Source organism: Streptomyces iranensis (assembly GCF_017874715.1).
GTDB lineage: Bacteria > Actinomycetota > Actinomycetes > Streptomycetales > Streptomycetaceae > Streptomyces > Streptomyces iranensis.
In genome coordinates this window covers 1-57,671 of the sequence record NZ_JAGGLR010000043.1, presented here as the reverse complement: position 1 = coordinate 57,671, position 57,671 = coordinate 1, and the positions used below count along the sequence as shown (strand labels likewise).

Annotated in this window: 47 protein-coding genes and 8 pseudogenes (1 of these 55 running past the window's edge); 28 read left to right on the top strand and 27 right to left on the bottom strand. The window is 67.9% G+C overall.

From position 1 onward, the window contains the following. Positions 1-75, bottom strand: the beginning of a protein-coding gene (locus J2Z30_RS47555) for an IS701 family transposase (protein ID WP_209469154.1). 1,212 nt of this gene lie to the left of the window's left edge; only the first 75 of its 1,287 coding nucleotides appear in the window; its start codon is at positions 73-75; the stop codon falls past the left edge of the window. A gap of 82 nt (positions 76-157) precedes the next feature. On the opposite strand from J2Z30_RS47555, the gene J2Z30_RS47550 reads away from it, so the two are divergent. Beyond that, complete coding sequence (locus tag J2Z30_RS47550) at positions 158-553, top strand: hypothetical protein (RefSeq protein ID WP_044566457.1); 396 nt, start codon at positions 158-160, stop codon at positions 551-553. Between the two features lie 138 nt (positions 554-691). Further along, entirely contained in the window at positions 692-1,102 is a 411-nt protein-coding gene (locus J2Z30_RS47545; RefSeq protein ID WP_044580616.1) for a RidA family protein, read from the top strand. Positions 1,103-1,266: 164 nt separating this feature from the next. On the opposite strand, the pseudogene J2Z30_RS47540 reads toward J2Z30_RS47545, so the two are convergent. Beyond that, positions 1,267-1,377, bottom strand: a pseudogene (locus J2Z30_RS47540) (ATP-binding protein); the annotation flags it as partial. Between the two features lie 526 nt (positions 1,378-1,903). Here J2Z30_RS47540 and J2Z30_RS47535 point away from each other — a divergent pair. Beyond that, a complete protein-coding gene (locus J2Z30_RS47535; protein WP_245389302.1) occupies positions 1,904-3,229 on the top strand; it encodes a reverse transcriptase/maturase family protein in 1,326 nt (441 codons plus the stop codon). Continuing rightward, positions 3,150-3,563, top strand: coding sequence for an HNH endonuclease (locus J2Z30_RS52195; protein ID WP_443732400.1), 414 nt, complete (start codon positions 3,150-3,152; stop codon positions 3,561-3,563). The genes J2Z30_RS47535 and J2Z30_RS52195 overlap by 80 nt, the downstream gene beginning before the upstream one ends. An 842-nt stretch (positions 3,564-4,405) precedes the next feature. Here J2Z30_RS52195 and J2Z30_RS50560 read toward each other — a convergent pair. Beyond that, positions 4,406-4,567, bottom strand: a pseudogene (locus tag J2Z30_RS50560) (DDE-type integrase/transposase/recombinase); the annotation flags it as partial. A gap of 390 nt (positions 4,568-4,957) precedes the next feature. Here J2Z30_RS50560 and J2Z30_RS50555 point away from each other — a divergent pair. After that, positions 4,958-5,080, top strand: a pseudogene (locus J2Z30_RS50555) (HNH endonuclease); the annotation flags it as partial. Between the two features lie 572 nt (positions 5,081-5,652). Here the strand turns inward: J2Z30_RS50555 and J2Z30_RS47525 are convergent. Beyond that, on the bottom strand, positions 5,653-6,795 hold the full coding sequence (locus tag J2Z30_RS47525) for an FAD-dependent monooxygenase (protein WP_044566455.1): 1,143 nt from the start codon (positions 6,793-6,795) through the stop codon (positions 5,653-5,655). A 170-nt stretch (positions 6,796-6,965) separates the two neighbouring features. On the opposite strand from J2Z30_RS47525, the gene J2Z30_RS47520 reads away from it, so the two are divergent. Further along, positions 6,966-7,301: an ArsR/SmtB family transcription factor gene (locus J2Z30_RS47520; RefSeq protein ID WP_044566454.1), complete on the top strand. Its 336-nt coding sequence runs from the start codon at positions 6,966-6,968 to the stop codon at positions 7,299-7,301. A gap of 276 nt (positions 7,302-7,577) precedes the next feature. On the opposite strand, the gene J2Z30_RS47515 is transcribed toward J2Z30_RS47520, so the two are convergent. Beyond that, positions 7,578-8,162 carry a CGNR zinc finger domain-containing protein gene (locus J2Z30_RS47515; RefSeq protein ID WP_044566453.1) on the bottom strand — a complete coding sequence of 195 codons (585 nt, stop codon included), beginning with the start codon at positions 8,160-8,162 and terminating at the stop codon, positions 7,578-7,580. A 51-nt stretch (positions 8,163-8,213) separates the two neighbouring features. On the opposite strand from J2Z30_RS47515, the gene J2Z30_RS47510 reads away from it, so the two are divergent. After that, on the top strand, positions 8,214-9,659 hold the full coding sequence (locus J2Z30_RS47510; protein ID WP_044566452.1) for an MFS transporter: 1,446 nt from the start codon (positions 8,214-8,216) through the stop codon (positions 9,657-9,659). Positions 9,660-9,711: 52 nt separating this feature from the next. Continuing rightward, complete coding sequence (locus tag J2Z30_RS47505) at positions 9,712-10,833, top strand: epoxide hydrolase family protein (RefSeq protein WP_044566451.1); 1,122 nt, start codon at positions 9,712-9,714, stop codon at positions 10,831-10,833. Positions 10,834-11,191: 358 nt separating this feature from the next. Here the strand turns inward: J2Z30_RS47505 and J2Z30_RS51235 are convergent, their stop codons facing one another. From J2Z30_RS51235 to J2Z30_RS47485, 5 genes and pseudogenes are all read right to left on the bottom strand, one after another. Beyond that, a complete protein-coding gene (locus tag J2Z30_RS51235; protein ID WP_044566450.1) occupies positions 11,192-11,440 on the bottom strand; it encodes a Tn3 family transposase in 249 nt (82 codons plus the stop codon). A gap of 88 nt (positions 11,441-11,528) precedes the next feature. Then, a pseudogene (locus J2Z30_RS52020) lies at positions 11,529-11,693 on the bottom strand (Tn3 family transposase); the annotation flags it as partial. An 85-nt stretch (positions 11,694-11,778) separates the two neighbouring features. Further along, positions 11,779-12,324: pseudogene (locus J2Z30_RS52015) on the bottom strand (Tn3 family transposase); the annotation flags it as partial. Beyond that, positions 12,225-13,847, bottom strand: a complete 1,623-nt coding sequence (locus tag J2Z30_RS47490) for a hypothetical protein (protein ID WP_209469152.1) — start codon at positions 13,845-13,847, stop codon at positions 12,225-12,227. The pseudogene J2Z30_RS52015 and the gene J2Z30_RS47490, both read right to left, overlap by 100 nt. A 14-nt stretch (positions 13,848-13,861) precedes the next feature. Continuing rightward, entirely contained in the window at positions 13,862-14,218 is a 357-nt protein-coding gene (locus tag J2Z30_RS47485; protein WP_308280279.1) for a DUF4158 domain-containing protein, read from the bottom strand. Between the two features lie 128 nt (positions 14,219-14,346). Between J2Z30_RS47485 and J2Z30_RS47480 the strand changes: the two are divergent. The 4 genes and pseudogenes from J2Z30_RS47480 to J2Z30_RS47465 all read left to right on the top strand — a co-directional run. Then, positions 14,347-14,571: pseudogene (locus J2Z30_RS47480) on the top strand (ISAs1 family transposase); the annotation flags it as partial. A gap of 440 nt (positions 14,572-15,011) precedes the next feature. Further along, a complete protein-coding gene (locus tag J2Z30_RS47475; protein WP_107073217.1) occupies positions 15,012-15,635 on the top strand; it encodes a transposase in 624 nt (207 codons plus the stop codon). Beyond that, complete coding sequence (locus tag J2Z30_RS47470) at positions 15,596-16,768, top strand: transposase (RefSeq protein WP_052701084.1); 1,173 nt, start codon at positions 15,596-15,598, stop codon at positions 16,766-16,768. Before J2Z30_RS47475 ends, J2Z30_RS47470 begins: the two co-directional genes overlap by 40 nt. Before the next feature lie 235 nt (positions 16,769-17,003). Continuing rightward, entirely contained in the window at positions 17,004-17,435 is a 432-nt protein-coding gene (locus J2Z30_RS47465) for a hypothetical protein (protein ID WP_044566448.1), read from the top strand. Positions 17,436-19,193: 1,758 nt separating this feature from the next. Here the strand turns inward: J2Z30_RS47465 and J2Z30_RS47460 are convergent. Then, positions 19,194-20,269: pseudogene (locus tag J2Z30_RS47460) on the bottom strand (LLM class flavin-dependent oxidoreductase). Positions 20,270-20,721: 452 nt separating this feature from the next. On the opposite strand from J2Z30_RS47460, the gene J2Z30_RS47455 reads away from it, so the two are divergent. Beyond that, positions 20,722-21,549: a M55 family metallopeptidase gene (locus J2Z30_RS47455; RefSeq protein ID WP_044566447.1), complete on the top strand. Its 828-nt coding sequence runs from the start codon at positions 20,722-20,724 to the stop codon at positions 21,547-21,549. A gap of 207 nt (positions 21,550-21,756) precedes the next feature. Here J2Z30_RS47455 and J2Z30_RS47450 read toward each other — a convergent pair whose 3' ends face one another. Both J2Z30_RS47450 and J2Z30_RS51225 read right to left on the bottom strand, forming a co-directional pair. Next, complete coding sequence (locus J2Z30_RS47450) at positions 21,757-23,235, bottom strand: ISL3 family transposase (protein WP_308280280.1); 1,479 nt, start codon at positions 23,233-23,235, stop codon at positions 21,757-21,759. Between the two features lie 346 nt (positions 23,236-23,581). Further along, entirely contained in the window at positions 23,582-24,136 is a 555-nt protein-coding gene (locus tag J2Z30_RS51225; RefSeq protein WP_281062852.1) for a pentapeptide repeat-containing protein, read from the bottom strand. 45 nt (positions 24,137-24,181) lie between these two features. On the opposite strand from J2Z30_RS51225, the gene J2Z30_RS47440 reads away from it, so the two are divergent. Then, positions 24,182-25,459: an IS701 family transposase gene (locus tag J2Z30_RS47440; RefSeq protein ID WP_372453421.1), complete on the top strand. Its 1,278-nt coding sequence runs from the start codon at positions 24,182-24,184 to the stop codon at positions 25,457-25,459. A 24-nt stretch (positions 25,460-25,483) separates the two neighbouring features. Here the strand turns inward: J2Z30_RS47440 and J2Z30_RS52010 are convergent, their stop codons facing one another. The 13 genes from J2Z30_RS52010 to J2Z30_RS47375 form a co-directional block, all read right to left on the bottom strand. Next, positions 25,484-25,846, bottom strand: coding sequence for a helix-turn-helix domain-containing protein (locus J2Z30_RS52010; RefSeq protein WP_372453420.1), 363 nt, complete (start codon positions 25,844-25,846; stop codon positions 25,484-25,486). Between the two features lie 840 nt (positions 25,847-26,686). Next, positions 26,687-29,002, bottom strand: coding sequence for a glycoside hydrolase family 3 N-terminal domain-containing protein (locus J2Z30_RS47430; protein ID WP_044566445.1), 2,316 nt, complete (start codon positions 29,000-29,002; stop codon positions 26,687-26,689). Between the two features lie 336 nt (positions 29,003-29,338). Next, entirely contained in the window at positions 29,339-30,484 is a 1,146-nt protein-coding gene (locus tag J2Z30_RS47425) for a cellulase-like family protein (protein WP_209469150.1), read from the bottom strand. Between the two features lie 5 nt (positions 30,485-30,489). Then, the gene (locus J2Z30_RS47420) at positions 30,490-31,299 is read right to left on the bottom strand and encodes a creatininase family protein (RefSeq protein WP_078956360.1); all 810 of its coding nucleotides are present in this window, start codon (positions 31,297-31,299) and stop codon (positions 30,490-30,492) included. A 6-nt stretch (positions 31,300-31,305) separates the two neighbouring features. After that, positions 31,306-32,292 (bottom strand): aldo/keto reductase, encoded by a 987-nt coding sequence (locus J2Z30_RS47415; protein WP_052701082.1) that lies wholly within the window; start codon positions 32,290-32,292, stop codon positions 31,306-31,308. A 36-nt stretch (positions 32,293-32,328) separates the two neighbouring features. Beyond that, entirely contained in the window at positions 32,329-33,561 is a 1,233-nt protein-coding gene (locus J2Z30_RS47410) for an NAD(P)/FAD-dependent oxidoreductase (RefSeq protein WP_044580610.1), read from the bottom strand. A 21-nt stretch (positions 33,562-33,582) separates the two neighbouring features. After that, the gene (locus J2Z30_RS47405) at positions 33,583-33,897 is read right to left on the bottom strand and encodes a MocE family 2Fe-2S type ferredoxin (protein ID WP_044566443.1); all 315 of its coding nucleotides are present in this window, start codon (positions 33,895-33,897) and stop codon (positions 33,583-33,585) included. A gap of 2 nt (positions 33,898-33,899) precedes the next feature. Next, positions 33,900-35,000 carry a fatty acid desaturase family protein gene (locus J2Z30_RS47400; protein WP_044580609.1) on the bottom strand — a complete coding sequence of 367 codons (1,101 nt, stop codon included), beginning with the start codon at positions 34,998-35,000 and terminating at the stop codon, positions 33,900-33,902. 87 nt (positions 35,001-35,087) lie between these two features. Continuing rightward, positions 35,088-37,400 (bottom strand): beta-N-acetylhexosaminidase family protein, encoded by a 2,313-nt coding sequence (locus tag J2Z30_RS47395; RefSeq protein WP_044566442.1) that lies wholly within the window; start codon positions 37,398-37,400, stop codon positions 35,088-35,090. Positions 37,401-37,473: 73 nt separating this feature from the next. Next, positions 37,474-38,403 (bottom strand): carbohydrate ABC transporter permease, encoded by a 930-nt coding sequence (locus J2Z30_RS47390; RefSeq protein WP_044566441.1) that lies wholly within the window; start codon positions 38,401-38,403, stop codon positions 37,474-37,476. Next, positions 38,403-39,284, bottom strand: coding sequence for a carbohydrate ABC transporter permease (locus tag J2Z30_RS50525; protein WP_209469149.1), 882 nt, complete (start codon positions 39,282-39,284; stop codon positions 38,403-38,405). The genes J2Z30_RS47390 and J2Z30_RS50525 overlap by 1 nt, the downstream gene beginning before the upstream one ends. Positions 39,285-39,353: 69 nt before the next feature. Further along, positions 39,354-40,667 carry an ABC transporter substrate-binding protein gene (locus tag J2Z30_RS47380; RefSeq protein WP_052701081.1) on the bottom strand — a complete coding sequence of 438 codons (1,314 nt, stop codon included), beginning with the start codon at positions 40,665-40,667 and terminating at the stop codon, positions 39,354-39,356. A 79-nt stretch (positions 40,668-40,746) separates the two neighbouring features. Further along, complete coding sequence (locus J2Z30_RS47375; protein WP_044566439.1) at positions 40,747-41,772, bottom strand: LacI family DNA-binding transcriptional regulator; 1,026 nt, start codon at positions 41,770-41,772, stop codon at positions 40,747-40,749. Between the two features lie 110 nt (positions 41,773-41,882). Between J2Z30_RS47375 and J2Z30_RS52005 the strand changes: the two are divergent. Next, positions 41,883-42,662 (top strand): annotated as a pseudogene (locus J2Z30_RS52005) (Gfo/Idh/MocA family protein); the annotation flags it as partial. Positions 42,663-43,117: 455 nt separating this feature from the next. Then, on the top strand, positions 43,118-43,345 hold the full coding sequence (locus J2Z30_RS47365) for an IolE/MocC family protein (protein ID WP_044566437.1): 228 nt from the start codon (positions 43,118-43,120) through the stop codon (positions 43,343-43,345). A gap of 115 nt (positions 43,346-43,460) precedes the next feature. On the opposite strand, the gene J2Z30_RS47360 is transcribed toward J2Z30_RS47365, so the two are convergent. Continuing rightward, the gene (locus J2Z30_RS47360; protein WP_209469148.1) at positions 43,461-44,240 is read right to left on the bottom strand and encodes a helix-turn-helix domain-containing protein; all 780 of its coding nucleotides are present in this window, start codon (positions 44,238-44,240) and stop codon (positions 43,461-43,463) included. A gap of 157 nt (positions 44,241-44,397) precedes the next feature. On the opposite strand from J2Z30_RS47360, the gene J2Z30_RS47355 reads away from it, so the two are divergent. The 12 genes from J2Z30_RS47355 to J2Z30_RS47300 all read left to right on the top strand — a co-directional run bounded on the left by J2Z30_RS47355 (position 44,398) and on the right by J2Z30_RS47300 (position 57,328). Next, positions 44,398-45,309 (top strand): sugar phosphate isomerase/epimerase family protein, encoded by a 912-nt coding sequence (locus J2Z30_RS47355; RefSeq protein WP_044566436.1) that lies wholly within the window; start codon positions 44,398-44,400, stop codon positions 45,307-45,309. Next, positions 45,306-46,310, top strand: coding sequence for a zinc-dependent alcohol dehydrogenase (locus J2Z30_RS47350; protein WP_044566435.1), 1,005 nt, complete (start codon positions 45,306-45,308; stop codon positions 46,308-46,310). The genes J2Z30_RS47355 and J2Z30_RS47350 overlap by 4 nt, the downstream gene beginning before the upstream one ends. Beyond that, entirely contained in the window at positions 46,307-47,002 is a 696-nt protein-coding gene (locus J2Z30_RS47345) for a ThuA domain-containing protein (protein ID WP_052701079.1), read from the top strand. Before J2Z30_RS47350 ends, J2Z30_RS47345 begins: the two co-directional genes overlap by 4 nt. Positions 47,003-47,199: 197 nt before the next feature. Beyond that, on the top strand, positions 47,200-48,417 hold the full coding sequence (locus J2Z30_RS47340) for an ABC transporter substrate-binding protein (RefSeq protein WP_209469147.1): 1,218 nt from the start codon (positions 47,200-47,202) through the stop codon (positions 48,415-48,417). Positions 48,418-48,421: 4 nt separating this feature from the next. Further along, a complete protein-coding gene (locus tag J2Z30_RS47335) occupies positions 48,422-49,375 on the top strand; it encodes a carbohydrate ABC transporter permease (RefSeq protein WP_044566434.1) in 954 nt (317 codons plus the stop codon). Further along, entirely contained in the window at positions 49,372-50,205 is an 834-nt protein-coding gene (locus tag J2Z30_RS47330) for a carbohydrate ABC transporter permease (protein ID WP_044566433.1), read from the top strand. Before J2Z30_RS47335 ends, J2Z30_RS47330 begins: the two co-directional genes overlap by 4 nt. Further along, positions 50,202-50,951: an alpha/beta fold hydrolase gene (locus J2Z30_RS47325; RefSeq protein WP_044566432.1), complete on the top strand. Its 750-nt coding sequence runs from the start codon at positions 50,202-50,204 to the stop codon at positions 50,949-50,951. Before J2Z30_RS47330 ends, J2Z30_RS47325 begins: the two co-directional genes overlap by 4 nt. Continuing rightward, on the top strand, positions 50,948-51,760 hold the full coding sequence (locus J2Z30_RS47320) for a sugar phosphate isomerase/epimerase family protein (RefSeq protein WP_044566431.1): 813 nt from the start codon (positions 50,948-50,950) through the stop codon (positions 51,758-51,760). The genes J2Z30_RS47325 and J2Z30_RS47320 overlap by 4 nt, the downstream gene beginning before the upstream one ends. Before the next feature lie 187 nt (positions 51,761-51,947). Next, a complete protein-coding gene (locus J2Z30_RS47315) occupies positions 51,948-52,811 on the top strand; it encodes a sugar phosphate isomerase/epimerase family protein (protein ID WP_044566429.1) in 864 nt (287 codons plus the stop codon). Beyond that, on the top strand, positions 52,808-54,445 hold the full coding sequence (araB, locus tag J2Z30_RS47310; protein ID WP_044580606.1) for a ribulokinase: 1,638 nt from the start codon (positions 52,808-52,810) through the stop codon (positions 54,443-54,445). Before J2Z30_RS47315 ends, araB begins: the two co-directional genes overlap by 4 nt. Further along, a complete protein-coding gene (locus tag J2Z30_RS47305; RefSeq protein ID WP_044566428.1) occupies positions 54,445-55,107 on the top strand; it encodes an L-ribulose-5-phosphate 4-epimerase in 663 nt (220 codons plus the stop codon). Before araB ends, J2Z30_RS47305 begins: the two co-directional genes overlap by 1 nt. Positions 55,108-55,288: 181 nt before the next feature. Then, positions 55,289-57,328 carry a beta-galactosidase gene (locus tag J2Z30_RS47300; protein ID WP_078956355.1) on the top strand — a complete coding sequence of 680 codons (2,040 nt, stop codon included), beginning with the start codon at positions 55,289-55,291 and terminating at the stop codon, positions 57,326-57,328. The last annotated feature ends 343 nt before the right edge of the window (positions 57,329-57,671 follow it).

The following is a 57,671-nucleotide window of genomic DNA, read 5'->3' as shown; positions in this document are numbered from 1 at the left end:
CGGCACCGACGCGAACACGTCAGCCACGTATAACGCCAACTTCGCCCGGACACGGTTCACTTCGTGTGCGTCCATCCACCCAACATGCCCAGGAACAGGCCGAACTGGAAGACCTAACGGAGTCCTACTAAACGGGCTGCCGGAGAAAAACGAGCAGGTGGCAGGGACGCGCTACTTCGGCCGCAGCGACAAGACGAAGTACCAGATGGGCGACGCCGAAGTCGTCAGCCTGCACGCGCGGCGGCGGAACACCGAGGCCGATACCCTCGCCCTGCTGCGCAAGGAGATGGACGAAGACCCGCTGCGCGATGTCGGAGCCCAGTCCCACCTCTTCCTGGTTGCCCAGCCCGCCGCCGGACCACGGGACATGTGCCTGTCCATCACCGGTGCACAGTACTGGAACATGCGCCTGCACACCCTGATCCATCGTGTCCACGAGAACCAGAGCCCGCCGCCAGCGCTCGGGGGCAAGGGCTTCAGTCCCGAATCTGAGCTACGCGCACCAAGGACACAGGCGCGCCAGGGGAGTGGCTCTCAGCTCCTCAAACCTTAGGTGATCACCGGGTCCACGAGTGTTGAACAGAAATGACGGCGTTGCCGTGGGCGCGGCGAGAAAAAGGGAAGGCGGGTGCCAACGGGCCGTTGGCAGGATGTCCACGCTCAACACTCGATGAGAAAGGACCCGACGACCGTGGCTCGTGCCATCACTCTGATCCGCTCCGCCTCCCTGTCCGATGTCGCCGAGTACGCCTATGCGGCCACGGCGCCCGCCGACTCCCGCCTGATTTTCCTCGCCGGGGCGTGTCCCCTGAACGACGACGGCTCGACGGCAGCGATCGGGGACTACGCGGGTCAGGCGCTGAAAGCCGTCGAGAATATGCGGGCTGCTCTCGCTGCCGCCGGCGCGTCACTCCGGGACGTCATCAGCACAAGGGTTCTCGTCGCATCGGCCCGGCGCGAGGACCTGGTGTCTGCCTGGGAAGTAGTCCGGGACTCGTTCGCTGACCACGACGTCCCCAGCACCTTGATGGGCGTCACTGTCCTCGGCTATAAGGACCAGCTCGTCGAGATCGAGGCCGTCGCCGCCGTGCTCGACTCCTGAGGTCCATTCACACAACGCGGCGGTGCAAGCGCGGCCAGGGCCGGAAGTGCCTGGCGATGGCGCGGCGTACATGGGGTTGCTGGCCGCCTGCCGGGGCGGCTGGCGATCGAGGCAGGTAGCTCTCTGGGGCAGCCGGTCCTGGCGGGCTCCTCGGCTCGTGCCCGGGTGGAGGTGAGGCGGTAGGAGTCGGTGCCGGTTCGGATGATGGTGCCGTTGAACGTCAGCCGGTCGACGATGGCCGCGCAGAGCCGCGGGTCCGTGAACGTCTTTGTCCAACGTGCGCCGTGAGGCGCTTCGTTGTATCCCCGACGCAGTCGGGATGAACTTGGAGGGAGGTTCCTGGGTCGCCGGGCTTACTTGAACGCGAAAGCGTGAGGGGACAACAGCATGCTCGGAAAGTGGTGTCCGTCTGGAGGCGTCCAGGGCGGGGTGCCGCAAGACCCGCGCGATATGGCTAAGGCTTGATTGCTTGAAGCCGAATTCCCAGCGGTGCGAAAGACACCCGCCGAAACGACGCCTGATAATCGACGTCACGCCATGTCTCGGTCGTGGTTGGAGGCTGGGGCAACCTCCATGGCGTGAGCGCCTCCCAGTGAGGGCGGCCAAGGGAATGAGTGGGCGGCCTACGTCGCGCTCGATACGTACAACGAAGACGTACCACGGGATCGCCTACGGGGCGCGAGCCCTATGGCGACGGAGTGCTCGTAGCAGTCGCAGGAGTGACGACCTGCCAAGGAGGCCGGGAAAGCTGGTCACAGGGTGAAGGGGCACAGGTGATTGACGCGTCCGGCGATGGGAGGTATGCGTAATGCAGAACGCCGCAACGGTGCTGGACGTCCTCCGGGAACGCGGCGGCGAGGTCTGCCGCTGGAAAGGCTGTATCGGCAGTTGTTCAACCCGCAGTTGTTCCTGATGGCTTACGGGCGCATCTACGCCAACAAGGGTGCGATGACGCCTGGGGTCACCGGGGAGACCGTGGACGGTATGTCCCTGGAGAAAATCGACGCGATCATCGGCCGATTACGCGCCGAGACGTACCGGTGGACTCCAGTGCGGCGGACCTATATCCCGAAGAAGAACGGGAAGAAGCTTCCGCTTGGACTGCCCACCTGGTCGGACAAGCTGGTCGCTGAGGTGGTGCGTCTCCTGCTGGAGGCGTACTACGACGTCCAGTTCTCCCGCCACTCCCACGGGTTTCGCCCTGGCCGGGGCTGCCACACCGCGCTGAATGAGGTGGTGGAAGTCTGGAAGGGAACACACTGGTTCGTCGAAGGAGACATCTCCGACTGCTTCGGCAGTCTGGATCACGAGGTGATGCTCGCGCTCCTGGGAGAGAAGATCCACGATGGGCGGTTTCTGCGGTTGATCCGCCAGATGCTCAAGGCCGGGTATTTGGAGGACTGGCGATGGGAGGCCACGCTCAGCGGTGCGCCGCAGGGCGGCGTGGCTTCCCCGATCCTGTCCAACATCTACTTGGACCGGCTGGATCAGTTCGTTGAACAGCACCTTTTGCCGAACTACAACCGGGGCAGGCTGCGCCGGCGGAGCGGGGAGTACTGGCGCGTCGAGGCGAGGATCAAACGGGCGAGTCAGCGCGGGGACAAGGCGGCGGTGCGTGCGCTTCGGCAGCAGCTTCGGCGCCTACCCAGTGCCGATCCCGATGATCCGGACTACCGGCGGCTGCGGTACATCCGCTATGCCGACGACTGGCTGCTCGGTTTCGCTGGGCCAAAGCGGGAAGCCCTGGAGATCAAAGAACGGATGAAGGAGTTCCTGCATGATCAGCTCAAGCTGGAACTCTCCGAATCCAAAACCCTGATCACGCACGCCGCCAGCCAGGCGGCGCGCTTCCTTGGCTACGAGCTGCGAACCCAGCTGGCCGACACGAAGATCACTCGCGGGCGTCGAGCGGTCAATGGCTGTATCGGCCTGTATGTGCCACGAGATGTGATCCGGAAACGGTGCGCGTTGTATATGAAGCGCGGGAAACCGGCGTTCCGCGGGGTGCTGATACGCTATCAGGATTTCTCGATCCACCGTCTCCAGGATGGCTCGCCGACACAGGGCGACCGTCCAAACGCCCGACGGACCACGGACGTGCATGCAGGTCATAGTCAAGCGCAGTGACGGAAGGAAACCACTGGTTGCTCGCTTCGGCGGGATTCCGCTGAAACGACAACGCTTTGCTGACCTGGTCGACAGGAAACCGTCAACGAGATACACCGGCAGCAACGAGCTGATCCACCGGCTCTTGGCGGGGCAGTGCGAGATCTGCGGATCGCGGAACGGTCTGCAAGTCCACCACATCCGCAAAATGGCAGATCTCAACCGGCCTGGTCGGCCCGAACCCTCACCCTGGATAAGGCTCATGGCGCAGCGTCGACGCAAGACCCTCGTGGTCTGTCACGACTGCCATTGGGACATCCATAGAGGACGGGCCACGGTCTCAACCCGGAGATGACGTCACTGGAGAGCGGTATGCGTTGAAAGGCGCCCGTACCGTTCGGGAAGGGGCCGTCGGAAAAGGACCCCAGCCAGGGGCACCTCGTCGGCGGCCTACTTCACCTCCGAAGGGCAGTGTGTCGAGCAAGGTCAGCGTGGGGAGCCGGGCATTGGTCAGCCGGGGGCGGTAGCCGTAGCCGGTGGTCGTGTCGAGCAGGTGCCTCCATACACGCGCGGCCGGTGAAGAGTTCGACGCCGATGGCGCTGTTTGGCCAGCAGTACGTGGCGGGCGTCGTCGTCGTGCCCGGCCTTTCGGTACCAGCTCGCCAACTGCTCACAGGGCTGGGGGCCGCGGAGTCCGGCTGTCGCCCTGTTTCCCGCTGTTCGGATTCCTCGTCCCTTTGGATGGAGCCGTAGGCGAGGCCGTCGATCTCCACCATGAGATCGGCAACTTCAACGTGCCCGCCATTCATGCCCTCGGGGGAGCGCTCGATCTGAGTCAGTCCATCGGACTGCCCGCCATTTCCGACCACCTGCTCAGCCTCGGTGACCGGCTCATCGAGCGCCTCGACCGACTGGGTATCGACCTGGCGGATCCCGCGAGCGGGAACGGCGCAGCCACGTCTATGTCCTGGCTCGCACCGATGCCGTGTGGCCGCCTTGTCCGACCGCGGCCGGCGTGCGGCTCTCGCCCGTCCGGGGCCGCTGCGGGTCTCTTTCGGCCTCTACAACAACGCTGACGACGTCGGCCGCCTCGCCGAGGCTCTCGAGCGCGGGCCGCGCAGGTGCGCACCGCGGCCTGACACGCCACCGGCACACCCCGCCGGCTGAGGCTCAACCTCGGGAGTGGACACCGGGTTTTGAGCCGACGCGCCCCATGCTGCGGCGGATGCCGTGTCGGCGGCAGACCTCGGCGAAGACCCGGCTGACGTACTGGGCGCCCCTGTCCGTGTGAAAGACGACTCCGTCGACCTGGCCGCCGCGGGCGGCGACCGCCATCTCGATCGCGTCGGTGACGAGCCCGAGCTCGCGGTCCGTACCGGGGCCCCAGAGCCCGGCGTACGCACAGGCACGGTGAAAGCACCGCCATCGGAAGCGAAGCACCGCACGTACGGGAACGGATCGTGAGTCGGCACGGGCCGTTCCTCCACGAGAAGTCCGCCGGGTGGCCGTCGTACCGGATGCGGTTGTCGTCCGCGTGCGTGGTGCCGCTCGCGCGGTCGTGTGGGTGTTGCCGCTTGCGTGGGTCGGGCGCCGTGGCAGTCCGGTACCGCCGCCGTGAGCGCCGTCGTGGCTGTCGCCGTCCTGGCCGTCCGCGGGCCGGTCAGCCGCGGCGTGAGAGGTAGATGGTGGCGAGGATGTAGGTCCTCACTGGACCTCGCCGTATGACGGCGTGACGGCCGACTCGGCTGCAACGACCTCACCCATTCGCAGCTGATCGCGGTCTCCGCTCGTTCCAACCGGTCCAAGGGGGACAAGGACCCGGCGAGCTGGCAGCCCCCGCTGGCCAGCTACCGATGCACCTACGGCCGCGCCTGAGTCTCGGTAAAGCGTGTATACGGTCTGACCGTGGACCCAGCGGATTTGGCCCGGGCTCCGGACGGGCGGCAGACGGCTTTCTGCCGATCACCACCGAGCTGCTGCCCGAAGTCGTGAACTTCCTGCGCGGGCACTGAGTTTTTTCCAACCTCAGGTTGAGGCGTGACGAAAGGCGGGGATGGTCTTCACGATGGCGGTGACTCGGTTGGTGCTACAGCGGAGTTGCTTGCTCGTCGAGGCAACGGATTCTGGCGTGGGTGCTGTTGTGCCGACGTTGCCGCAGCTTGAGACGTCGGCCGCGGAGGGTGCCCGGGTGGTGCCGCCGGCGCCTTGATATGCCTTGTTCGCCCAGCACTTTACCTCCGCCTCGCGGGGGCGTAGTCACCGGCAGCACCCATGTCGTGGCGAGCGCCCGGACTGGTGGGTGAAACCGCCAGAAGCGGACCTGCTGCGTCGGCGATGACCTGCCACGCCGAGCCGGGCTCGTCGGACATGGTGGCGGCGCCGACCCGGCTGTGAGCTACCGCGGAGCTGCGCACCGACCGGTGACCGGTCGGTGCGGGCCCGGTCTACCGGTTCGCGGCTTCGCGCGAGGCGATCCGGTTCGTGCGACCGACCGCGCGGCCCACGGCGTTGCGCACCGCGAGGCCCGGCCGGGTGCGGGGCACCATGAGCCTGGAGAGCAGACCGACGCGTCGCTGCCGCGGGCCTACCTCACGGCGGAGCCGCGACTCGTAGGCGGCGAAGGCGCGGGCGTGATCACCTGGATGGGCGGCGAGCTCTTCTGCGAGGGCGTACGCGCCCGCCATTGCCATGCTGGACCCGTCGCCCAGCAGGGCTGTCGCCGCCGCCGCGTCCCCGAGCAGTACGACCCGTCCGCGGGACCACGAGGGCATCCGGACGGTGGTCAGGCGGTCGAAGAACGGAGCCGGGTGGTCGAGGAACGCCGCCACGAGTTCCGGTGCCCGCCACCGCACGTCGGCGTAGGCGTCGGCCACGGTCTGCTTGTGAAGGGCGATGTTCTTGCGGTCGTGGGCCGCTGGCTGGGCGGCTCGGAAGGTGAAGATCGCGAGCGGAGTGGTCCGCGAGGGGTGGAGGACCAGCATCCGGTTCGGCGCGGTCAGCATCGTCATCTCGGTCGGGTCCTCGATGGCGTCGGGTTCCAGCGGGACGGTCGCGCCGTACAGGCCCAGGTCGCTCGCGAACCGCCGCTCGGGTCCGAATACCAGGCGCCGTACGGTGGAGTGCATCCCGTCAGCACCGACTATCAAGTCGAAGCGCCGTGGCGCGGACCGCCGGAAGGTGACGTCGACCCCACCTTCGTCCTGGTCGAGAGCGGTGACCGTGTCGTCGAACAAGAACTCGGCCTCGGTCTGCGCCGACCGGTGGAGCACCTCGGACAGGTCGGATCGGGTCACCTCGACCGTCGGAGCCTTGTCCGAGGTGAGGGGGAGTTGCAGGATCCGCCTGCCGCCGGGGTCGAGCAGGGTCAGTGACCGATTGCGGGTGGCGAGCCCGCGGAGCTGCGGAAGGATGCCCATGCGGTCGGCGACCGGGATCGCGGGCCCCTTCACGACGATCGCGCTACCACCGGAGCGCAGCTGCCGGGCATGTTCGACGACCGTCGGCCGGTAGCCATTCCGGGAGAGCCAGTATGCGAGTGCGGGCCCTGCGATTCCGGCACCGACTATCAGCACCTCGGGCTTCTTCATGACGATGACCTCTCGGAGTGTCGATGACCAGGTCCCCGGCGAGTGCCGGGCCGGGTCTCAGGGGGCGGCGGCACCGGGCAGCGCAATCGGGTCAAGGTACGATCAATTTCGTACCTCAGTGGAGCACGTCCTTCAGGTACGATGCAAGTCGTACCTGAAGGGAGTGTCGCGTGACCGGGATGAATCTGGTCGGCCCGGAGGCCGATGCGCTCGATCTGGGTGCGGTGTTTCGCGCCCTCGCCGACGAGCATCGTCGTTCGGTGATGACGGAGTTGGCCGTCGACCGCAGCGACAGCGAGCGGGGCTGCAACTCGTTCGATCTTCCGATCTCGAAGCAGACCCAGACCCACCACTTCCGGGTCCTGCGCGAGGCAGGTCTCATTGACGAGATCGACTACGGCAACCGCAAGGGCATCCGACTACGACGCGCGGACATCGAGAAGAGATTTCCCGGGCTGCTCGCGCTCCTGGGCGCAGAGTCCCCGGGCGGTACTGCTCCTCGCTGAACACAGCTGAGCACACCCGAAGGAGTCCTAGTCGGCCCTGAGCCGCGAGCTCGACCGGATCCAGCTCGCGCCCGGCGCGCCTTGTCGGACTGATACCAGGCTCGCGCTGCGTCCTGGACGATCGGAACGGAGATCTGCGGTCTCGGGCCTGTATTGCGGTTTTCGCGGCTATGTAGATTGCATCGCGAGGAACGCCCTTGGAGGCCCGAACGAGTTCGTCGAAGGCGGGCTCGGACGAAACCCCGGAGCCGGCCTGGCAGGGTCAGGTGCCGGGGCTCAACGCGGGCTGCGCCGGCTCCGGTAGGCCGCGACGCTGGCCCGGTGTGCGCAGGTTCGGGTGCAGTATTGCTTCGAGCCGTTGCGCGAGAGGTCCACGAAAGTGGCCCGGCAGGTCGGCCCGGCACATACGCCGAGACGAGCGGGACCGAGCGTGGCGATCACGGAGGCCAGTGCGCTGAGCGTAGTCGCGGCAAGGTGCGCCGAGCAGCGGTCGGTGTCGGAGGTCACCTCGGTCCACCAGCGGTCGTCCTCGTGGCGCAGTACCGGGGTGGCGCGGCTGCGACGCAGACCGTCGTTGATCAGAGCCGCAGCTTCGACCGCGTCCGCGTTCGCCCGTTCGAGCACCTCACGCACCGTCTCGCGCAACGCGCGGACTTCCGCCAGGTCGGCGCGGGTGAGATGCCGCGGACCGGTCCCTTGGTTCGCGGCCGAACTCGGAGGCTCAGCCGCGGGATGGTCGTCAAGGAAGTCCCGGAGCTGCTCCACGGTCTCGAGCGCGTCCTCTCCCTTGATCGGCCTCAAGGTGTTGGCCAGGTCGACGGCCGCCTGGACCACCAATGGGCTGTGACACGCATCCTGCATTTGACGTATCTCCTCACTGCTCCATAATGTTACACGCAAAGGAGCTTTCGCATGTCACAACATACCCGGCAGGGGACGACGCCGCAGACGATCCCGTCTGGAGGGGCCCCGGCACCGGAGCGAACCGACGCCCCGGACGGGCGTCGGCTGGGGCTGACTTTGGGGATGCTGGTGCTGCCGATGTACGTGGCGCTGGGAGCGCCGTCGGTGGCCCTGCCGGCCATCGGCCGCGCACTCGCGGTGCCGTTCGGGGCCACCGCATGGATTCTCGCCGCGTGGTCGCTGACCTCCGCGCTCGCGATGCCGGTCGCGGGTCGGCTGCTGGTCCGCTGGAGCCCCTTCCAGGTCCTCGTCGCCGGGGTCGTGGCGCTCGCCGCGGGCTCCGCGCTCGCCGGAGCCGGGCCGACACTGTCCGTCGTGATCGTCGGCCGACTGATCGGCGGCGCCGGGGCGGGCGCGACCGTGATCGCTGTCTTTGCCGCGGCCACCGCCCTTCCCAGGCGGCAACGGATCCGCGCCCTGGGAATCATCGCGGCCGCCAGCGCGACGGCGTCGGGGTGCGGGACACTGTTGGGCGGGGCGGTGACCGCATGGCTCGGGTGGCGTGCCGTGCTCGCGATCCCGGTCCTCGCGCTGCCCCTCCTGCTGGCCGCATTGTCGAGTAGGCGCGCGCTGACGCGGAGCGGTAGCGGCGAGCGAAACGGCTCGACCGGGCGACTCGATATCGTCGGCGCGGCCGTGCTGTCGGTACTCGCCGGCTCCTTGATCACGTTGCTGCAGGCACACTCGGTCGGCCTGCCCGCTCCGGTCACGCTCGTCGTGGCTGCCGCCGGGGCGCTCGCCGCCGTGGGACTGTGGTGGCGCGTGCGAAGCACGCCCGACGGGTTCGTGCCTCGGCGGGTGATCGCATCCCGCGGCTTCCTGGCGGCCGGGCTCATCGGCGGGACCGTCTTCGCCGGCTACTACGGGGTGCTGTTCCGCGCCCCGTCCCTGATCGAGCAGGCCACGGGCGGTGGTCCCCTGGAAGCCGGCGTGCTCTTGGTCCCGGCCGCCGCCTGCTCGGTGCTGGCCGGGCGGCTGGTCGGCACCTTGACCGACCGGTTCACCGGCTGGCAGGTGTCGGCCGGGCTTGCGGCACTCACCGTCGTCGGCGTACTCGTGGCCGCGATCTTCACCGGACCGATCCCGATTGTCGTCGGCACGGCGTTGACCGTGTGCGGGTTCGCCGGCGCCCAAGCCGTACTGGTGAGCCTCGCGCCGGACCTGGTCGCCGCTGACGACCGCGACACCGCACAGGGCCTGCTCAACTTCATGAACGCCCTGGGTGGCGGGATCGGTCCGGCCGCTGTCGCGGGTCTGTCCGGCATCGTGCCGGTGCCGGTGGCCCTCGCCATGCTCGCGGCACTCCCCCTGGCCGGACTCGTCCTCAGCCTGACCCGGCGCCCTACCGCCGACCGCCGCCCCGAACCCGACGCCACGCGTGGGAGCCCGCGATGACGGTCCACCTGCATCTGATCCGATAACGCCTTGACCAGTAAGGAGCCTTGCCATGTCCGCCGAGCCATTCGAGGTCAGCATCACCGAAGCCGAGATCGCGGACCTGCGTGAACGATTGCGACGGACACGGTGGCCCGAGCGCGAGCCGGTGGACGACTGGTCACAGGGTTTGCCGCTGGCGTATGCGCAAGAGCTTTGCCGCAGCTGGGCCGAGGACTACGACTTCGGGTTCGCCGAGCGGCTGAAGGTGTTCCCGCAGTACCGCGACACGATCGACGGGCTGGGCATCCACTTCCTGCACGTCCGCTCGCCGGAACCGGACGCGTTCCCGCTCGTGCTCACGCACGGGTGGCCGGGTTCGGTGCTCGAGTTCCTGGAGGTCCTCGGCCCGCTGACCGACCCGCGCGCGCACGGCGGTGACCCGGCGGACGCGTTCCACGTGGTCGCGCCGTCGTTGCCCGGGTACGGCTGGAGTGACAAGCCGTCGACGACCGGGTGGGGCATCACTCGCACCGCGCGCGCCTGGGACACGTTGATGGTCTCGCTGGGTTACGAACGGTACGGCGCGCAGGGCGGTGACTGGGGTTCGGCGGTGTCCGCGGTGCTGGGCGAGGTGGCGCCCGAGCGGGTCGCCGGCGTGCACCTGAACCTGGGATCCGTGGCGGCGGGCACGTTCGACGACCCGACGCCCGCGGAGCTGGCGAATCTCGAGGCCGAGAAGGAGATGCAGCGCACCGGCCGGGGGTACTCGGCGATCCAGGCGACCCGGCCGCAGACACTCGGCTACGGCCTCACCGACTCCCCGGCAGGGCAGGCCGCCTGGATCGCCGAGAAGTTCTGGGCGTGGACGGACAACGACGGCCATCCCGAGGACGCGTTGTCGCGGCAGACGATCCTCGACGAGATCTCGGTCTATTGGTTCACCGCGTCGGCCACGTCGTCAGCGCGCCTGTACTGGGAGAGCTTCGCCAACTTCCGGGACAAGGTGACCGCGCCATCCGGGCTGTCGGTCTACCCACGCGACATAGCCCACCCGTCGAGGCGGGAGGCCGAGCTGCGGTTCACCGACCTGCGCTGGTTCGAGGAGCTGCCGCATGGTGGCCACTTCGCCGCGCTGGAGCAGCCGGAGTCGCTGGTCAAGCAGGTGCGCGGGTTCTTCCGCCTGTTCCGCTGACTGTCCGTGCCACCCCCTGGGAAGCCCGCGCCCAGGGGATGGTCCTGTCCGTCCCCCGGGTTACCGGCAAAACGACGGCCGCGCTCGGCGAGCGGACGCTGGTGATCATCGCCCTCGAACGAGGAGTCGGCCTTCGAATGGCGGAATAGCACTATGGTGCGATACATGTCGGTACTCATAGCGGCAGCGGCCCATCATGGCGTCAGGGGGGCGCCAACCAGGGCAAACAGCCACTGGTTCAGCCAGATGGAGTAGATCCAACGGCCCGGCACTCATGGCGCTGACGGAGGTCAAAGGACAAGCTGAGAAGCTGTCCTACGTTTTAGGGGCGGGCTGTGGGCCCCCGGCAGGGGCGGAGTCAGGCCGCTTGGCCGTATCCGTCCGTGCCGGGGTCGTCGCCGCGCAGTGGGCTGAAGTCGACGTCCAGATGCGGGTCGTACGCCTCGGGCTGGATGCCGAGTTCGTGGGTGGAGTATTCGCCGAAGCGGCGGATGTGCTCGGTCAGGTACGGCGAGATGTGGGCCAGGTCCTCGGGGTCGATCTCCCAGCCCTCCTCTTGGAGCTGGCGCACGATCTCGGCGATGTCCAGGGCGTTGTGGAAGATCACCGCATTGGTGAGCGGCGCGTTGAATTTCGCGGTTCTCCTGCTCGACGGGATCGTTGTCGGTGATGACGGCGCCGTTGCCGAAGCCGATCCACTGGGAGAAGCCGTTGAATGCCTCGACCTTGTTCGTCGCGGCGGTCACCCGCCGGCGCAGCGGGGCGTCCGGGAGGTAGCGCAGCAGTTGGACGGTGCGGATGACGCGGCCGACCTCGCGGAAGGCGGTGTAGGCCGTGTTCTTGCGTGCCCCGGCCCGCAGGCGCCGCAGCAGCAGTTCCTGACCATGGCATGAGGTCGAACCCCAGCAGGTGCGCGAGCGCGAAGGCCGGAAAGGACTGGCCCTGAGTATCGGCGTGCACGGTGGCCGGCTTGACCTCGGAGGTGTTCTTGAGCAGGCCCTCGATGGTGTAGACGGCCTCCCACACCCCGCACGGGATGAAGTGCGTGAACAGCGCGATGTAGGTGTCAGAGATGTGGTGGTAGGCGATACCGCCCGGCTTGCCGTAGCGCACGGACGTCTCGGAGAGCGGATTGTTGAGGTAGGTGTCCATGTGGGTGCCGTCCGCGGCGGCCGTGGAGCCGTCGCCCCATGCCTGGGAGATGTCCAGGCGGGCATGCGCGTTGACCAGGTCGGCGATGGCCTCGTTCAGCGTCGGGATGGAGAAGTGCCGGTTTGCGGCCAGCGACACCTCGTGCCCGCTCACGCCGGGGATGTGGCGAGCGGCCTCGTAGGGGCCCAGGTTGGCGCCCTTCACGAAGGTGGTGATCACGTACCGGCCGAAGGGGTCTATCAGCTTCGGCTCGGTGCCGGACGCGGGGCCGAAGCGGCGCCACCACTCCACCCAGTACGCGGTGCGGGAGACGCCCCCGAGCAGGGAGCGCTCCGGCATCCGGGTTCTGATCTCCTGCTCCAGGGCCTTCGCCGAGGCCCGCTGGCCCTCGGCGCGGTGGGCCTTGAGGGAGGGGATGCCGGTCTCCGAGTCGATGACCAGACCCTCGTTGTCCGGGTACCCGGCATCCGCCGTCGCGGCGGCCGCGGTGAGCTTGTCCTCCAGCTGCCGGCGGAACGACCCGCGTCGTACGGCGTATCGTCGCCGGGCTCGGCGAGGCCGACCTCCACCAGGTAGTCGCCCAGCTTCTCCTCGACCGCGTCCCAAAGCAGCAGCTGCTGACTCCAGTCGGTGTACTCCTCGGACCCGGCCACCGCGACATCACCGGTGCGCAGTTCCTCGGCGAGCGCGGCGAAGATCATCGCCTCGAAGTGCTTGCGGACGAAGGCGCCGGGCCGGTTCTTGTCGCGGACGGCCTTCTGCCAGTTCAGCGTGGCGAACGAGATGTCGACCGGGCGGCCGTCCTCATACCGTCCCGGGATGTAGTCGCGCAGGTGCTTGTGGCGGCGGGCGTGCGCGAGCGCGTCCAGGACCCGGTTGTCCTCCGAGGCGGCGGTCAGTTCCAGACGGCTGGTCAGGTCGTACATCGTGGAGCGGTCCTTGAGCAGGTGCCCGTACAGCAGCACCTCCCAGTAGTTGCCGTGATGGGCGGCGACCTCCTCGATCTGCTCGTACTGCTGCTCGAACCCGCCGAAACCGTCCACCGCCACCGCCGCGGCCCCCAGGGCGCCGGCCTGCACCCGCAGGGCCTTCGCCATCGTGTGCAGGGCGGGCGCGAGCCGGTCGCCGAGCCGCGTGGCCACCGCGCCGGCCTCCGTGTCCTGGTCGAGCTCGGTGACCACCCCCAGGATCTCCGCCGTCAACGCGGCCGCCCTCTCGCGCGCGGCCTGGACGGGGCCGTCGGCGTCGATGTGCTGGAGCACCGTGCGGTAGTTCCCGATCAACGCCTCAACGATGGCCTGCTGCCCCTCGTGGATGCTCTCCAGCTCCGCCTTGGCCCGCTTGACCTGCAACGCGACCCGCTTGCAGAACATCGTCGCCAGCGCGTCCCCGGCCCGCATCCGCGCCTTGTGCACGAGACACACCAGCAGTGCGAGCCGCTTGACCAGGCCGTAGTCCCGCAGCCCCGGCGCGTCCGCGGCGTCCGCCTCCCCGGCGAAGTCCGTGATCTTCCCCGAGGCCACGCCGGACAGCCACGCCCCGGTCTCGCCCAGCCCGTCCACCCACCCCAGGTACTCGGCCTGGGCACGGAAGTGCGACCACGTCGGGGCCTTCGCCGACTGCTTCAGCCGGTTGTACTTCGTGGTACCCGAGGTGTCCTTCTCCGACAGCAACGCCAGCAGCCGCTCCCGGTGGGCCTCGCTGAGCTGCTCGCAAATGCCCGCGCAGATCGAGGCGTTCACCTCGGTGCGGACCTTCGCCGCGAGCGCGTCCAGCGTGGTGAAGCCCGGCAGCTCCAGCCCGGCCTCCACGACCTTCTCCAGCGCGATGTTGATCAGGTCCGCCGGACGGTTCTTCGACACCGCCTCGCTCCGTATCACCGCCTCGGCGATCTTCCGGGCCTTCGCCTTTCGTACGACAGGCCCGCCCGCTGCCGTACGGCGGTGCGCTGCCGCTCCGCCGTACGGTTCCTCGGCACCGTGCCCTCCGGCAGGTCCGCCGCACGACGCACGAAATCGACGACCGTGTTCGGGACCTCGTCCAGCTTCGGGAAACACCCCATGCGCTGGTACGACTTCAGTACGAGCACCTGGGCCAGCAGGTGTTCGTCGCAGTCGGTACGGGCGGTGGCCCACTCGACTTCCTCACGGCTAGGCTCGAAGAACAAGTGCAGCTCGTGCGCGGTGATCAGCCGCTTGAACCGCGGATACGCCGTCCTCTCGATCGAGGTCACAGCTCACCCCGCCCCGGACGACATCCAACGTCACCACCAACGACACTGAGCCGAACGGGTGACGGGTCCGATGCGCTCACCCCTTCAAGATCATCCCGTGGCGGGTTTCTGGCGTATCTGGGTCACGCCCCATCCCCGTCATCCACCGCGGCCACGCCCGCGGCCACGGCCGCCACGAGCAGTGTCACGTGCAGGTCGTCACCGTCGACGGCCTGCTCTTCCCGCACGCCCGCCAGGTCCTGCGCATCCAGCACAGACGCCGCCTGTACGGGGCGAAGAAGTGGTCCAGCGAGACCGTCTACGCCATCACCGACCTGCCCGCCGAACAGGCCGACGCGGCCGAGATCGCCGCCGTGATCGACGGTTGGGTTTATACCACACAGCGCTACACGCCCGTTGGCCGCAGCTGGCCCTGACCTGCGGGCAGGCGTCGCAAGGAAGGGGCCACCAATATTTAGCCAGGTCCAAGACCAGGACGGACTGTCCAGGGTGGGCGAAGCCCAGCGTGGAGCGCGCCGCGGCCGCAGCTGCCCTTGACCGACGGCACAGTCCGCACACTCCACGAGCGGGCGGACCCGGCCGACAATGCTCTCTGAGACTCCCTGCTCCGTTGAACTTCGGACCGAGTGGAGCGACGAGTAGCGTTGGCCGTTTTCAAGGCTCTGTCCGCAGTTCCGGATGCTGTTGGTGATCTTCGCTCGTTGGGGTGAAGCTGTGCGGTCTTCCGTTCTCGCTTGGTTTGGGTGTGCTGCTCTTGTCTAAGCGGGGCGGATCGAGCGGTCGGAGGGCCGCGATGGCGATGGGCTCGGGTGCGGGGCGGGTGGTTCCGCCGTTGACGGTGCGGATGGCTCGGGCGAGCAATCCGGGAGGCACGGCCGCGATGTGGGTGCGGGACCGGCTGGATGAACTGTTCGTCGATGAGGACTTCGCGGACTGGTATCCGGCTGACGGGAGAAAGGGGCTGTCACCGGCCCGGCTCGCGTTGGTGTCCGTGCTGCAGTACGCCGAGAACCTGACCGACCGGCAGGCTGAGGCCGTTCGGTGCCGTCTCGATTGGAAGTACTGTCTGGGCCTGGAGCTGGACGATCCGGGGTTCGACTTCTCAGTACTCAGCGAGTTCAGGGGCCGGATGGCCCAGGGTGACCGGGCCGACCGGCTGCTGACCGTTATGGTCGACCATCTTGTGGCGGCTGGGCTGGTCAAACGCCGCGGCCGGGTGCGGACGGACTCCACCCATGTGCTCGCCGCGGTCCGTCGCCTGAACCGGGGAGAGCTGGTCGCCGAGACCTTACGGACCGCGCTGGAGGAGCTCTCGGAGCACGGTGAGGAATGGCTGGCCCGGCTCGTCACCCGGGACTGGGCAGACCGCTATGGCCGGTGCGTTATCACCGGCTGCCTCGCGGCGGGGACGCGCTGATCGCCTACGTCCTGAAGGTCGGCGAGGACGGCATGCACATTCTGCGGGCCGTCTACCAGGACGACGCGCCGCCCGGACTGCGGGACCTGCCCGCCGTGCAGGTATTGCGGCAGGTCTGGGTTCAGCAGTACTGGTACGACGGCGATGGCCAACTGCGCTGGCGCGGACCGAAGTCCACTCGCGACCGGGCCGGCCGACGGGCAACCGAGCAGAGGAACACCGGCAAGACCAAGGCAGACGGTCGGCCTGATCCCGCCTCGGCACGAGTGCCATGGTCCAGTATGGAGATCGTTACCCCGCATGATCCCCAGGCCCGTTACAGACAGAAGGTCACAGCAGCCGGACAGCGCGACTGGATCGGCTACCGCGACCACCAGAGTGAAACCTGCGACCGCCCCGGCCCGAACGTGATCGTGCAGGTCGTAACCCGGCCGGCGCCGGAACAGGACATCGATGCTCTCGACCGCATCCACCAGGGCCTGACCGAGCAGGGCTTCCAGCCGGCAGAGCACGTCGTCGACGGTGGCTACGTCACTCCGGACAGCATCCACCGCAGCGAACAGCGGTGGGGCATCGGACTGCTCGGTCCGGTCCGCGACGATCCCCGTGCCTGTCAACGGCCGGGTTTTGCCAAAGAGGACTTCCGCGTCGACTGGCAGGCCCGCACCCTGACCTGTCCACGCGGTGTGGTCAGCCCGCCGTGGAATTCCACTCTCGGCGATGGACACCCCCGGCTGTCGGTTCTCTTCCCCCGCAAAGCCTGCAATGAGTGCGAGGACAGGCTTCAGTGCACCGGCAACGTCGACGGCAAAGGACGCCACATCTTCCTTCTGCCAGAGCCCCAGCAGAAGATCCAGACGAAGGTCCGGAAGGAACAGAAAACCGATCCGTGGCGTCGGCGCTATGCCATCCGCGCGGGCTGCGCGGCCACTGTCTCCGAGACCGTCCACGCTCATGGACTCCGCCGCTGCCGCTACCGAGGCTTGGCCAAGGCTCACGTCCAGCACGTGCTGACGGCCGCCGGAGCCGACATCATCCGCCTCAGCGAGTGCTTCCCACCCGGCACGGCTCCATCCCGCGAGCCTCGACCGACGAGCCACTTCCAGCGAATCTGCCAAAGACTCACGACCTAGAGATCACCAACAGCGTCCGTAACTGCGGACAGAGCCGCATGCAGCGTGTCCGGCAGGAGTGCTTGCAGCGGGCCCGTGCATAGGGCACCTCTGGCGGGACCCGTCTCGGCAGGCTCGTATTACACCTGGAGTGCGCCTGGGGCAGAAGGCGGCCGGGGTATCGGCCGCGTGCACAGCGGTACTCCGCTTGTTCCTGCCTTTCGGGCATCGGTCCGTCCGTCGGAAGGAAAAGATCGTGGCACGCATCTCGCGCATCGCCTTATCCCTCGTGGCCCTGCTCGGCGGGACCATCCTCGCCTTGCCGGGTACCGCTTCGGCGGATGTCACGGCGGTGACGGCCTACAACACCAGGTCCCAGCACCTCATCGACGATCCCAGGCTCGGCTGGGAGGAGTCCTGTGTCGAACGCCGTATCAAACTGGATGCCGGCAGCTACGACTGGGGCCGTGTCATGGGATCCCGGCACACCTCCTGGCGCACCATCGAACTCGGCGCGGACTGGTACACCTGGAGGGATTGCCTGTGGCCGAAGAACGGCTACTACCTCCAGACCACCATGCTGGATCCCGACAATCCTGACTGGGTGCTGGTTTCGGATTCTGCCTCCGTGGAGGTGGCATATACCGGCACCTGGACGTGGGGCGGATATCTCGACCCCCAGTTCTGACCCGCCACCGGGCGGTGGTCCCCAGTGCCCTGGAGATAAGGCGCACCTGGCTCGCCGCCCGCGCGAAGCGGCCGCCGGTACGGGGCGGACCGGAACCCCGCGCGTGGCAAGCCGACGGGTGAGGGCAACGGAGTGCGTGCCCTGAGCACCGTACGTCTCCCGAACACGTGGGGTGGGGTGCCTGACCGGCACCGAACCCCACCCCGCGTGCCGGCTGCTCACCATGCGGGCGAGACCGGCCTGCACCGGCCTCGTGGCACGCCCCGCCCACCTGCGGCCACCGACCCGATATCCCCCGCACACCTCCTGCTGACCGGGGGCGGAGGGAGGGGAGCGGAGCGGGCGGCATCGCCGGGACCGGGGCCGCCGTGCTCGGCGGGCCGGCCGTGATCCGGGCCCGGGCCGCCCCCCAGCCGGCCTCGGCCCGGCGTGCCGTCGCCGTACGGCGTCACCGCCCTGGTGTCCGTCATGGTCACCGCACGGGTGTCCGTCGCGCACCGCAATGGCCTTCTTCCACCGGCGGCCCCTGCTCGCCGGACCCCGGCCGTCACTTCGCCCGCGTCCTGCGTGGCCGCGACCGCGACCCAGGCCTGGACGAGGACATCGCGGACACCGCTCTTGCCGCGCAGTGCCTCGGCATCGGCATCACCGGCGCCGGGCCCCCTGTGGCACCCACCCGGAGCACCGCCTCCACACCACCCAGTGGGACCTACCACCCCCACCTGAGCAACCCCCACCCGACCGGTGCTCCTGCGGCCGACGCCGCCGAGAGGGCCGCATCCGCTGCACCGGCCCCGGAAGGGGGAGTGGCAGATACCGTGTGGACCACCGTGCTGCGAACGCGCCTTCCTCACCGCCACCGCGCTGAAGGAGTGCCTGCGCGTTGAAGGAGCGTCTGCGCACCGCTCACTCCACCGGCCGGGTGCAACCCATCGGACGTCACCACATACCAGCATCCCGCAAGGCCCGGCCAACGGTCTGTCACCGGCCAGGAGGACAACCGCCCGCGGTGGAAGGCCGGCTCCGTCGGCGTGGAAGCGCTGTGCACCGGTCTCCGCCCCCTGCGGCTGACCGCCGACCGGCTCCGCCACTGCCGGCGGGCAGACGCGCCCTTCGCCAGGAGGGCCACGGCCTCGACGACGCCGGCATGCTCGCGACCGGCGACGCGCCCCCGGGGGGCGGGACGCATCACGGCGCATGCCCTGGCGAACGACGGCACACCCAGCCCACACCGTGGGGCCGACCACCGTGCATACCGACCGCCCCGCCCCGCCCCGCCCCGGCCCGACCTCGCCCCGAGCCCGGCCCCGCCCCGAGCCCGGCCCCGGCCCCAACCCGGCCCCGGCCCCAACCCGACCGCCCCCCCTGACGCGCTCGACAACGCACCGCGATAGCTGGCGTTTCCGCACTTCTGGGAAGTACCTCTGCCTCTCGTACCGACGGTCCGGGGCAGACGTACTCCTCCGGCCTCGTCCCGGGGCCCCCTACGGGGTGGGGTGCTTCTTGCTGACGGCCGGTCCGCAGGCGGTCACGTTCTTCTCTTCGGGCACCGCGGTGAGGGCCGTGGGTCCGCAGGGTCTCCACGAGGGTGCCGTCAGTCCGCGCGCTCGCCTCTCACTCACCGAGGACTCGTGGATGTTCATCACAAATGGCCTCTCCGGCACCAGCGTTGCTCATCATCACCGTTCCCGGAACGGAAAGGGGTGAGGTGCGTGGAGCGCCGGACAGGGGTGGGTGCGTGCGGGCCGGGCGGTCCGTTCAGATGAGGAGTTCCGCGAGCCGGGCCATCTCCGTGGACGGGTCGACCACCGGTTGGATGAGGAGTTCGTCGATGCCCGCCTGTTCCAGGGCGGTGATACGGGTGAGAAGGTCGTCACGGGTGCCGACCAGGGCCAGGGCGTTCATCAGCTGGGGCAGGACCAGGTCCCGGTCCTGGGGCGCGATGCGTCCGAGATAGCCGGGGTAGATCTTGGTGTACCGGTCCGGCGCGGTGGCGGTGGTGCCCCGCCTTCCGAGGAGTTGTCGCACCGCCTGGCGTTCATCGGGGCCGAGCTGCTGGGCGAAGGCAGGTGTGTCGGCGGCGAAGTCCAGCAGCGACAGGACCAGGTGACCCGTCGCGTCCCGGGCCGCGTCGCTGTGCGGGTCCTCGTCCTCGTGAAGCATATGGAGGGAGGTGACCAGGTAGGAGTCCGCCCGGGAGAGCGTGGGGGAGGGGGAGTCGGGGTCGCGGGGCGTGCTGTGAGCGGCTTGGCGGCGGGCGTCGTGCAGTGCATGCCAGGCGGTGGGATCACACAGACCGACCGAGATCAGGCCTGCGCCGCGGCGCCCGGCGACAGCGGCGGCTTTGGGCCCGTGCAGCGCCGCGACGACGAACTCGATCGGATCGGTGGTGTTCACATGCCCCCCGGCGTGCAGGAGGCGGATATCGCGGACCCGGTCACCCTCGCGGTACTCGGTCGAGCGTCCGGCACACACAGGTCCTGCAGCGCCGCGGTGAAGTCCTCCAGCGCGGCTGCCCTGGTCGGCGGCATGCCCAGGGTGCGCCGGGCGGTGTTCCCGGTGCCGACCCCGCAGATGATCCGGCCCGGCGCCAGGGCATTGAGGCTGGCGAACCCGCTCGCCGCCGCCGGGGCCGAGCGCAGCGCCGCTGAGGTCACGCCGATACCGAGCCTGATGCGTCGGGTGGCCTTCGCGCACAGGCCCAGGGCGACGAAGGGGGCGCCGTGGACCATCGGGGTGTCGTAGACCCAGAAACTGTACAAGCCCAACTCCTCGGCCCGCACGGCGAGATCCTCCACACCGGGCTGCGCGGCGACGACGACGCCTGCACGCATCCAGACCTCCAAGGTATGAGGGTCGAACCGAGCCTGCTCAGCACGACAGGCCCCCGGCGGCCGGAGCGGAGCCCAGCCAGACCGCGGTGACGGCCTTCCGCACCGCCCGCCATGTCACACAACACGCGCGTTCCAGGGGAGGCCCGGGTCAACACGCCACCCCGACGGCCACGCCGGACCGCAGCGTACAGCTCGACCCTCGACATCTGCCGCACGACCAGGCCCCTCCCAGGAAACACCCTGACACTTTCCTGACAAGCCCTCAACCGCCGCCAAAATGCGGGTTCTGGCTCAACTTCTGTGACGTGGCCACGCTGAGTGACGGAAGGTCTGCTGGATGACTCGGGAAGTTGCCCCGGAGACGAGCCTGAAAGTCTTGCAGATGGGGGAGCCGTTGATGGTGTGGCCGACATCGTCCATGTGATCATCACAGTCTTGGAGGACTTGGCCCAATGCGGATCTACATCAGTGTGGACATGGAAGGCATTACGGGGCTCGTTGACACCGACGATGTCCAGCCCGGCGGCCGGGACTACGAGCGCGGACGTCAGATGATGGCCGAGGACGTCAACGCGGCCGTCCGGGGAGCGGTCACAGCAGGCGCCACCCACATCACCGTGAACGATGCACACGGCCCCATGCGCAACCTTCTGCCCGAGGCCCTGCACCCGGCGGCCCGCCTCATCCGTGGCAAACCCAAGAACATGGGCATGCTGGACGGCCTCGCTGCCGACCACGACGCCGTGATCTGCGTCGGGTACCACTCCCGAGCCGGCACACTCGGTGTGCTGAGCCATAGTTTCATGGGGCATGAAATCGAGGACATGTGGCTGGACGGCCGGCCGGTGGGAGAGATCGGCCTGGCCCAAGCAACCGCAGGAGCTCTTGGTGTTCCCGTGGCGGTCCTCACCGGCGACGACCGCGCCTGCGAAGAAATGACGGAGTGGGACGCCTCGGTCACCACCGTGGCCGTGAAGTACGCCCGCGACCGCTTCGCGGCCGAACTACGCCCTGCGGACGAGGCACGTACGGCAATCGAAAAGGCCGTTGCCTCAGTTTGTGCTGCACCGAGGGTCCCGTCGACGGCTTCTGAACCGGCTACCCTCACGGTCCGATGGCAGTCGGCCTCGGTGGCCTCCGCGCTTCAGGGAATTCCCGGGGTCACCGCCACGGACTTCCGGACAGTTCAAGCGCAGGGCGCTCTGCCCAGCCTCTACCGTCAGTTTGGAGTGTGGATGCGGGTGGCGGCTTCCATGACCAATCAGCCACCGTACTGCTGACTACTGTAAACGGAACTGAATCGCACGGGTCTCACCCGACGTTGCACAGCACCGAGCGACGGTAGGTAACGAACGCGGACTGACGGGTCAGGCCCTCGAGCGGCCAGGGCGGCAGCTGGGCTGCCGGTATCGCAGCAGCCGGTCCCGGGGTTCAGCCGCTCCTGTTCTCTGGCCCAGGCTGTTTAGGTGACTGGCGAGGCACGCCAGTCACCTGTACAGCAGGACCCGCTTGCGCAGGAGCGAGAAGCTGGCGCGGCCGAACATCTGGCGCTTGAGTATCTTGATCCGGTTCACATGGCCTTCGACGGCGCCTGAGTTCCAAGGCAGGGTCAGCCCGGCGACGACGGCAGCGCGGTCGCGGTCGATGCCGGCGGCGAGGGTGTGGAGGCTGGGCAGGTCGTCCTGCCGGACGGCGTCCAGCCAGTCCGGAAGGCGTTCGCCCTGGCGCTCGGTGAGCATGACCGCGAAGGACCGGACGTGACGGGTGAGGGCGTCGAGTTCGGGGCAGTGCGTCCGGACAGTCTTGAGCTGGAGCTGTTCGGGCTCGGTGAGGGTTTCCGGGCGGCTGAGGATCCATCCGGCGACCTTCCGCGGTGAGGGCGGCCGCGCGGTCACCGGTTGCGGCGAGGTTCGCTTCTTGTGCAGGTAGGCACGGACGCGCTGGTAGCTGCCTTTGTAGCCGAGCGGCACGATCTCCTCCCATAGCTTCCAGGCGTTGGTGCAGCCCTCGCTCCAGCGGTCGTCGAGGTAGGTCTTGTACTCGTCGAGGACGGAGGCCCGGTTCTGCCACTGCCCGACGAAAAGCCCTTCGGGCGTCTCAGCACGGGAGAACCGCAGGACAGTGTTCTGGCTCATGCCCAGCTGCCGTGCCACGGACCGTTTGCTGTGTCCGGCGGCCAGCAGTGCGTGAATGGTGGCGTGCTTGGCACGGGTGCGCTCGGCAAACCGATGGCCCGTCGGCCAGGGTGAGCTGGACGGCTTCTCTTCTGCTGTGGGCTCCAGCTCGGGGTCGGGGGCCGCAGGAACGAGGGCTCGGAGGCAGTGGCGGTGCTGGGCGACGGCCCGTTCGGCGGCTTCGCTCAGGTTATGCCAGAGGTGCCACCGGTCCGCGACCTGGACAGCCTGCGGGGCGCCGGCGGCGGCGCCGTCAGCGAAGAAAGGTGCCCGGTCCCGGCACACGACCTCAACGCCTGGCCGGTCGGCGAGCCAGGCCGTCAGGCTGGATGCCTCCCGGTCGGGCAGCAGGTCGATGGGACGGCGGGTGTCGATGTCGACGAGGACGGTGCCGTAGTGGCGGCCCTTGCGGGTGGCGTACTCATCAACGCCGACCACACGTGGGGCAGCAACCTCCGGCTCGGGAAGAGCATCGACCAGCCGGAGCACCGTACTGCGGCTCACGGACACCCCGAGGACGCGGGCAATGCGGGCTCCGGCCCGGCCCGCAAGGGCCAGACCGACCGCCGCCAGGGCCGAGCGCAGCCGATCGGTCCGCTGACTATGTCGGCGTGTCAGGCCGGGTGACTGCTCGACGAAAGTGCGGCGTGCGCACCCCGAGTTCCCACAGACGAACCGACGGGCGGCGCTCAGCTGGAGAACAACGCTTCGTCCACCGCTTGGAACATCAGCGGGAAACCGCAGGTAGGAACCGTGAACCTGGTTCGACCAGACCCCGCAGGCCGGGCACACGGCGCCGTCCGCGGTACATCGCGCGTCAACACGCACTACCTCGACGTTTATGTCCACCGACAGCACCGCGAGATCCGCAATCGACGGGAAAACGTCTCCTTCAGCCGGAGCACGACCTCTTCCACGGCCCCGAACCCTCGGGCCAGTCGCCTCACCCACGAGTCGTTTTCGGGCGACTTCGCGTGTGCCCCGGAGAACCTCAGCTGTGACTCAACGTGACCGTGTCACAGAAGTTGAGCCAGAACCCGAATGGATCGACAAGCGACGTCACTACTGCTCAATAAAGCCAGGGGGCAGATGGATTAGTACTGCAGCTGTAGATCGTGATCTTGCCGCCAGGCAGGCCCTACTCGTTCGCGCCGTGCCCGGGTGGCCACCCGATGACGCCTTCCGCTTGAACGTTGCGCAAGGACGCTCCTTCGAACCGGGCACCGGTGACGTAGGTCAGCCCGAGCGGGGGAACGCCAGTGTTCACGCTTCCGAACCTGGCGTCGGTCAGATCGGTGTCGCGCAGGTCAGCATCTCGCAGATCGCATCCGGCCAGGCTGACCCCGCGCAGTGAAGCCCCACGCAGGTCTGCGTCGCTAAAGTCACAGAACTTGAACCAACACCCGTCCAGGGTGGCGTGGCGTAGATCGGCCCCGCTGAACGAGCAGCGGGTGAAACGCAGCCGCGACGTGCGAGCGGAAGCCAGGTTCTGGCCGGTGAAGTCCTCACCGTTCACGGCCGCATAGCTGTGGAGCGCGGCGAGTCGTTGTCTTGCGGTGAGTGGCGTGGTCATGTGCGCCAGCGTGTCAGCCGGGCTGGTGGCCGTCGCCCGGATTTCCGGCAGTTCGCCGTCCGTCAGCCGGTCACACAGGTCCGGGCTGGTGCGGGAGCAGGTGCGGCCACCGGTGATCATCGGTGTGTGAAGACAGAAGATCAGACGGTGGCCGCAGGTCACCGCATAGATCCCGTCCGTTGGCGGGAGGCGTTTGAGGTGGCCACGGGGCGTATCGCGGGCCGATTCGCCCGGGTCGAACCCCGGCGGCGGGCCGGGCGATTGGTGTTGGGACTGCTGGCGGACCTGCCGCGCAAGAACTGCTGGACGATCGCGGAGTGGGTCGGGGACGCGAATCCGCATGGCATGCAGCATCTACTGTGCCGGGCGGCCTGGGACGCCGATGCCGTCCGCGACGACGTCCGCGAGTACGTCGTGGAGCATCTGCACGACGAGGCCGCGGTGCTGGTCGTGGACGAGACCGGCGACGTGAAGAAGGGCACCCACACCGTTGGTGTCCAGCGCCAATACACCGGCACCGTCGGCCGGATCGAGAACTCCCAGGTCGCCGTCTGCCTTGTCTACGCTGGCGCCCGCGGGCACGCAGCGGTGGACCGCGAGCTGTACATCCCGCGCTCCTGGATCTCTGACCCCGACCGCTGCCGGGCGGCCGGACTCGGAGAGGACACTGACTTCGCGACCAAGCCGGAGCTGGCCCGCGTGATGATCGAACGGTTCCTGGACGCCGGACACCACGTCGGCTGGGTGACCGGCGACGAGGTCTATGGCGGCAACCCGAAACTGCGGTCCGCTCTGGAGGAACGTGGCCTGGGCTACGTGCTCGCAGTGGCCTGCTCGGCTGAAGTGACCACCGGGGCAGGCGAGTTCCGTGCGGATGCCCTGGCTGCCAAGCTGCCCCGGCGGGCCTGGCAGAAGCTGTCCGCCGGACAAGGAGCGAAGGGACAGCGTTTCTACGACTGGGCCGTGATCGATCTGGTCGCCACGGGATCAGAAGGGCGCCAGCTGCTGATCCGCCGCAACCGAGCCACCGGCGAACTGGCCTACTACCGCTGCCATTCCGCCCAGCTGGTGCCGCTGAACACTCTGGTAAGGATCGCCGGCTCCAGGTGGCGAGTGGAGGAAACGTTCCAGGCCGGAAAGGGCCTGGCCGGGCTCGACGTGCACCAGGTCCGTCGCTACCCCTCCTGGAGCCGCTGGGTCACCCTTGCCATGCTCGCCCACGCCTTCCTCGCCGTCGTCCGAGCCGACGAGCATGCCCACCGGCCGGGACCCGGCGGTCTGATCCCGCTGACCTGCAATGAGATCCAGCGACTGTTCATCACCGTTGCCGTCCGGCCTCTTCACGATCTGGCCCACCGGCTCGGCTGGTCCGACTGGCGACGCCGCCACCAGGCACGGTCACGGACCAGCCATTACCTACGACAAGCCGCATCCCAGACATGAAGATCACGATCTACAGCTGGAGTATTAGACAGCAAGCGTTCCTCTATATTTTTTCCGATAATTAAAGGGGGAAATATCGCTAACGCTTTTAAAGGTGTTGTTAAATGAACTGTCGGAACCGTACCCCAAATCGGCCGCGAGCTTACCGATGGGTGTATCTTCGGTCCTCAAGGAGCGCTCGGCGAGATGAATCCGTAGCCGCTTCAAGTACGTCATGGGCGGTATTCCGGCAACTACGCGAAAATGCTCGGAAAATGTAGTGCGAGACATAGCGCTGATTCGGGCCAGAGTCGCGAGTGTCCAAGGGTGAGCAGGCTGTGCATGAATGGCCGTCAGGATTGGTCTCAACTGATCGTCGGCTACCGCGCGTAGCCAACCGGGGGGCATGGACTCTGCCTTGCTCATGTAAATTCGAAGGGTCTCCAACAGCAGGAGTTGAGAGTACTGATCAACAGCAAAATTCCAACCCACTCGTGCTGTCGCCATCTCCCGTACGATTGCCGCACCGATTCCGCTAGCACCACCAGTGACCAGTGCAACCTTGCGGGCAAGGGGCAAGGGGCAAGGGGCAAGATGATTGACTCGTTACTTGCGAGCTACTGTGTCATGATTCTCTCCTTTATATGCCAGCCTGTACACAGCCGTGCAATTTGGCTGCCGGAAAGTTATTCCGATGTGGGTGGTCGGCCAATTGAGCCGCTATGCCGAGGGGCCCGGTTCTCTTCTGCTCACCACCGTATGAGCGGTGCCGTGGGGCCGTGAATGCGCGACCGTACGGGAAACTTGCCGAAACGTCCTGATGTGCTGTCCCGGTGCACGTGTCTTCAGCCACAACGATTACCGACCTTCAACGCGTGGGTGTCGGCGGTGGCTGACGGCCCGTGATCCCTGCGGTATGCCGATTGGATGAGGTATACGCAAGGGGGGCGGGCTGACCGATGAGCGGCCGGCCTTCCGCGAGTCGGCGCAGGGCCGGACCAGACTTGGACCCTGTCGCGGGTCAAGACCCTCATCGACCGCCGGTTCCGCAAGAGCGACACCGCGCAGGGAGTGGCCGCGCTGTTCAAGCGGCCGGTCGGCCGCGAAGCACTCGACGGACAAATCCGCCGTCAACACCTTCAGGTCATCCCGGAGATCGGCCATCTCGCATCTCCCCGGGGTGTCCCCCCCCGCAACGACACCCGCAGTCCGGCCGACATGCCACTGACCAGTGAGGCCGGCCAGGCCCTACCAGGCATCCCCCTCATGCACACGCACAGCCGTGAGAAGGCTGCGATCCTCGGTCAGCACCCGCACGGGGCCCTGCAACCCGACCGTGGTCCGCACCCCAGGCGCCTCGGCCGACGACGCGACCGAGAACTCGAACTCCCCCGGCTCCACGATCCACGCCGACTCCGGTCCGACGAACGCCAGCCGGTCCGCCGGCACCGTGAACTCGACGACGTGTGCCTCGCCCGGCGCCAGGCCGACGCGCGCCCAGCCCAGCAGCTGTCGCATCGGCCGGGTGACCGAGGCGACGAGATCGCGCACATAGAGCTGCACCACTTCGGCGCCGACGCGCTCACCGTCGTTGCGGACCCGGCACCGCACCCGAAGCGTGCCGGCGGTGTCCCAATGATCGGCGGTGACGCGCAGGTCACTGCAGGTAAAGGTGGTGTACGACAGGCCGTGTCCGAACGCGAACAGCGGACTGGGGTCCACGTTCGACACCGGGCTGCGACCACCGAGCCGTGGATGCCGGTACGAGTGGGGCTGGCCGGCGCAGTCGCGCGGAATGCTGACCGGCAGCCTGCCGCTCGGATTGACGCGCCCGGTCAGCACGCCCGCGATAGCCGGCGCTCCCTCTTCGCCCGGGAAGAACGCTTGAACGACGGCGGCCGCTCGGTCTGCGAAGGCCCCCATCGGATACGGCCGTCCGGTGACCAGGACCACCACCACCGGGGTGCCGGTGTCGAGCACCGCGTCGAGCAGCGCCTGCTGACGTCCCGGCAGTTCCAGCGCCGCAGCGTCGCTCCCCTCGCCGACAGTGCCCCGTCCGAACAGTCCCGCCCGGTCGCCGACCACGGCGATGCACACATCCGCACTCTCGGCGGCTGCCGCCGCCGCCGCGATCGTATCGGCGGCGTCGGCCTCGGCCTCCGCGTCGGCGCGTACCGCGCAACCGGGCGCGTGGACGACTTCGGTCCCGTCCGGCAGCTGTTCGCTCAGCGCCGCCAGCACGGTGGGCAGGTCGATGCCGATCGGCGTGCCGGGGGGAGTCTGCACGTGGTTGGTGAAGCTGTAGTTGCCGAGCATGGCCTCGGGCGAGTCGGCGTTCGGACCCACCACTGCCACCCTCGCGACCGGTCGCAGCGGCAGGATCCCCTGGGGATTGCTCAGCAGGATCACCGATTCCTCGGCGAGCCGTCGGGCCACCGCACGAAAATCCGGCGGATCGACATCGACCGCCTGGGCGTTCTCGACGGCCTCGGCGAACACGCCGAGTTCGAGCTTGTGGCGGAGCACCAGTCGCACCGACCGGTCCACCAGTTCCATCGGGCAGGCGCCGCTGCGGACGCGTTCCGCAAGCGGGGCCAGGTAGGCCCGGCCCGCCGGCAACTCGATATCGACCCCGGCCGACAGTGCGAGCACCGCCGCGTCGCCGAGGTCGGCAGCCACGTCGTGCAAAGTGTGCAGGAACGTCACACCGAAGTAGTCAGCGACCACAACACCTTCGAATCCCCAGCGAACGCGCAACAGCTCGGTGAGCAGCCGTGGGTCGGCGGCGACCGGGGTGCCGTCGATCTCGGCATAGGAGTGCATCACCGCACGCGGACGGGCGTTCTTGACCACCATTTCGAAGGGCAGCGCGAATACCTCGGCGACCTCGCGCGGCCCCGCGTGCACCGGCGCCAAGTTGCGTCCGCCGCGCGAGTTCGAGTAGCCGAGAAAATGCTTGACGGTCGCACCGGGGCCGGCGGACTGCAGGCCGTCGACGTACGCCGTGCCCAGGACGCCCACCAGGTACGGGTCTTCGGAGATGCACTCCTCCACCCGGCCCCATCGCGGATCTCGAACGACATCGAGCACCGGGGCCAGTCCGAGGTGGATGTTCAGCTGCCGCATGGTCGACCCGATCTGCCCGGCCATCTCGCCAACCAGGCCCGCGTCCCAGCTAGCGCCCCAAGCCAGCGGGGAAGGGTACGTGGCGGCGCCGTACAGTTGCAGTCCGGTCAGACATTCCTCGTGGACCAGCGCCGGGATGCCGAAGCGGCTGTGCCGCACGGCATCGCGCTGCAGGCCGCGGGCGAATTCCAGCCGTTCCGCCACGGTGCCGGCCCGGCTTCCGAGCGGTCGGGTGAACTGGCCGAGGCCGTGTTCGAGCAGCGTCGTGTCCTGGAACGTGTCCGTGAGCATCTCGCCTTGCATCGGTGCCACGGTTTCACCGGGCGGACCGCTGCCCTCCGGCCACACGGAGGCCAGTTGCGCGAGTTTCTCCGGCAACGTCATCGCGGCCATGATGGCGTCGATATCGCATCCTGCGGCCCACTGAGGTGTGGTCACAGCGTTTCCTCCTGGGGCGGCCTACGGCCGTAAATGATTCTGGTACCGGTAAGGGAGCCTGCCGACGGTGTGGACACCGGGGTGCGGCGGCTCATCGTGTCGGCGCGCGACGGGAACTGTGCGCGAGACGAAGTGGCCAGGCCATAACCACGCCCTCCGGCGGGAGCACAGAAGCACTAACGGGCCGCGTTCACCAGTAGCCGCCGACACGGAGTGGGACAAAACTACGCCGGATCTCCGCCGGCCTCTTGGAGAAAACTTGCGTTGCACTTGGAAAAACCTGCTTGTTTCTCCGCTCACGTCCGGACCCTGCGAGCCGTACGTTTTCCCTGGTTGTCATCCGCCACCCCTGATACGGGCGGTCTGTGCGCGGTGCCATCCGGTATCTGCCCACATCCCGGCGTGGTGCGGCTGCGAGAAGTTACTTGTGCAGATCCCCTGCCAGCCTCGCTCCAACGCCATGCCGACCGCGTGCTCGGCAACGTCCTTGACGTAGTCCCACCCGCTCCAGCCGGGAACGAGCTCTGGTGACCAGCCCACTGACGCCCATCCCTCGGTCGTCCACAAGGGCAACCCACGGTCAGCCGCCCAGCCCTGCCACACGTCGAGCAGCGCCTCCAGCTCGGCCAGAAAGACTTCCCGTTCGGCCGGGTAGTACCGCTGCACCAGGCTCTGGTGTTCGGCGAGCCCGCGGATGTCGTTCTCGAAATCACCGGTCCATTTCGTTCTGGCGACGAAACGTGGGCATCCCGCAACGAGCCACAGGTGCGGTTCGGCGAGGTCGAAAGCAGCCGTCGAAAGCCGCATCACGTCCGTACTCAACGGCGGCGTCACGCCTCGGAGATAGTACGAAAACGTCACAGGAATTCCGGGGAACTGCCGCTTGACCGCGATCAGTGACTCCTGGTAGCTGTCGATGCGCCGAATCTGCTCCTGCGTGAACGGCTCATTCAGCGCGAAGACCGACTGGATCTCACCGAACAGCTGCTTGGCGATGCCCGGAGCCCAGGCCGGCCACTCGTTGCACAGATCGACATATGCCACGACATCACTGAGACCGGCGTCTTGGATTACTCCGAGAGTTTCCAACCAGATCCTTGAAAGATCGGCCGGAGTGACCACCTGCGCCGCGCGTCCGGTCGAGTCGGGAGTGAACCAGGTGGAGAGACCCGCCTGGATTCCCCGCCGACGCAGCCCGGCCAGGAACGCGATCAATGCCTCCCGTGGCCGCACGGTGACGGTCGAGTGGTTCCCCCACATGAACCCCGGAGGCTGCGGCAGAGCAGTGATCTCGTCGGGCCGCCGCCCGGAGCTGTCGGCGGCGATCCAGTGCGGAAAGGCGTCGATGCGCACGACGTCGTAGCCGCGCTCGGCCAGCTCGTCGAGGACCCGCTCGCCATCCGCGTACTCCGCCTCGTCACCGAACCGGCGCAGCAACCAGGAGTAGTCCCACATCGTGATGGACCGGACAGGTGCGGACATGATCCTCACTCCTCCCGCAGGGTGCACCACTCGTCGGTGCGGGCGGCCACACGTCGCCAGACCTGCTCGGCTTCGGCGAAGGGCATGAACGGGACATCCTCGATGCCGGGCAGGGGGTGGCAGTCCTCGACGATGCTCTTGAGCGCGGCGAGGCTGCTTTCCACGATCGCGCGTCCCTCGCTCTCGGTGGCGAGATGTGCGTCTTCGCCTTGGGCGAAGCGGCCCAGTGTGCTGCCGCGCCGGTCGTCAAGGCGATCCAGCCTGACCAGTTCGGGGCGCAGGTACATCAACTGGGATATCTCATAGCGTCCCGCGTGGTCGCCTTCGAAGCGTCCGGCGACGAGTTCCGGGTCGCTGACGGCGACGATCGGGACGGGGCGGGCGCGGCGGAATTCCTCCGCGACGAGCCGCAGGTCGCGCTGGTTGCCATTGTGCCCGGTGACGACGACGACAGCGCGGAAACCCGCGTTGACAAAGGCCCGGAGCTGAAAGACGAGCAGCCGCAGGACAACGTCGGGGGGAAGGCTGCCCATCCGTGGATTCACATCGCCCACGACCTCCCTCAACCACGGCCGGTGATATCCCGTTTCATGGATGTGATACGTCTGGGTCGGTGCGACGATTCCACCGAAGCGGCGGGCGGATTCCTCACACATGTACGCCGCCTTGTGAGTGTCCAGGCCGAAGGCGGCCACGTGTCCGTGCGGCTCGCACAATCCCATCGGCAGGTACACCAGGGGGAGTCGCTCCAGCCGCTGCTCGAACTCACGCGGCAACAGGTCTTCCCAGCGGACCGTTTCAGTCTGAGTGGTCATGGTCCATTACTCCGCGAAAATCTTGGTTTCGTTGAAATTCTTGATGAATCGGTGCTTGAAACGGAGTCGATCGAAGACCTCCGCGGGCAGTGCCGGTTCCTCAAGCGCCGCGATGTTCTCCTCGCAGTACGCCCGTACGTGCATCGAGGAGATCGCCGTGGTGACGCCAGGGGACTGAATGACGAACTTCAGCGCCAGCGCTGCGAGAGAACCGGCGTATGCGGGCACGTACTGTCGTAGCGCATCGACCTTTTTGAGATAGACCGAGCGGGGAACGATGTCGTCGAAGTATCGGTGCCGGTAGTCGTCTTCGTCGAATGCCGTGTCCTCGGTGAGGGTGCCGGTCAGTCCCCCCTCGTCCAGGACGCATCGGGCGACCACCGCGACGTCGTGCCTCTGACATGCCGGCAGGAGATTGTCCAGGGCGAGAGGGTCGAAGATGTTGATGATGGATTGGACGGAGTCGATCAGACCGCTCTCCACCAGCGGCAGCGCCATGTCACAGCGGTGGTCCGGAATCGAGACGCCGATGTGCCGTACCAGCCCGTCCTCTTTCAGCTGCCGCAATTCATCCATCCAGTACCCGGTGACTCCCCACGTCGGCCACCAGATGTGGAGCTGCACGAGGTCGACGTGGTCCAGCGCGAGTTCTGTGAGCGAGCGCAGGGCGCCGGCTCGGACGTGGCCGGGCGGGTAGGCGTCTTCGGGGGCCACGGGTGTGCCCCAGCCTCGCGGGCCCGCGAGCGACTCGATCTTCGTCGCGACGTAAGGACGTTGCCCGGACCACTGCCGCAGGGCCTTGCCGACGATGCGCTCGGAGTTGCCGTAGGCACGAGCGGTGTCGATGAAGGACACCCCACGGTCCAATGCGTACAGGAGACTGTCGATCCAGTCGGATTCCTCATGGTCGCCGAACCAGCCGGCGAATCCCATGGTCCCGAAGCCGAGCTTGCTGATCGGTTCGCCGGAGCGAGGGAACGGGGTACTGCGCACCGAATGTCCTCCCTTGTGCTGTGACGTGCCGTGGGATCAGTGGGGTTCCTGCCTCAGCAGCGCCTTGAGGCTGACGGTCGGATCCGCCAGTGTCGTCGGATGCGGCGTTGCCCGGCGGGCGATGAGCAGCTCGGCAAGCCGGATGTCCCGTGCCGCCGCGCTTTCGGTGCCTATCGCGCTCGCCGTCAGCAGTCGCCCGTCCGGGCCGAGACCGAAACGGATCTCGACGCCGTCATGGCGTCGCCGTACGACCTCGGTCGTGGCGGCGTCGGGCAGCCCGGCGATGTGCAGGGTGAGGTCGTATTGATCCGACCAGAACCACGGAACGGTCGCGAACGGCTCGTCGGCTCCGAGCATGTTCCGTGCCGCCGCGCCGCCCTGATCCCGGGCGTTGCGCCAGGACTCCAGCCGAATACGGCGGCCGCCGTAGAGCGGGTGCGGCCACGAACAACAGTCACCGGCGGCGAAGACGTCAGGATCGGATGTCGTCAGCCGGGTGTCGACCCGCACCCCGTTGTCGACGGCGAGCCCTGCCTTATGCGCCAGCGCGGTCTCCGGCACCGCACCGATGCCCGCCACGACCGTGTCACACAGCAGCGTCTCGCCGGTGGTCAGTCCGAGCAGCGTCGCCCCGTCGCGGCGCTCCAGCCGGGCGACACCGGTTCCGCAGCGCACATCGACTCCGGCCCGCTCGTGGCGCGCGGCGACGACGGCGGCGATCTGCGGAGTCGTGCCGCGGCTCATCAGCCGTGGTGCGAGCTCGACCACCGTCACGGCGCAGCCGCGCAAGGTGGCGCTCGCCGCCAGCTCCAGACCGATGAAGCCGCCACCGATGACGCCGATGCGCGCGCCGGGCCGCAACCGGTCCCGCAGGGCGAGCGCGTCACTGTGGCTGCGCAGATAGCGCACGCCGTCCGCTGCCGCTCCGGGGATCGGCAGCGGACGGGCGGTCGCCCCGGTGGCCACAAGCAGCCGTCGGTAGGCGATCCGGCGCCCATGGGCGAGTACCACTTCGTGGTTGTCGCGATCGATGTCGGTCGCCGTGGTCCCGGCGATGAAATCGATGCCCCCGTTCCGCAACATCTCTGCGTCGCAGATCGTCGCCGGAGCCGACGCATGCGGTCCGGTCATCATGGACTTCGACAACGGCGGGCGCTCATAGGGCGGCACGGCCTCCGCGCCGACCAGCGTGAGCGGTCCGTTCCAGCCCGCCTCGCGCAGTGCGAACGCCGCCCGCGCACCGCACTCGCCGCCTCCGACGACCACCATCCCCGGCACGGTGCCCACGGCCTACCCGATTCCGATGTGGACGGTGCCGTCTTCGATCTTGACCGGGAAGGTCCGCAAGTCGACGAGCACCGGTGCTCCGGCGGCCTTGCCCGTGGTGTAGTCGAACCGGCCGTTGTGCTTGGGGCATTCAATGGTGTTGTCCATCACCAGCCCGTCGCACAGCGGCATCCGCTCGTGCGTGCAGTGTCCCGCGGTGGCGAAGAACTCGCCCTGTGGCGAGCGGTATACGGCGTAGTCCACCCCGTCGTGCCGGAACGGGATCACGTCTTCCGGGTCGATGTCGTCCACGGCACACGCGGCAATCCACTCGGACATCGTCAGGAACTCCTCTTGGGCTCGAGCGCGAGTGCGCGTCCGTCGGACCGCGGGTGGTAAGGAGGGGCACCTGGAGGCAGCTCGCGGTGTACGTAGTAGGTGGGGTCTTTCAGCTGGCGCAGCACCGCGGGGACGATCTCCTTGTAGGCCGCCCACAGCGAGGGATAGGCGGGCGCGAGATCGCTCTTGATCTCCTCGTGCAGCTCGGGCAGCTGGTGATAGGGAACCATGGGGAACATGTGATGCTCGACGTGGTAATTCATGTTCCAGTACAGGAACCGGTTGATCCTGCTCATGTACACGGTGCGGGTGTTGAGCCGATGGTCGAGTACGTTCTCGCCCATCCCGGCGTGCTGGGTGAGGCCGTAGACGCTGAGCATGAACGCGCCGTACAGCCGTGGTCCGCCGATGAGCATCGCCGGCAGGATCGAGCCGGACAGCACACAGGCGGCAATCGTGGCCACGTAGACGACCAGCCAGATCCGTGCGGTGCGGAACACCTTCGCCTGCTCGGACTCGGGGACGAACGTGCGTTCCGCGGCCGTGATCCGCCCGGCCGCGTGCAGGACCATGTCACCCAACGCCACCGGGACGTCGACGAGCCCGAAGAAGTTGGCCAGGATTCTGGCCAGTCGGGCGGGACGCATCACCAGGATCTCCGGATCGCGACCCAGAATCAGCGTGTCGGTGTGGTGTCGGGTGTGGCTCCACCGCCACACCGTGGGGTCCCTCATGACCATGAACGAGGCGAGCTGGTAGATCGAATGGTCCATCCAGCGGCTCTTGAACGCGGTGCCGTGGCCGCATTCATGCCACCGTGAGTCCGACGACGACCCGTACAGCACCCCGTACGCGGCGAAGAAGGGTACGGCGAGCCAGCCGCCCCAGAAGACGACGCCGAGAGCACCGCACGCCGCCATCGCCCCCAGCCAGATGGCCGTGTCACGGATCGCCGGGTAATCCGAGCGGCGCATCAGCTCCTTCATCCTCTTGCGCGGCATGTCACTGCGAAACCAGTCGGTTCCGCCGGCCAGCCCGGCCACCACCGCGTGCTCGGCTTCGGGGCCGACGAGGCTGTAGCGTTTGAGGCGTTCCCTACCCATCAGATTCATCCCTTCGTAGCTCATTCGGCGCCGAGTGCGGCGAGACGCGCCTTCGCCGCTGACCTCGGGGGCGCCCCGGCAGCGGCGTCAGCTCCACTGGCCCTCAGGGCGCAGGGCATCGGGTCCGATGACCGGCGGCCGCAGCGTGCCGTCCGGGAGTATGCGCAGCGTCCACAGTCCGCCCACGGCCGCGTCGGTGAACCATCGCGTGATGCCGTCGAGCGCGTCGCGATAGCGGCTCCACAGCTCGTTGTTCAGGTTGACCAAGGTGCCCAGGTCGCCCCTGTCCTCAACGCGCTCGGCCAGCTTCTGGATCAGTTGCAGCACCGGGGCCGTGCGCAGGGCCTCGTAGGCTCGCTTGAGCGCCTGCGTCTCCGATGCGGTGGGCCGATCGCCGCAGGTGGCGTCCCGGTAGGCCAGCGCGGCCTCGCCGACGTGCTCCAGGCAGTCGATGAAGAGCTGGTAGAGCTCGACACGGTGTTCCCAGAAGCCGGGCCGGTCGCCGTCCCGGAGGACGACAGCCTTCGTCCGCGCGACGCGCAACGCCTCGCGCACCTCGGCGAGGCGTGCCCGGATGCGCGGTATCTCATCCAGTTTCGCCTCTATGTCCGCGACGATCTGCGGAGGAACGGCGCCATGCACGCCCATGAATTCGAGTGCCTGGTTGATGGTCGGGGGGTACCAGTCCTGCGTGAAGACCTGCCATCCGAGGTCGTGGCACAGCCACTGTTCGTACCGTTCGAACAGGCGCATCGCCTCGGCTGCCTCGATGGCGGCCGCCTCGCCCCATTCGACGCCGAAGACGTCCCGGTAGTACTCATCCGGTGTCAGGTCGGGCTGCCACATCACCAGGGCGGTGTAGCGGGCGTTGTCGTCGACGGTCCGGGTGCGCCAGTGCTGCCAGATGATGCCGTCGATGCCGTAACGCCGCGCCTTGGCCATGATCGGCGGGTAGGCACTGACCTTGGGCTGTGGCAGCCACATCCGGAAGTCGATCTCCCACCAGTTGATCAGCCAGCGCTCCCGGTCCACTCCCTGGTAGTGGTCGAGCAAGGGCGGAGCCTCCCAGGGATCGACCTCCGTCATGGAGGACAGCACGACCTCCTCGGGCAGGTAGGGGCTGGCGTCGCGGAAGAGGTGTTCGATGTACCAGCCGGCCAGTGCGACCTGCTTGTCCGGAGCAAGTTCACGCAGGATGTCGTGTCCGAGCAGCACCCACTGCAGGAAGGTCTGTGCGCTCTCGGTGATGTCCTCCACGTCGTAGACCTGGGCACTCACCTTCCCCAGCAGGTCGTCGATCGTGTAGCGGGGGAGTGGGTGCTCCGCGCGGAACCGTGTGCACCGCTCGCAGGTGCATCCGGCCGTCCACCGCGAGGGACCCGTCTCCGTCTGCCAGAGCGTATAGGTGTCCACCTCGGGAAAGGTGGTGATCAGGCCGGTCAGCCAACCGGTCAGCAGCTCACGGGCGTCCGCGGAGCTCGGGCAGATCCCGAAGCCGTTCTCGCCGTACCGGGAGCCGGGATCGACCAGCGCGCGGAACTCCAGCGGCGGATCGGTCACCTCGATTCCTATGGTCGTGCGCATCCCCCGTTCCTTCGCATGGGCGAACGCCGCCCGGATGTCGGCCTCCGCCAGGCGAAAGCGCTCCTCGGGAGCGGTCGCGTCGATGGCCGAGCGCGCCCCGAAGGTGTCGTCGGCCAGATAGTCGGCGAAGTGCTCCCGACCGGCCACGAAATCGGAGATCCGGCCAGGGCGCTTGTGCCAGCGGGTCGTACGCGACGTGTCCCAGAACGCCTCGGTCCGCCGCTGCCCCTTGAAGGTGAACTGCCCGACCGGCTCGAAGGTGTAGAAGTGCATGGAGAACAGGTTCAACTTCAGCCGTGCGGCGCTGTCGATCACCCGGAGGTAGTCCTCTTTGTCCCAGGTGGACGGTCCGGTCAAGAAGTCGGTGTACGGCATGAAACCGCGGAGCCGGACGACGGGGGCCCGGTCGATGTCGCACGGTGGCACGGTCACCGGGCCGCGGCGGGGAAGGGACTCGCCGCTGAGGTAGAAACGGACCCCGAGCAGTTCCAGCAGTTCGTAGCTGCCGTAGAGGGCTCCTGCGTCATCGGCGCCGACCACCGCGACCACGTTGTCCTTGCCACGCAGGGCGTAGGAGCCGCTCTCGACGGGAGATGCCTGGGCACCGAGGTTTCCGAGCGCGTCCCGCACGTGCGGTTGCTCCGGTGTGCCGACCACGATGCACAGCGCGGCATCGGCTTCCAACCCGGCCGGTCCGGATTCGACTGTGTCCACCTCGGCTGCCCACAGCCTGCCTGCGAAGTCGCGCAGTTCTTCACACGCCCGGCGGGTGAGCGGGCCGGCTTCCGGTGAACTGACAATGGTGACCCTTTGCATGGGGCCTCTCCTCGTGGATCCTGGTGATCCGGTCAGGACTTGGTTTCCGGGCGGCACGGCGTACCGGGCCCGGTCATCCCTTGACCGCGCCCTCCATGATTCCGGCAACCAGCTGTTTGCCCGCGGCCACGAACAGCAGCAGCAGTGGCAACGTGGCCAGCACGGAGGCGGTCATGACGGTCGAGTAGTCGATGGTGTACTGGGTGCGCAGCTGCTGGATCGCCACCTGGGAGGTGAACATGTCCGGAGTGTTGAGGACGACCAGCGGCCACAGGAAGTCGTTCCAGGTGGTCATCGCGACGAAAAGCCCGAAGACGGCGGCGGATCCCCGGATGTTGGGCACGACGATCGAACGGTAGATCCGGAAAGTCGAGCAGCCGTCGGACTTCGCGGCGTCGATGAGTTCGTCGGGGATGGTTCCGATGACGACTTGACGCATCCAGAAGACGCCGAACGCGGAGACCGCGCCGGGAACGACCAGCGCCCAGTAGGTGTCGATCCAGCTCAGCTTGGACATGATCAGGTACATGGGCACCAGCCCGAGTTGGCTGGGAAGCGCCATGGTCGCGATCACCAGCAGGAACAGCAGGCGGCGGCCGCGGAACCGGAGCTTGGCGAAGGCGAACCCGGCGAGACTGCAGAAGAACATCTGGAGCAGCGCGACGGCTCCGGAGACGATGGCACTGTTGATGAGTGACCGTCCGAACGGGACGATCGAATCGACTACCCCGAGGTTGTGCAGGAAGTTCCCGCCGGGAAGGAATACCGGAGGGAACCGGGACACCGCCGAGGTGTCATTGGAGCCGACCACGAACATCCAGTAGAGGGGGATGAGCGCCAGCAGCACCGAGATGGTCAGTACGACGTAGCTGAACCATGGCGTGCCCTCGCGCCTTCTTCGCCGGCTGGAGTCCAGCGACCGGCGCCGTGACCGGGCGGCGGCGCGCGACACCGGTCGGCCGACGCCCGCCGTCCGCGGCTGTTCCTTGCTCGTGACAGGCATCAAGAACTCCTGATCAGACGGGCGACGGCGAAGTTGACCAGTGAGAGGACCAAGATGATGAACAGCAGGGCGATCGCGATGGCCGAGGCGTAGCCGAATTTGAAGGAGTTGAACGCCTGCCCGTAGAGGAGCAGCGTGACGGTCAGTCCCTGGCCGTTGTTGCCCCCGGTCGGCGAGGTGAACAGCAGCGGTTCGGTGAAGATCTGCAGCCCGCCCACCGTCGACGTGACAACGGTGAAGAGGATGGTCGGGCGGATCATAGGCAGCGTGACCTGGGTGAACGTGGTCCAGCGCCCGGCACCGTCGATCTCCGCGCAGTCGTACATGGCGGACGGGACCGCCTGCATCGCCGCCAGGTAGATCAGAGTGTTGTAGCCGGTCCAGCGCCAGATGACCATGATGGCGATGACGATCTGCGTGGTCATCGCGCTCGCGCCCCAGTCGATGACCGGCAGGTGCAGCGACCGCAGGATCCAGGTCACCGGACCGTAGTCGCGGCCGAAGATGGACGTGAAGACGAGGGTGACGGTGACCAGCGGGGTTACGTTGGGCACGAGCAACGCCATACGCCAGAACGTCTTCGCCCTGAGGGTGCGGTTGTTCAGCATCGAGGCCAGGCCGAGCGCGAGCCCCATGCACGGCACGGTGGACAGGATGAAGATCGCGAGGGTGTTCCGCAGCGCCTTCCAGAACCGGGGGTCGTTGAACATCTCCCCGTAGTTCTGCAACCCGACATAGCGATGCGTATCGCCGAGCAACTGCCAGTCGTGCAGGGACACCCAGCCGGTGAAGAGCAGAGGCCCGAGACCGAAAGCGAGGAACAGCAGAAAGAACGGCGCGATATAGATATAGGGCGTGAACCGTTCCCATACGCTGGACACCCGACCGTTTCGGCCTCGGGTGGCCGGCGCTCGCCAGGTCAGTGAAGTGGTCATATCTCCCCTCGGCTCCTACCCCTGAAGCTCTCGTTTGACATCGGACATGACCTGGGTCCAGGACGACGCGCCGGACTGGGAGCCCTGATCGACTCGGCCAAGCCCGTTTTCAAACTGGTTCTCGATGATGCGGTCCTTGGCGCCGATCGGATGCGGCCGCATGCCCTGCACGCTCTCGACGTAGATCTTGCCGACCGGTGCGTTGCTGAAGAAGGGGTTGGTGAGGTGGGTGACCGCCGGATCTGTGTACAGCGCGGGTATCGTCGGAAAGGTGTTGTTCTCCTTGAACAGCGCCAGTTGCTGAGTCGGAGCCTCAAGCCACTTGATGAAGTCGTAGGCCTCCTTCGCGTGTGGCGCGTTCTTGGGAATGGCCAGGAACGACCCGCCATCGTTGCCGATCTTGCCCGGCAGCACCGCGATGTTCCACTTGCCCTTCGTCCTGGGCGCCTGCTGTTCGATCTGGGCGAGCATCCAGGCCGGCACGATCAGTGTGGCGACGGTCCCATTGGCCACCGCCGCGTCCCACTGCGGAGTGAACGTCGCGACGTTCGCGGAGAGCCTGGCGTCGATGGCTGCGACTCCGTCGTGCCAGGACTTCCTGATCCGTGGATTGGTGTCGTGGATCGGTTTCCCGCCGGCGTTCATGTATTTGAGGTCGCCCTGGTTCGACTCGGCCCGGAAGACCGCCTTGCCGCTGTCGATGAACTTCTTGCCGGTCGCCGCAACGTATTTCTTGCCGACGTTGATGTAGTCCTCCCACGTCGGCCACAGGGCGCCGACGGCGGCAGGATCGGTGGGCAGCCCGGCCTTTTTGAACAGATCGGTCCGGTAGGCGATCGCCATCCCGCCCACGTCCGTCGGAATGCCGACGATGGAGCCGTCGGGAGCGACGCCGCCGTTCCAGCGCCAGGCCAGGTACTTGGATTTCAGCGATGAGGCACCGAACTTCCTCAGATCCGTGAACGCCGGGGCGTGGGCAACGAACTCGCCCATGTAGTCGATCGCTATCTGCGCGATGTTCGGGCCATTGCCGGAGGCCAGGGCCGTGAGCAGCGTCTGGTGGGAGGCGTCGTAGTCACTGATCTTCGTCTGGATCGTGACCCCGGGGTGTGCCCGTTCGTATTGCCGGACGAGCGGCTTGGACAGGTCGGCGAAACCCCACATGTTCAGCGTCACGTGAGACGAGGAGGCCGAGCCGGGGGAACAGGCGGCGAGCGCGGTTCCCCCCAGTGCCGTGATCGCCAGGGACATCGCCTGCCGTCGGCTGATGCCGAGGTCAAGGGCGGTTTGGATTGGTCCGGGATCTCTGACGAGCTTGGGGACCTTCATCGAGCGGTACCTCCAAAGAAGGGGTACCGCATCGTGACCTACGGCGCCGCGAGTGAGCAAGAGTTTCTAGAATGTTTCTTCATTGAGTTCGGCGCCGGCCCGTGGACGGGGCGGCAGTGCTCTCCCGGACGACCAGCTCGGTGGCCAGTTCCACCCCCGGACCGGGGGTCCGGCCCGCCATGAGCCTGCCGAGCAGCAGTACCGCCTGCCCGGCCACGTCCTCGATGGGCTCCCGGACCGTGGTCAGCGGGGGAGACGCCCAGCTCGCGATGGGCGCGTCATTGAAGCCGACCACGCTCACGTCGTCGGGGACGCGCAGGCCCCTGCGCCGGGCGGCCTCGTACACGCCGAGCGCTTGCTCGTCGGATGCCGCGAAGATCGCGGTCGGCGGGGTGGGCAGGGCCAGTAGTCCGGCCGCCGCGTCCCGGCCGGGCTCGTAGCCGAACTCGGTGTGCACGACGAACTCCGGCGGTACGTCCAGCCCGGCGGCGGCCGCCGCCGCGCGGAACCCGTCGGCGCGGGCCCGGCTGCACAGCAGGCGCAGGGGGCCGCCGATGGTCGCGATCCGCCGGTGGCCCAACGTGACGAGATGTTCGGTCGCGGCGTGCGCTCCGCGCCAATGGGTGAGCCCGACCGTGGGGACCCTGGCCTTCTGGTTGCCCTCGGGATCGATGACCACGAACGGCACCATCAGCTCGCGGAGCCGGTCACGTTGTTCAGCCGTGGTCTCCACAACGCCGAACACCACGCCATCGGGGTTGCGGGACGCGATGTGGTCCAGCCACTCATCCGCCTTGCCCGGGCGCAGCCGGGACAGCACAAGCGCCAGCCCTTCGGCGTACACCGCGGCTTCCATGGCCTGGATCAGGCTTGCTGACCAGGGGCTGTCGAGTTCGCTGAGCACCAGTTCGATCACGCCGGTGAGCCGGCCCCCCGAACGGCGCGGCGCGTAGCCGTGCTCGCGCAGCAGCTCGGTCACCCGTTCGCGGGTGGCCGACGAAACGCCCTGCCGACCGTTGAGGACCTTGGACACCGTCGGCGCCGATACTCCCGCCGCCTGCGCGATGTCCGCGATCGTGGTCCGCGGCGACTCCGTTGCAGCCATCTCTCTCCCTCCGCAGCGTCCCGGCAGCACCCGACTGCCAGATCCGCGACGACACTGCCCGTTGACCGGGCCGGTGTCCGGCCCTATCGTGACAGAAATTTTCGCGAAATATGAAAGTGCAAGGTGGCGGCATGCGACGAGTGATGCTGGTCGGTGCGGGCGCCATCGCACGACACCACGTGGTGGGGGCGTACGATCCCGCGGTCCTGCCCGATGGAGTCGAACTGCATGTCTGCGATCCGAACCCCGCCGCGCTGGCCCGGTTCACCGCCGAGTTCCCCGCGGCCACCGCGCACACCCGGGCCGAGTCTCTGCTGGCGATCCACCCACGCCCGGACGATGTGGCCGTGGTGGCCACCCCGCCCTTCACTCATCACCAACTGGTCGCGGCCGCGATGGCGACCGCTCGTCCCGTTCTGTATGAGAAGCCGCTCGCCCTCAACGTCGAACAGGCCCAGGATCTGGCACGGCTGGCCACCGAGCACGGCGTCGCCCTGGGCTGCGCCGACATGCGCTTTCGCGGTTTGGCGACTACTCAGGAGGTCCGCAGCCTGGTCCGTTCCGGTGAGCTGGGCGATCTCTACTACGTGAGCTTCGTCAACAAAAGGCGCCGGGCTCGCAGCGGCTTCGACTTCCAGCCGGAGTCCGGCTGGTTCCGTGACCCGGAGCTCAGCGGAGGCGGGGTGACCATGGACTGGGGTCCCTACGACATCGCCGTGCTCGACGAGGTGCTCCAACCACGATCCGTCGAAGTCCGGTCCGCCTGGTTCGGCACGCCGGCCACCGGCGGGCCGCACGGCGACGAGAGCGCGCGTTCCGAGCAACACGTGGGAGCGCACATGCGGTTGGACTTGGGAGACGGTCGCCTGGCCGAAGCCACCTACGAACGCGCGGCCTGCACCCACGGAGCCGAACGGTCCCTCGTGGAGATCGAGGGAACCGACGCCGCGGTCAGCTGGGACTGGCTGGACTGGATGGGTTCGAACCAGGTACGCCTTACCCGCGATGACAACGGGATGCCGTCGGCCGACGACCGGCGGTCGGCCACGGCCGGGCCGTCTTTTCACTCCCGGCCGCTGCACGAGTTCGTCCGGGCGTTGAAATCCGGGCAAGGGACCGGCCCGTTCGCCGTCACCGAACGGTCGCTGTTCACTTTCCGATGGTTGCAGGCGATCATCGACACCGCGCGATCCGGCTCGTCCAGGCCGTCGATCGGAGGACACGAAACCGGGCGTTTTCCATGCTCCGACCCCGCGGGCGACGACGTGGCCCACCGCTTTCTGGACGCGGCGCTTCTGTACCTGCGGCGGGTCAACACGAACGGCAGCCGCCGGATCACCGGGCAGTGCTTTCCGGCGACCATCGAACGATCGGGGAAGGCGAGTTCGACAACTTCGCCTTTCTGGGGCTGCTGGGCTCCCTCGACTACCACGGATGGCTCGGCGTGCAGGGATACGGGATCGGCGGCGACGCATACGAGAACTTCCGCCGGTCCCGAGACGCCCTCCGGGGCATCGAACACCGACTGGGACGGCATCCGTCGTGGGCGGAACTGCGCCCGGACCACCTGTGAGCGCCCGCCGGACCGCAGGAGGTCCGAGCACCCGGGTTTCCACGCCGATGACGCAGGTCACCGACGTCGTCCAGGCCGAACTGCGCTCGGGACACCCGGTGGCAGTCGCGACGGCTCACGGGTTGAAAGGAACGCGGGACCGGCGTGCCTGCGAGGTGTTTCCGTGTGCCGCCCGGTACTCGGCGGGGGTGATGCCCCTCTCCTTCTTGAATTCGTTGCTCAGATGGCTCTGGTCGTAGAACCCGGTCTGGTTGGCGATCACCGACATCGGAAGGTCCGATGTGGCCAGCAGATCGCACGCGGCCATCAGCCGCACCCGCCGCAGGTACTGGTGGGGTGTGGCGCCGAAATGCGCCTTGAAGCTGCGGCTGAAGTGGCTGGGCGACAGCGAAACGGTCGTGGCCAGCTCCTCGATGGACAGCGCGCGGGTGTATTCACGCGAGATCAGTTCCACCGCGGGCGTCAGGCTGAGCAGCCGGCGAGAGACGGAGTCCCGTTTGGTCAGTGCCCTGGTGACCCCCACGATCCCGATCGGTGCCCCGGCATGAGGCCGGACCGGGGTCTTGGTGGTGAGGAACCAGTCGTAGGAGCCGTTGGGGTTGCGCACCAGCTCCACGAGATCGATCAGGGCGTCCCCGGTGGAGAGCACATGCTCGTCGTGGCCACGATAGTGCTCGACCAGGTACTCGGGCGAAATGTCCTCGTCACGCAGGCCGAACAGCTGCCACGAATGACGGTAGCCGAGCGATTGGGCGATCGGCTCGCTGCACGCGACGAACCGGCGCTCGGCGTCCTTGACGAAGACACCGACGTCCTCGATCTGATCGAACGCGTCGAGCAGGGCCTTGCCCCACTGCGCCGTGAGTTCGGGCTGGGCACTCTCGTCACTGGCCACGGTCACCTCCGCTCCAAATACTCGCTGGAGATCGGGGTGCCGTCGAGCTCCACAGCAGTTTTTTCCAACAGCGGCGCATTTTCTTCCAAGTGATTCCGCAGGTCCCGGGGCTAGCTTGAGTGCGTTCCAACAGTCGGGTCCAGTCAAGGAGACAATCGTGTCCGACGAAGCAGCACCGCGGATCGCGCTGGGCAGCTGGGCGTTCGCCTTCGGCCCGTTCGCTGCGGATCCCTGGAATTTCGACCGGCTGTGCGGCTATGCCGCCGAGGTCGGCTACGACGGCGTGGAGATCAACGGTTTCCGGCCACACCCGCACGACGAGGATTTCACCCCGGCCGACTGCGCCCGCTTGCGGGACCGGCTCGCCGAACTGGGGTTGGGTGTCTCCGCCTACGCCCCGGACCTCCATTCCACCCCGCCCGCCGACGTGCCCGCCGCCGACTACCTCGCGCGCATCGAGTCCGTGCTGACCTTCTGCGGGCGTATGGGAATCTCGACGCTGCGGGTGGACTCGATCTCCCCGCCCGGCCCGGTGGATCGCTCACGTCTCGAGCACCTGGCCGACACCTGGCGCCAGGCCGCCGGGCGCTGCGCGGACGCCGGAGTGCGGATGGTGTGGGAGTTCGAGCCGGGTTTCTGGCTGAACCGGCCCAGCGACGTCCAGGAACTGATCCACACCGTCGCGCATCAGAATTTCACCGTCCTGTTCGACACCTCGCACGCCTACGCGGGCGCGGTCGCCGGCGCCCGGCACGGCGACGACCCGGAGCTGCTGGCCGGCGGGGTCGCCGAATACGCGCGCCTGCTCGCCCCCTACGTCGGGCACCTGCACCTGATCGACGGAGATGGCTCCCTGCACGATGAGGAGACCAGCGCACACCTGCCGTTCGGCACCGGCAAGCTCGACTTCGACGGGATCATCGCCGCACTCGGCCGTACCGCCCTCGATCTTGACTGGTGGACGGTCGACTTCTGCTTCTGCCCGACCACCGAGCGCGATGCCGCCACCGCCGTGCCGTTCGTCCGCACGCTCGCCGACCGGGCCCGCCGCAGCGGAGCGACGCGATGAAGGCCGCCGCGATCACCTCGCCGGGACAGGTCGAGCTCGTCGATCGGGAACGGCCCCGCGCGCATCGCGACCTCGTGGTCGTCAAGATCCTTATCGCTCCGATGTGCACCGAGTTCAGGGATCGTCGCGCCGGGAACCTAAGCGACACCCTGGGGCACGAGGCGGCCGGGATCGTCGTGGACGCCGGCGAATCAACCCGCGTGCAGGCGGGCGACCGGGTCGTGATCATGCCGCAGAACGGGTGCGGCGTCTGCTCGCTGTGCACGGCGGGAGAACACATCCACTGCCCCGACCAGCGGGATGTGCTCACCGAGAGCGGGAACGCCTACGGCACCGCCACCTATGCCGAGTACGCGCTCAAGCCGGACTGGTTGTTGCTCCCGGTACCCGACGACATCCCGCTGCGGCGAGCCGCGCTCACCGTGTGCGGACTCGGTCCCGGGTTCACCGCGTACACCAGGATGAACACAGGCGCGCTGGACACCGTGCTCGTCTCCGGCTGCGGACCGGTGGGGCTCGGCGCGATCATCCACGCGGCGGTGCGCGGGGCGAGGGTGCTCGCGCTGGAGAACCAGGAATTCCGCAAAAAACTGGCGCTCGAACTCGGCGCCGCCAAGGTCCTCGACCCGGGCGCCCTCGCCCCCGGGGAGTTGACCGGCGTCGACGCAGCCGTCGAAACCAGCGGCGCCCCGGGGGCCGCGAGCCTGGCGGCCCACGCGCTGCGCCCACGTGGCCGCCTGTCCATCGTGGCCTGGGGGAGCGAGGTCGTGCTGCCGCCGCTGGTGCCGATCGGAGCGGATGTCTTCGGGTGCTGGCACTGGAACCATCAGCGGTACGCCGATCGCATGTGGACGTCCGTGCGCGCCGCGGCCGACGCACTGGACACCATGGTCACCGCGCGGTTCCCACTCGACGACGTGTCCGGCGCGATGGACCTCCAGGACACCGGTGAGTGCGGCAAGGTGTTCCTGCTCCCGCACGGCGAGGGGGGCCTGCGATGAACTCGATCGTCATCCTCGCAGGTGAGGGCGAGTACGGATCCCACCGCACGATGGCGGCGTACGCCGACGACGTGGGTGCGGAGCTGCCCGGCGCGAAGGTCCACTACCGGGTGCCGGATGTGCTCGACGACCAGCCGGACTTCCCCGCCTCCAGCTTCGGCGACCTCGGTGTGCTGGCCGACGCCGACCTGCTGGTGATATACACCCGGTTCCGCATCCTGCCGGACGAGCAGATGGTCCAGCTCTCCGACTACGTACGGCGTGGCGGGAGCGTCCTGGGCCTGCGCACCGCCACCCACGCCTTCCACTATCCCGATGACTCACCGTGGGCCCGATGGAACGACGGCTTCGGCTGCGACGTCCTCGGCTCGCCCTGGGTGAGCCACCACGGCCACTCCTCGCGCACTGCGGTCACCCGCGTGCCCGGCGAACATCCGGTGCTGGCAGGGATTCCGGACCGGTTCACCTCCCGGTCCTGGCTGTACCGCGTGCGACCTCAGCCGGACTGTCGGCCGCTGCTCCACGGCGAGCCGGTCGATGCGGAGAACGCGCCGACCCCCAGTCCGGTCGCCTGGGTGCGGGAGCGCCCGCAGGGCCGGGTCTTCTACACCAGCCTCGGGCACCCCGACGACTTCGCACTCGAGGCGTTCCGCGGCCTGCTCGTCAACGCCACTCGCTGGTGTCTGGGCTGACTCGCCCGCAGCTTTTCAAGAGAGGTTCAACGATGAATTCACCGGCTCCGTATCCTGACCGTATCCCAAGAGCGCTGTCACGCAGGAGCTTTCTGCGTGCGGGCGCGGGCGCGGGACTGCTCGCCGCCGGGCTTCCCGCTCTTCAGGCGTGCAGCCTGTCCTCCAACGGGGGCAACGCGGCTACCGCGCTCACTTTCATGAACCGCTGGTCCGATCCGAACTCGCAGAAGGCCGCGAATGCCATGTTCAGCGGGTTCACCAAGGCCACCGGGATCAAGATCACCAACCAGGTGCAGCCCAGCAGCGGCTCCACCTACCAGCCCGCGGTGCGCACCGCGTTCTCGTCCAACACGCCTCCCGCACTGGCCACCGACATCTCCGGCCCGGAGGTGTACAACCTCGCCCGGGCCGGCGTGTTGATGGACCTCACCTCGATCTACCAGGGCATCAAGTCCAAGGCCAGGGCGGGCGCCGTCGCGGGGTCCGAGGTGGACGGCAAGATCTGGGGCCTGTCGGACGGCGCAACCATCGGCAACTGTGTGTTCTACAACCCCGACTACCTGGCCAAATACCACGTCGACGCGGCCGCGATCACGACCACCTCGCAGTGGCTGGCCGCCATGTCCCACATCAAGAAAGCGGGCGGGACTCCGATCCTCATCGGCGCCAAGGACCAGTGGCCCGGTGGGCACTACCTCAACGACCTCGTGCAACGCAGGCTCGGCTCGGCCGCCGCCACCCAGCTGTACAACCGGACGGTCCTGCCCAAGCAGGGCGACAAGATCAAGTGGACAGACGACCAGGTGATCGCCGCCTTCCGCGACTATCTGGCGTTCAAACCGCTGTTCCAGGACGGCTTTCTCGGTGAGGCCGCGGCGACCACGGACGGCCAGTTTCTGGCCGGAAAGGCCGGATTCTACGAGATGGGCTCGTGGCTGCTGTCGACCATGCGACAGACCCCGCCCTCGTTCACGCCCGGCGTGATGCTCTTTCCCACGGTCGAAGGCGGAGCGGGCCACGGCAACGAGGTCACCCTCGGCAATGACACGATCATCGTGTCCGCCAAGGCGAACGCCGACGCCGTGCGCAAGTTCTTCGACTACTTCACGCGGCCGGACAGTCTGGCCAGGTGGTCCGGCTCGATGTTCGTCTCCCCGCCGTACCGGTTCGACGCCTCAGCGGTGAAGGTGGACAGTCCAGTGCTCGGCAAGCTGTTCGGCCGGATCAACTCCTTCAGCGCGAACGCGGGACGGGACGGCGCGGCCCTGTTCAACGACCAGGCGATCGACGTGAACATCTACTCCCGCTACATCTGGCAGGGCAGCGTCGGCCTGATGACCGGCGAGCTGAGCCCCGAGCGACTCTGCCAGAAGCTCGAGGAGGCGACCGTGCGAGCGCAGCGGAAACTGGGGTGAGCCGATGTCATTGGTACGCGCTGACGCGCCGGCCCCGTCTCAGCCCGTCGCGGAGAAGGCCGCACGCCCCACCGACCGCAAACGCGAGGGTTCCTGGAGCGCCTACGCGCTGCTGCTGCCCGCCGGTGTGTTCTACGTGTCGTTCCAGTTGTTCCCGATCCTGGTGGCCTTCGCGCTGAGCTTCTTCTCCTGGGACGGCATCGACATCCGCCAGGCGAAATTCCTCGGGCTGGCCAACTACGTCACGCTGGTCCACGACGGCCTGCTGTGGCGCTCCGTCTGGCACAACCTGGTGGTCGCGCTCGCGGTGCTGATCATCCAATGCGTCGGCAGCTTCGTCATCGCCGCGATCATCCAGGCGGGCATCAAGGGCGGACGGTTCTTCCGGCTGGTGTTCTTCGCCCCGGTCGTGATCTCCTCGGTGGCCGTCGGCATGCTGGCGATCTTCGTGTTCAGCCCTTCGCAGGGGCTGGTCAACGAAGCCCTGTCCGCGATCGGGCTCGGCGGGCTGCGCCAGCCGTGGCTGGGCAGCGGCACCTGGGCGCTGCCCGCGGTGATCGCCACCTACATTCTGCAGAACTTCGGGCTGTCGGTACTGCTGTTCATCAGCGGCCTCGGGCAGGTCGACCAGGACCTGCTGGAAGCCGCGGAACTGGACGGCGCGAGCCAGGGCAGGATTCTGTGGCAGGTGGTGTTCCCGGTGATCCGGCCGGTCACCACCACGGTGTTCCTGCTCGGACTGGTCACCGGGTTCAAGCTGTTCGACACGGTGTACGTGATGACCGCGGGCGGCCCCTTCCACGCCTCCGACACCATCGTCACCTACCTGTACGGGGTGTCCTTCGGCGGCAACGACATCGGCTACGGCAACGCGATCGGCGTGCTGCTGTTCGTGATCCTGCTGGTGATCGCGTTGATCCAGCTGCGACTCACGCGCACCGGAAAGGAGACCGAATGAACTTCGCCCGTCTCAGCCGGCCCGCGAAGATCGTCTCCTACACGGGGCTGACCGGCCTGGCACTGGTCATCGTCGCCCCGCTGCTCTGGCTGACGATGAGCGTGTTCAAGAACTCCTCGGACATCGTGACCAACCCCTTCTCACTGCCGAAGGATTTCTCCTTCACCAACATCACCGACGCCTGGAACGCGGGTGACTTCGGACAGCTCTACGTCAACAGCGTGCTGATCACCGTAGTGTCCGTGTTCGGCATCCTGGTGCTGGAGGGCATGGCCGCCTACGCGTTCGCGCGGATGGAGTTCCGCGGGCGCAATCTGCTGTTCGTCATCTTCGTGGCCGGACAGTTCGTGCCGGCGCAGATTATCGCGCTGCCGTCCTTCCTCCAGATGTCGCACCTGAACCTGGCCGATACCAGGCTCTCGCTGATCCTGCAGTACCTGAGCTGGGCGCCGTTCGCGGTGCTGTTCCTGCGCGCCAGTTTCCTCGCCATACCAAAGGAAATCGAGGAAGCGGCCCTGCTGGACGGGGCGAGCCGGCTCGCCGTGCTGTGGCGGATCATCCTGCCGATGACCCGCTCGTCGTTCGCCACCGTCGGCACGATCTACGCGTTGTGGATCTGGAACGACTTCCTGTTCCCCCTGGTGTACCTGCGCTCCAGCCAGAACTTCACGGTTCCGCTCGGGCTGGCGCACTTCCAGGGGCTGTTCACCACGTTCTGGGGCTACCTGATCGGCGCGATCTTCATCGCCGTCTGGCCGCCGATGCTGATCTACCTGCTGCTCAGCCGCCGGATCCAGAGCAAGCTCGCGATGGGAGGGGTCAAGGGATGAAGCTGGCGTACGCCGAGTACGGCGCGGGCGAACCGCTCGTTCTGATCATGGGACTGGGCGCGCCGGGCGCCGCGTGGGAGCCGCACACCGCCGCCTGGTCACGGAGCTTCCGGTGTCTGGTCGCCGACAACCGGGGCGCAGGCGGCTCCGCGGCCCCGCCAGGGCCGTACACCACGGCCGACATGGCCGACGACTACGCCGAACTCATCGGCGGGCTGGGCCTGGGGCCGGTGCGGGTCGCCGGGATATCCATGGGCGGGGCAATAGCCCAGGAGCTGGCGCTGCATCACCCGGAGCTGGTGTCGCGGCTGGTGCTGGTGGCCAGCTGGGCCCGCTGCGATGCGCACACCGCTGTGATCTTCCAGACGCTGCCGCGGATCTGGGACCGCCCCGAAGCCGCGACCGCACTGCTGCAATGGCTGATCTGGACACCGGCATGGTTCGCGGCACACCGGCACGAACTGCTGGCCGAGCGGACGGCGCCCGACCGGATGTCCTGCGCCGCGTTCAGCGCCCAGGCCGCCGCCTGCGTCAGCCACGACGCGCTGGACCGGCTCGGCGGCATCCGGGTACCGACCCTGGTGACCGCCGGGGACGCCGACCTGTTCGTCCCGCCGCGCCTGTCCCGCGAGATCGCCGAGTCTATCCCCGGCGCGATCCTGGAGGTCTTCTCCGGCGCCGGACACACACACCACTGGGAACAGCTGGACCGGTTCAACGCGATCGTCGAGGAATGGCTGCGATGACCCACATTCGCTTCGCCTGCCAGACCTACAGCTGGCAGCTGACCATCGACGCCTACCGGGGCCGACTGGAACACATGATCTCGGTGAGCGCCAAGGCCGGGTTCGCCGGCCTCGAACCCGAGGTGGTGATGCTCGGCGACGACTGGACCGCGTCCGGCCTGCGGTCGCCGCTGGCCGACCACGGCGTGCGCCTGGCCGCGCTCTGCCTGGTCGAGGACTGGAGTGGCCCTCGCGAGACGGAGGTGGAAGCCGCCGAGGCGGACAAGGCGATCGAGGCGGTCGCCGGAATCGACGGCGCGATCATCAACCTCTGCCAGTACCCCGGCCTGAACCGCGCGAATCTCCGCACCCGCCAGGACAACCTGCTGTCGTGCGTGGACGCCGTCTCCGCCAGAGCCGCGGCGGCGGGCGTGCACTGCACGTTCCATCCCAACTCCCCCGCCGGGTCGGTGTTCCGCACCGACGCCGACTACGAGTACCTGCTGGCGAACCTGCCGGAGCGGATCGGCTTCACCCCGGACCTGGGCCACCTGGCCAAGGGCGGCATGGACCCGATGGACGTCGTAAGCCGCCACCGGGACCGCGTCGACCACGTCCACGTCAAGGACATGCACGCGGACGGTTCCTGGGCACGGACCGGCGAAGGGATCATCGACATCCCGGCGATCACGAAGTTCCTGGCGGGCACGGACTTCGCCGGCTGGATCGTGCTGGAGGACGAGTCACCGGACGCCGAGGCGAACCCCGACCAAGCCGTAACCCGCAACGGGGCATATGTGCGCGACGTGCTGGAGGCGGTGATCAATTGACGTCAACCTCGCCCGAAGACGACGGACACTCCTCAGCCTCACGGCTGAGCCGCCGCGCCCGGCACGGCGGTCGGGACAGCGTCCTGCCTCACCCACGGCCGCCCGCCCGGTGCGTCCCGTTGCCCCGCTCTGTCGGAAGCCCGATGCCCGGCCCGGCCGCAGTGAGAGGTTTTCTCGGAGGATTCGCATGACAGACCTGCCCATCGCGGTGAACACCTTCGTGTGGCACTCACCGCTGACCGATGAACTGCTGGCCACGACCCTGCCTCAAATCGCCGGCTGGGGGTTCGACGCCGTGGAACTGCCACTGGAGAACATCGGCGACTGGGATCCCGGCGCGACCTCGGCGCTGCTGTCGGAATCAGGACTGCGCTGTGTGGTGGGCGCGGTGTTCGGACCCGGCCGCGAACTGGCGGCGGCCGACCCGGTCACGATCGATGACACAAAGCGCTATGTCCGGGCTGCGGTGGACGCGGCAGCGAGGGTCGGCGCGGCGATGGTCATCGGCCCTATGTACACATCCGTGGGCCGCACATGGCGGATGTCCCCGCCGGAACGCGAGGCGACACTGCGGGAACTGCGGGACAGCCTTGCCGAATGCGCAGAGTACGCGGGGCAGCGCGGCATCGCGCTGGCCGTCGAACCCCTCAACCGCTACGAGACGAGCCTGCTCAACACGGCGGCCCAGACGCGGGAGCTGATCGAGGACTTGCCCGGCAACGTCGGGCTCAACCTGGACACGTACCACATGAACATCGAGGAGCGGGACCTGCGCGCGGCGTTCCGCGTGGCCGGCGACCGCCTGCTGCATCTACAGGTCTGCGGGAACGACCGGGGCGCGCCGGGCCACGATCTGCAGAACTGGCCACTGATCCGGGACTGTCTCGCCGAGATCTCCTACCGCGGCATGCTCGGCATCGAATCGTTCACCGCGGACAACGCCTCCATCGCCACGGCCGCCTCCATCTGGCGCCCGCTGGCCGAATCCCAGGACGTGCTCGCCGTGGAGGGCCTGCGGTTCCTGCGCGAGTGGCGGGACGGACGGCCATGACCGCGCATGTCCTCGGGATCGACTTCGGCACACTGTCCGCACGGGTGCTCGTGGTGCGGGCGGCCGACGGCGCCGAGCTGGCGTGCGCCGAGCATCCGTACCAGCACGGGGTGATCGACCGCGCCCTGCCCGGGACACAGGCCGAGCTGCCGCCGCTATGGGCGTTGCAGGACCCGCGGGACTGGCTGTCCGTGCTGCGCGAGGCCGTGCCCGCCGCGGTGGGACAGGCCGGGATCGACCCGGCGAGCGTAGCCGGGGTGGGCACCGACTTCACCGCCAGCACCCCGCTGCCCGTGCTCGCCGACGGGACGCCCCTGTGCACCCTGGACCGGTTCACCGACCGCCCGCACGCCTGGCCGAAGCTGTGGAAACACCACGCCGCCCAAGCCCAGGCCGACCGGATCACCGAACTCGCACGCACGTCGGGGCAGCCGTGGCTGCGCCGGTACGGCGGCAAGATCTCCGCCGAATGGCAGCTCGCGAAGGCCCTGCAGATCCTCGAAGAGGACCCCGAGGTGTGGGCCGCCACCTCACGGTGGATCGAGGCGGCGGACTGGATCATCTGGCAGCTGACGGGCCAGGAGACACGGAACCCCTGCACGGCCGGATACAAGGGCCTGTACCAGGACGGGCGTTACCCGGACGAGGACTACCTCGCCGCCTTGCACCCGCGGTTCGCCGATGTGTACCGCACACGTGTCGCCCACCCGCTCACCGCTCTCGGTAGCCGCGCGGGCGGGCTGACCGCACGGGCCGCCGCGTGGACCGGGCTGCCCGAAGGCACCCCCGTCGCGGTGGGCAACGTGGACGCACACGTCACCGCGGCCGCGGCCCAGACCCACCACAACGGACAACTGCTGGCCATCATGGGAACCTCCACCTGCCACGTGATGAACGCCGACGTGCTGCGCGACGTCCCCGGTGCCTGCGGGGTGGTCGATGGCGGCATCGTCGCCGGGTCCTTCGGGTACGAGGCCGGGCAGAGCGGAGTCGGCGACATCTTCGCGTGGTGGGTGGACAGCGCGGTACCCGAGCGCTACCGCGAACCGGGCCGTGACGTGCACGAGGTGCTCAGCGGCCTCGCCGCGCGACAGCGGGTGGGCGAGCACGGGTTGCTCGCCCTGGACTGGCTGGGCGGCAACCGGTCGGTGCTGGTCGATCACGAGCTGTCCGGAGCTCTGCTCGGCGTGACACTGTCGACCACGGTGGTGGACGTCTACCGGGCACTGCTGGAGTCCACCGCGTTCGGCACTCGCACGATCGTGGACGCCTTCGGTGCCGCGGGCCTGCCGGTGACGGAGTTTGTCGCCGCCGGGGGCCTGGTCAAGAACCCGCTGCTGATGCAGGTCTACGCAGACGTGACCGGGCTGCCGCTGAGTGTGGTGGAGTCCGCGCAGGCGCCTGCCCTCGGTTCGGCGATCCACGCCGCGGTCGCCGCCGGGATCCATCCCGAGGTGCGGACCGCGTCCGCCGCCATGGGCAGCCGCCGCCGTGCCGCCTACCTGCCGGTCCCGGGGCATCAGCAGATCTATCAGCAGCTGTACCAGGAGTATGTGCGGCTGCACGACTATCTCGGTCGCGGGGGCAATGACGTCCTGCACCGCCTGCACGCAGTGAAGACGAGGAAACACTGATGCTCGATGCGATCGCCGAGGTGCGCGAGGAACTGCACGCCCTGCACCGGTCCCTTGTGGACAACGCGCTGGTCTCCTGGACATCCGGCAACGTCTCGGCCCGGGTCGCGCCGGACCTGATGCTCATCAAACCGAGCGGTGTCCCCTACGACGAGTTGCGACCGGAGGACTTGGTGCTGTGCGACCTGTCCGGTGCAGCCGTGGCGGGCACGCTGCGTCCGTCCAGCGATGCCGCCTCACACGGCTACGTCTACCGGGCCCTGCCCGAGGTGCATGGAGTGGTCCACACACACTCCGCCTACGCGACCGCCTGGGCGGCCCATGGCGAGCCCATCCCGTGCGTGCTCACCGCCATGGCCGACGAGTTCGGCGGCGAGATCCCCGTCGGACCGCTGGCCCCGATCGGCGGCGACGCCATCGGCCGCGGCATCGTCGAGACCCTGCACGGGCACCGGTCGCCAGCGGTGCTGATGCGCAATCACGGGGTCTTCGCCATCGGCGACAGCCCGCGTGCCGCCGTGAAGGCCGCCGTCATGTGCGAGGACGTGGCGCGCACCGTGCATCTCGCGCGGCAGCTCGGGGAGTCCGTGGCTCTGGCACCACAGACGGTGGATGCTCTGCATGCCCGCTACCGGAACGACTACGGCCAGGAGGAAGCCTGACCTTGCAGGGCGCCGCGATACGCGCGCCCTCGCTGCCGGGATGCCGCCGGACGCCCCGCCGGCCTACGGCGTTCCGTTCTCGGAAGCTCTCCTCCTCGGCTGTCTGGACCCCACTCCAACAATTTCAATTAATTATGGATATATCTTGACGAGTAAATACGACGCTCCAAGACTGGCCGGCATGCGACAGACTGACACGATGGCAACCGATGCCCGGCAGCGGCTTCGCCCGGCCGGGATCGCCTTCGGCGGCGACTACAACCCCGAGCAGTGGCCCGAGGAGGTGTGGGCCGAGGACATCACGCTGATGAAGGAGGCGGGCGTCTCCCTGGTGACGGCCGGGATCTTCTCCTGGGCCAAGGTGGAGCCACGGCCCGGCGAGTTCGACTTCACCTGGTTCGACCGGGTCATGGACAACCTCGCCGAGGCGGGGGTGGCCGTGTGCCTCGCGACCATGACCGCCTCCCCGCCACCGTGGCTGTCCCGCCTCCACCCCGAGATCCTCCCCGAGACCGCCGACGGCCGCCGCATGTGGCCGGGCGGACGCCAGCACTACTGCCCCTCCAGCAGCATCTACCGCAGCCACGCCACACGCCTGGTGGAGCGACTGGCCACCCGGTACGCGGACCATCCCGCACTGGAGATGTGGCACATCGGCAACGAGTACGGCTGCCACACTCCGCAGTGCTGGTGCGAGGAGTCGGCGGCAGACTTCCGGCGCTGGCTGGCCGAGCGGTACGACGGCGTCGAGGCGCTCAACGACGCCTGGTCGACGGCGTTCTGGTCCCAGCGCTACGACAGCTTCGATGAGGTCCTGCCGCCCCGGCTCGCCCCGACCTTCCCCAACCCGGCGCAGCAGTTGGACTTCGCGCGCTTCTCCGACGATGCGCTGCTGCAGTGCTACCTGGCGGAGAAGGAGGTGCTGCGGCGGATCACCCCGGACGTACCGGTGACGACGAACTTCGTCGGCGTGCACAAGCCCGTCGACGCCTACCGTTGGGCCGCCGAGGAGGACATCGTCTCGGTCGACGTCTACCAGGATCCGCATGACGAGAACGCTCACGTCTCGGCGGGGTTCGTCTTCGACGTCACCCGCTCCGCACGGGGCGGGCAGCCATGGATGCTGATGGAGCAGGCGCCCAGCGCGGTGAACTGGCGTGACCGCAACGGACCCAAGCCGCCGGGGCGGATGCGACTGTGGAGCTGGCAGGCCGTCGCGCAGGGCGCGGACGCGGTGCTGTACTTCCAGTGGCGCCAGTCCAGAGGAGGCGCCGAGAAGTACCACTCGGCGATGGTCCCGCACGGCGGCACCGACACCCGCGTCTTCCGTGAGGTGAGCGAGCTGGGCCGCGAACTGGCCTCGGTGCCGCAGATCGCCGGCACACGCTCCACCCCCGAGGTCGCGCTGGTGCTGGACTGGAGCAGCTGGTGGGCCCTGGAGCTGGACTCCCGTCCGTCCACCGCGCTGAACCAGATGGACATCACGCTCGCCCACTACCGGCCGCTGTTCGAAGCCGGCATCGCCTGCGACGTCGTACCCCCCGACCGAGACCTGTCCGCCTACCGCCTCGTCGTCGTACCCAATCTGTACCTGCTGCGGGAGCGGGACGCGGAACGCCTCACCGAGTTCGTCCGTAACGGCGGCCATCTGCTGGTGTCGTTCTTCTCCGGCATCGTCGACGAGTGCGACCGCGTCCACCCGGGCGGCTATCCCGCACCGCTGCGCGAGGTACTGGGGCTGCGCGTCGAGGAGTTCTGGCCGCTGCCCGAGCGGGAGACGGTGCGGGTGCGGCACCAGGACGGGACGGTGGGCCACGCAGACATGTGGTCGGAGAACGTCTTGCTCGACGGAGCGCAGGCGGTCGCCGTATTCGAGGACGGACCGCTCTGCGAGCGGCCGGCCATAACCCGCCACGCCTTCGGCGAGGGCACCGCGTGGTACGTCGCCACGCGCCTCTCGCCCCTGACCATGCGGGCTTTGTCGGACGAGGTGTGCCGCAGCGCGCAGGCCGGGCCGGTCCTGGCGGGCCTTCCCGACCAGGTCCAGGCGACCGTCCGCGAGGGCGACGGCGGCCGGTATCTCTTCCTGCTGAACCACGGTCACCGGCGCGTGGAGATCAGGCTTCCCGAACCGATGGCCGACGTCCTCACCCCAGGGGCCGCCCCCACCGACCGCGTCATACTCCCGGATGCCGGAATGGCCGTCCTACGCAAGCCGTAGGAGTCGTAGATTGTCTAACGACCTCGTGGACGATTGGCCGTGGCATGTCGAGGGCTGCTGTGGTGACGGTTTCACGCTCGAAGGTCACGGTAGAAAGTGGCGGTCTGTTCGTGTGAGTGCGGTCCGGCAATCGGCTTGGACGATGTCGCTCATGTGCTCACGACGGCAGAGGTGGCGGGTAAGTGGCTGTTGTCGTTCCGAATCTGAGGGCGGCGTTTTCGCTGGTCGGGCATAGGGGCGGTGATTAGCGGTGGTTTGTTAAGGCGGGAGTGGGAGGTGGTGGCTGAGTGGTCGGCCGGTACTGACTGCGTTGATCAGGTTTTGTAACTCTGCTGGAGGGGGC

Bases quoted from the DNA above. Each gene is read 5' to 3' on its own strand.
- J2Z30_RS47515 (WP_044566453.1), bottom strand. From the start codon at position 8,162: ATGCAGGATGCGTGTCACAGCCCATTGGTGGTCCAGGCGGCCGTCGAC.
- J2Z30_RS47505 (WP_044566451.1), top strand. From the start codon at position 9,712: ATGTCCGCCGAGCCATTCGAGGTCAGCATCACCGAAGCCGAGATCGCG.
- J2Z30_RS47325 (WP_044566432.1), top strand. From the start codon at position 50,202: ATGAAGCTGGCGTACGCCGAGTACGGCGCGGGCGAACCGCTCGTTCTG.
- J2Z30_RS47320 (WP_044566431.1), top strand. From the start codon at position 50,948: ATGACCCACATTCGCTTCGCCTGCCAGACCTACAGCTGGCAGCTGACC.
- J2Z30_RS52195 (WP_443732400.1), top strand. From the start codon at position 3,150: ATGGCTCGCCGACACAGGGCGACCGTCCAAACGCCCGACGGACCACGG.
- J2Z30_RS47340 (WP_209469147.1), top strand. From the start codon at position 47,200: ATGAACCGCTGGTCCGATCCGAACTCGCAGAAGGCCGCGAATGCCATG.
- J2Z30_RS47315 (WP_044566429.1), top strand. From the start codon at position 51,948: ATGACAGACCTGCCCATCGCGGTGAACACCTTCGTGTGGCACTCACCG.
- J2Z30_RS47475 (WP_107073217.1), top strand. From the start codon at position 15,012: ATGGCGATGGGCTCGGGTGCGGGGCGGGTGGTTCCGCCGTTGACGGTG.
- J2Z30_RS47420 (WP_078956360.1), bottom strand. From the start codon at position 31,299: ATGACCACTCAGACTGAAACGGTCCGCTGGGAAGACCTGTTGCCGCGT.
- J2Z30_RS47380 (WP_052701081.1), bottom strand. From the start codon at position 40,667: ATGAAGGTCCCCAAGCTCGTCAGAGATCCCGGACCAATCCAAACCGCC.
- J2Z30_RS47335 (WP_044566434.1), top strand. From the start codon at position 48,422: ATGTCATTGGTACGCGCTGACGCGCCGGCCCCGTCTCAGCCCGTCGCG.
- araB (WP_044580606.1), top strand. From the start codon at position 52,808: ATGACCGCGCATGTCCTCGGGATCGACTTCGGCACACTGTCCGCACGG.
- J2Z30_RS47375 (WP_044566439.1), bottom strand. From the start codon at position 41,772: ATGGCTGCAACGGAGTCGCCGCGGACCACGATCGCGGACATCGCGCAG.
- J2Z30_RS47535 (WP_245389302.1), top strand. From the start codon at position 1,904: ATGCGTAATGCAGAACGCCGCAACGGTGCTGGACGTCCTCCGGGAACG.
- J2Z30_RS47300 (WP_078956355.1), top strand. From the start codon at position 55,289: ATGCGACAGACTGACACGATGGCAACCGATGCCCGGCAGCGGCTTCGC.
- J2Z30_RS47330 (WP_044566433.1), top strand. From the start codon at position 49,372: ATGAACTTCGCCCGTCTCAGCCGGCCCGCGAAGATCGTCTCCTACACG.
- J2Z30_RS47400 (WP_044580609.1), bottom strand. From the start codon at position 35,000: ATGGGTAGGGAACGCCTCAAACGCTACAGCCTCGTCGGCCCCGAAGCC.
- J2Z30_RS47410 (WP_044580610.1), bottom strand. From the start codon at position 33,561: ATGGTGGTCGTCGGAGGCGGCGAGTGCGGTGCGCGGGCGGCGTTCGCA.
- J2Z30_RS47350 (WP_044566435.1), top strand. From the start codon at position 45,306: ATGAAGGCCGCCGCGATCACCTCGCCGGGACAGGTCGAGCTCGTCGAT.
- J2Z30_RS47425 (WP_209469150.1), bottom strand. From the start codon at position 30,484: ATGTCCGCACCTGTCCGGTCCATCACGATGTGGGACTACTCCTGGTTG.
- J2Z30_RS47395 (WP_044566442.1), bottom strand. From the start codon at position 37,400: ATGCAAAGGGTCACCATTGTCAGTTCACCGGAAGCCGGCCCGCTCACC.
- J2Z30_RS47455 (WP_044566447.1), top strand. From the start codon at position 20,722: ATGCGGATCTACATCAGTGTGGACATGGAAGGCATTACGGGGCTCGTT.
- J2Z30_RS47525 (WP_044566455.1), bottom strand. From the start codon at position 6,795: ATGAAGAAGCCCGAGGTGCTGATAGTCGGTGCCGGAATCGCAGGGCCC.
- J2Z30_RS47305 (WP_044566428.1), top strand. From the start codon at position 54,445: ATGCTCGATGCGATCGCCGAGGTGCGCGAGGAACTGCACGCCCTGCAC.
- J2Z30_RS52010 (WP_372453420.1), bottom strand. From the start codon at position 25,846: ATGCCCCCCGGTTGGCTACGCGCGGTAGCCGACGATCAGTTGAGACCA.
- J2Z30_RS47510 (WP_044566452.1), top strand. From the start codon at position 8,214: ATGTCACAACATACCCGGCAGGGGACGACGCCGCAGACGATCCCGTCT.
- J2Z30_RS51225 (WP_281062852.1), bottom strand. From the start codon at position 24,136: ATGATCACCGGTGGCCGCACCTGCTCCCGCACCAGCCCGGACCTGTGT.
- J2Z30_RS47390 (WP_044566441.1), bottom strand. From the start codon at position 38,403: ATGCCTGTCACGAGCAAGGAACAGCCGCGGACGGCGGGCGTCGGCCGA.
- J2Z30_RS47405 (WP_044566443.1), bottom strand. From the start codon at position 33,897: ATGTCCGAGTGGATTGCCGCGTGTGCCGTGGACGACATCGACCCGGAA.
- J2Z30_RS47345 (WP_052701079.1), top strand. From the start codon at position 46,307: ATGAACTCGATCGTCATCCTCGCAGGTGAGGGCGAGTACGGATCCCAC.